Annotated in this window: 53 protein-coding genes, 1 tRNA gene and 1 pseudogene (1 of these 55 running past the window's edge); 34 read left to right on the top strand and 21 right to left on the bottom strand. The window is 68.9% G+C overall.

Translation table 11 applies throughout. The features are described from left to right. Both A5673_RS20910 and A5673_RS20905 read left to right on the top strand, forming a co-directional pair. Positions 1-18, top strand: partial view of an AbrB/MazE/SpoVT family DNA-binding domain-containing protein gene (locus tag A5673_RS20910; RefSeq protein WP_068236817.1) — the end only. 207 nt of this gene lie to the left of the window's left edge; only the last 18 of its 225 coding nucleotides appear in the window; the start codon falls outside the window, past its left edge; it ends in the stop codon at positions 16-18. Between the two features lie 8 nt (positions 19-26). Continuing rightward, on the top strand, positions 27-428 hold the full coding sequence (locus A5673_RS20905) for a type II toxin-antitoxin system VapC family toxin (protein WP_068236814.1): 402 nt from the start codon (positions 27-29) through the stop codon (positions 426-428). Here the strand turns inward: A5673_RS20905 and A5673_RS20900 are convergent. Beyond that, a complete protein-coding gene (locus A5673_RS20900) occupies positions 425-3,751 on the bottom strand; it encodes a LuxR C-terminal-related transcriptional regulator (RefSeq protein WP_068236811.1) in 3,327 nt (1,108 codons plus the stop codon). The genes A5673_RS20905 and A5673_RS20900 overlap by 4 nt on opposite strands. A gap of 134 nt (positions 3,752-3,885) precedes the next feature. On the opposite strand from A5673_RS20900, the gene A5673_RS20895 reads away from it, so the two are divergent. Then, on the top strand, positions 3,886-5,202 hold the full coding sequence (locus A5673_RS20895) for a hypothetical protein (protein ID WP_068236808.1): 1,317 nt from the start codon (positions 3,886-3,888) through the stop codon (positions 5,200-5,202). Between the two features lie 282 nt (positions 5,203-5,484). Further along, on the top strand, positions 5,485-6,522 hold the full coding sequence (locus tag A5673_RS20890) for a cation diffusion facilitator family transporter (protein ID WP_068236805.1): 1,038 nt from the start codon (positions 5,485-5,487) through the stop codon (positions 6,520-6,522). Here the strand turns inward: A5673_RS20890 and A5673_RS20885 are convergent. Next, positions 6,519-7,811, bottom strand: coding sequence for an NRAMP family divalent metal transporter (locus tag A5673_RS20885; RefSeq protein WP_068236802.1), 1,293 nt, complete (start codon positions 7,809-7,811; stop codon positions 6,519-6,521). The two genes, A5673_RS20890 and A5673_RS20885, sit on opposite strands and share 4 nt — an antisense overlap. 257 nt (positions 7,812-8,068) lie before the next feature. Here A5673_RS20885 and A5673_RS20880 point away from each other — a divergent pair, with 257 nt between their 5' ends. From A5673_RS20880 to A5673_RS20845, 8 genes are all read left to right on the top strand, one after another. Further along, positions 8,069-12,382 (top strand): AAA family ATPase, encoded by a 4,314-nt coding sequence (locus A5673_RS20880; protein ID WP_068236835.1) that lies wholly within the window; start codon positions 8,069-8,071, stop codon positions 12,380-12,382. 94 nt (positions 12,383-12,476) lie between these two features. Further along, positions 12,477-13,244, top strand: a complete 768-nt coding sequence (locus A5673_RS20875; protein ID WP_231971154.1) for a hypothetical protein — start codon at positions 12,477-12,479, stop codon at positions 13,242-13,244. Further along, positions 13,213-14,418, top strand: a complete 1,206-nt coding sequence (locus A5673_RS20870) for a polyprenyl synthetase family protein (RefSeq protein ID WP_082958861.1) — start codon at positions 13,213-13,215, stop codon at positions 14,416-14,418. The genes A5673_RS20875 and A5673_RS20870 overlap by 32 nt, the downstream gene beginning before the upstream one ends. Further along, on the top strand, positions 14,415-14,873 hold the full coding sequence (locus A5673_RS20865; RefSeq protein ID WP_068236798.1) for a hypothetical protein: 459 nt from the start codon (positions 14,415-14,417) through the stop codon (positions 14,871-14,873). The genes A5673_RS20870 and A5673_RS20865 overlap by 4 nt, the downstream gene beginning before the upstream one ends. After that, positions 14,870-15,151, top strand: coding sequence for a hypothetical protein (locus A5673_RS20860; RefSeq protein WP_068236795.1), 282 nt, complete (start codon positions 14,870-14,872; stop codon positions 15,149-15,151). The genes A5673_RS20865 and A5673_RS20860 overlap by 4 nt, the downstream gene beginning before the upstream one ends. Beyond that, positions 15,148-16,170: a hypothetical protein gene (locus A5673_RS20855; protein ID WP_068236829.1), complete on the top strand. Its 1,023-nt coding sequence runs from the start codon at positions 15,148-15,150 to the stop codon at positions 16,168-16,170. The genes A5673_RS20860 and A5673_RS20855 overlap by 4 nt, the downstream gene beginning before the upstream one ends. Beyond that, the gene (locus tag A5673_RS20850; RefSeq protein WP_068236792.1) at positions 16,163-16,564 is read left to right on the top strand and encodes an SCP-2 sterol transfer family protein; all 402 of its coding nucleotides are present in this window, start codon (positions 16,163-16,165) and stop codon (positions 16,562-16,564) included. The genes A5673_RS20855 and A5673_RS20850 overlap by 8 nt, the downstream gene beginning before the upstream one ends. Then, complete coding sequence (locus tag A5673_RS20845; RefSeq protein ID WP_068236789.1) at positions 16,561-19,656, top strand: NAD(P)-binding protein; 3,096 nt, start codon at positions 16,561-16,563, stop codon at positions 19,654-19,656. Before A5673_RS20850 ends, A5673_RS20845 begins: the two co-directional genes overlap by 4 nt. Here the strand turns inward: A5673_RS20845 and A5673_RS20840 are convergent. From A5673_RS20840 to A5673_RS20830, 3 genes are all read right to left on the bottom strand, one after another. Continuing rightward, a complete protein-coding gene (locus A5673_RS20840; RefSeq protein WP_082958864.1) occupies positions 19,647-19,952 on the bottom strand; it encodes a DUF732 domain-containing protein in 306 nt (101 codons plus the stop codon). The two genes, A5673_RS20845 and A5673_RS20840, sit on opposite strands and share 10 nt — an antisense overlap. A 171-nt stretch (positions 19,953-20,123) precedes the next feature. After that, complete coding sequence (locus A5673_RS20835) at positions 20,124-20,417, bottom strand: hypothetical protein (RefSeq protein WP_068236783.1); 294 nt, start codon at positions 20,415-20,417, stop codon at positions 20,124-20,126. Between the two features lie 125 nt (positions 20,418-20,542). After that, positions 20,543-20,628: transfer RNA gene (locus A5673_RS20830), tRNA-Tyr, on the bottom strand. A 69-nt stretch (positions 20,629-20,697) separates the two neighbouring features. Between A5673_RS20830 and A5673_RS20825 the strand changes: the two genes are divergently transcribed. Both A5673_RS20825 and A5673_RS20820 read left to right on the top strand, forming a co-directional pair. Further along, positions 20,698-21,189, top strand: coding sequence for a YajQ family cyclic di-GMP-binding protein (locus A5673_RS20825; protein WP_068236780.1), 492 nt, complete (start codon positions 20,698-20,700; stop codon positions 21,187-21,189). A 104-nt stretch (positions 21,190-21,293) separates the two neighbouring features. Then, positions 21,294-22,781 carry an NAD(P)/FAD-dependent oxidoreductase gene (locus A5673_RS20820; RefSeq protein WP_068236777.1) on the top strand — a complete coding sequence of 496 codons (1,488 nt, stop codon included), beginning with the start codon at positions 21,294-21,296 and terminating at the stop codon, positions 22,779-22,781. 3 nt (positions 22,782-22,784) lie between these two features. On the opposite strand, the gene A5673_RS20815 is transcribed toward A5673_RS20820, so the two are convergent. Beyond that, positions 22,785-24,260: a trypsin-like peptidase domain-containing protein gene (locus A5673_RS20815; protein WP_068236774.1), complete on the bottom strand. Its 1,476-nt coding sequence runs from the start codon at positions 24,258-24,260 to the stop codon at positions 22,785-22,787. A gap of 147 nt (positions 24,261-24,407) precedes the next feature. Between A5673_RS20815 and A5673_RS20810 the strand changes: the two genes are divergently transcribed. Both A5673_RS20810 and A5673_RS20805 read left to right on the top strand, forming a co-directional pair. Further along, complete coding sequence (locus tag A5673_RS20810) at positions 24,408-25,433, top strand: NAD(P)H-dependent glycerol-3-phosphate dehydrogenase (RefSeq protein WP_068236770.1); 1,026 nt, start codon at positions 24,408-24,410, stop codon at positions 25,431-25,433. Between the two features lie 204 nt (positions 25,434-25,637). Continuing rightward, positions 25,638-27,194 (top strand): SulP family inorganic anion transporter, encoded by a 1,557-nt coding sequence (locus A5673_RS20805; RefSeq protein WP_068236767.1) that lies wholly within the window; start codon positions 25,638-25,640, stop codon positions 27,192-27,194. A gap of 100 nt (positions 27,195-27,294) precedes the next feature. Here the strand turns inward: A5673_RS20805 and htpX are convergent, their stop codons facing one another. Then, the gene (gene htpX / locus A5673_RS20800; RefSeq protein WP_068236764.1) at positions 27,295-28,149 is read right to left on the bottom strand and encodes a zinc metalloprotease HtpX; all 855 of its coding nucleotides are present in this window, start codon (positions 28,147-28,149) and stop codon (positions 27,295-27,297) included. A gap of 81 nt (positions 28,150-28,230) precedes the next feature. Continuing rightward, positions 28,231-29,238 carry a nonaprenyl/(2E,6E)-farnesyl/geranylgeranyl diphosphat synthase gene (gene grcC1, locus A5673_RS20795; protein ID WP_068236761.1) on the bottom strand — a complete coding sequence of 336 codons (1,008 nt, stop codon included), beginning with the start codon at positions 29,236-29,238 and terminating at the stop codon, positions 28,231-28,233. 15 nt (positions 29,239-29,253) lie between these two features. On the opposite strand from grcC1, the gene menJ reads away from it, so the two are divergent. From menJ to A5673_RS20780, 3 genes are all read left to right on the top strand, one after another. Continuing rightward, positions 29,254-30,480: a menaquinone reductase gene (menJ, locus tag A5673_RS20790; protein WP_068236758.1), complete on the top strand. Its 1,227-nt coding sequence runs from the start codon at positions 29,254-29,256 to the stop codon at positions 30,478-30,480. Positions 30,481-30,564: 84 nt separating this feature from the next. After that, on the top strand, positions 30,565-31,242 hold the full coding sequence (locus A5673_RS20785; protein ID WP_068236755.1) for a class I SAM-dependent methyltransferase: 678 nt from the start codon (positions 30,565-30,567) through the stop codon (positions 31,240-31,242). Positions 31,243-31,268: 26 nt separating this feature from the next. Beyond that, positions 31,269-31,604 carry a DUF732 domain-containing protein gene (locus A5673_RS20780; protein ID WP_068236752.1) on the top strand — a complete coding sequence of 112 codons (336 nt, stop codon included), beginning with the start codon at positions 31,269-31,271 and terminating at the stop codon, positions 31,602-31,604. A 4-nt stretch (positions 31,605-31,608) separates the two neighbouring features. Here the strand turns inward: A5673_RS20780 and A5673_RS20775 are convergent, their stop codons facing one another. Genes A5673_RS20775 through A5673_RS20765 form a run of 3 tightly spaced genes read right to left on the bottom strand, consistent with a single transcriptional unit; the run spans position 31,609 to position 34,778 of the window. Further along, entirely contained in the window at positions 31,609-32,298 is a 690-nt protein-coding gene (locus A5673_RS20775) for a demethylmenaquinone methyltransferase (protein ID WP_068236749.1), read from the bottom strand. A gap of 28 nt (positions 32,299-32,326) precedes the next feature. After that, positions 32,327-33,631: a hypothetical protein gene (locus A5673_RS20770; protein WP_068236746.1), complete on the bottom strand. Its 1,305-nt coding sequence runs from the start codon at positions 33,629-33,631 to the stop codon at positions 32,327-32,329. Next, complete coding sequence (locus A5673_RS20765; RefSeq protein WP_068236743.1) at positions 33,621-34,778, bottom strand: sulfotransferase; 1,158 nt, start codon at positions 34,776-34,778, stop codon at positions 33,621-33,623. Before A5673_RS20765 ends, A5673_RS20770 begins: the two co-directional genes overlap by 11 nt. A gap of 28 nt (positions 34,779-34,806) precedes the next feature. Between A5673_RS20765 and A5673_RS20760 the strand changes: the two genes are divergently transcribed. Next, the gene (locus tag A5673_RS20760) at positions 34,807-35,301 is read left to right on the top strand and encodes a MarR family transcriptional regulator (RefSeq protein ID WP_082958860.1); all 495 of its coding nucleotides are present in this window, start codon (positions 34,807-34,809) and stop codon (positions 35,299-35,301) included. Between the two features lie 42 nt (positions 35,302-35,343). Then, positions 35,344-36,168, top strand: coding sequence for an SDR family oxidoreductase (locus A5673_RS20755; protein WP_068236737.1), 825 nt, complete (start codon positions 35,344-35,346; stop codon positions 36,166-36,168). 10 nt (positions 36,169-36,178) lie between these two features. Here A5673_RS20755 and A5673_RS20750 read toward each other — a convergent pair whose 3' ends face one another. From A5673_RS20750 to A5673_RS20725, 6 genes are read right to left on the bottom strand one after another with little or no spacing between them, the layout of a single operon-like run. Next, positions 36,179-37,333, bottom strand: coding sequence for a glycosyltransferase family 1 protein (locus A5673_RS20750; RefSeq protein ID WP_068236734.1), 1,155 nt, complete (start codon positions 37,331-37,333; stop codon positions 36,179-36,181). Positions 37,334-37,371: 38 nt separating this feature from the next. Next, positions 37,372-37,905 carry a DUF3592 domain-containing protein gene (locus A5673_RS20745; RefSeq protein ID WP_068236731.1) on the bottom strand — a complete coding sequence of 178 codons (534 nt, stop codon included), beginning with the start codon at positions 37,903-37,905 and terminating at the stop codon, positions 37,372-37,374. Next, complete coding sequence (menD, locus tag A5673_RS20740) at positions 37,902-39,527, bottom strand: 2-succinyl-5-enolpyruvyl-6-hydroxy-3-cyclohexene-1-carboxylic-acid synthase (protein WP_068236823.1); 1,626 nt, start codon at positions 39,525-39,527, stop codon at positions 37,902-37,904. Before menD ends, A5673_RS20745 begins: the two co-directional genes overlap by 4 nt. 48 nt (positions 39,528-39,575) lie before the next feature. Further along, positions 39,576-40,358: an alpha/beta fold hydrolase gene (locus A5673_RS20735; protein WP_068236728.1), complete on the bottom strand. Its 783-nt coding sequence runs from the start codon at positions 40,356-40,358 to the stop codon at positions 39,576-39,578. Further along, the gene (locus A5673_RS20730; RefSeq protein WP_068236725.1) at positions 40,355-41,326 is read right to left on the bottom strand and encodes an o-succinylbenzoate synthase; all 972 of its coding nucleotides are present in this window, start codon (positions 41,324-41,326) and stop codon (positions 40,355-40,357) included. The genes A5673_RS20735 and A5673_RS20730 overlap by 4 nt, the downstream gene beginning before the upstream one ends. Next, positions 41,323-42,927, bottom strand: a complete 1,605-nt coding sequence (locus A5673_RS20725) for an amidohydrolase (RefSeq protein WP_068236722.1) — start codon at positions 42,925-42,927, stop codon at positions 41,323-41,325. The genes A5673_RS20730 and A5673_RS20725 overlap by 4 nt, the downstream gene beginning before the upstream one ends. 66 nt (positions 42,928-42,993) lie before the next feature. Between A5673_RS20725 and fadD8 the strand changes: the two genes are divergently transcribed. After that, positions 42,994-44,595, top strand: a complete 1,602-nt coding sequence (gene fadD8 / locus A5673_RS20720; protein ID WP_068236719.1) for a fatty-acid--CoA ligase FadD8 — start codon at positions 42,994-42,996, stop codon at positions 44,593-44,595. Between the two features lie 70 nt (positions 44,596-44,665). On the opposite strand, the gene A5673_RS20715 is transcribed toward fadD8, so the two are convergent. Then, entirely contained in the window at positions 44,666-45,217 is a 552-nt protein-coding gene (locus A5673_RS20715; protein WP_068236715.1) for a TetR/AcrR family transcriptional regulator, read from the bottom strand. A gap of 83 nt (positions 45,218-45,300) precedes the next feature. Here A5673_RS20715 and A5673_RS20710 point away from each other — a divergent pair, with 83 nt between their 5' ends. The 12 genes and pseudogenes from A5673_RS20710 (at position 45,301) to A5673_RS20655 (ending at position 55,353) form a co-directional block, all read left to right on the top strand. Continuing rightward, entirely contained in the window at positions 45,301-46,152 is an 852-nt protein-coding gene (locus A5673_RS20710) for an aldo/keto reductase (RefSeq protein WP_068236820.1), read from the top strand. 10 nt (positions 46,153-46,162) lie between these two features. Next, complete coding sequence (locus tag A5673_RS20705) at positions 46,163-46,618, top strand: nitroreductase family deazaflavin-dependent oxidoreductase (protein WP_068236712.1); 456 nt, start codon at positions 46,163-46,165, stop codon at positions 46,616-46,618. Positions 46,619-46,623: 5 nt separating this feature from the next. Beyond that, positions 46,624-47,322 (top strand): hypothetical protein, encoded by a 699-nt coding sequence (locus A5673_RS20700; RefSeq protein ID WP_068236709.1) that lies wholly within the window; start codon positions 46,624-46,626, stop codon positions 47,320-47,322. Next, positions 47,319-48,221, top strand: coding sequence for a 1,4-dihydroxy-2-naphthoyl-CoA synthase (locus tag A5673_RS20695; protein WP_068236707.1), 903 nt, complete (start codon positions 47,319-47,321; stop codon positions 48,219-48,221). Before A5673_RS20700 ends, A5673_RS20695 begins: the two co-directional genes overlap by 4 nt. 32 nt (positions 48,222-48,253) lie before the next feature. Continuing rightward, on the top strand, positions 48,254-49,144 hold the full coding sequence (locus tag A5673_RS20690; RefSeq protein ID WP_068236704.1) for an SDR family oxidoreductase: 891 nt from the start codon (positions 48,254-48,256) through the stop codon (positions 49,142-49,144). 46 nt (positions 49,145-49,190) lie between these two features. Beyond that, positions 49,191-49,580: a VOC family protein gene (locus A5673_RS20685; RefSeq protein WP_068236701.1), complete on the top strand. Its 390-nt coding sequence runs from the start codon at positions 49,191-49,193 to the stop codon at positions 49,578-49,580. A 113-nt stretch (positions 49,581-49,693) separates the two neighbouring features. Further along, a pseudogene (locus A5673_RS20680) lies at positions 49,694-50,897 on the top strand (anion permease); the annotation flags it as partial. Positions 50,898-50,934: 37 nt separating this feature from the next. Further along, a complete protein-coding gene (locus A5673_RS20675) occupies positions 50,935-51,240 on the top strand; it encodes a hypothetical protein (protein ID WP_068236696.1) in 306 nt (101 codons plus the stop codon). Between the two features lie 47 nt (positions 51,241-51,287). Further along, positions 51,288-51,590, top strand: a complete 303-nt coding sequence (locus A5673_RS20670) for a DUF3349 domain-containing protein (RefSeq protein WP_068236693.1) — start codon at positions 51,288-51,290, stop codon at positions 51,588-51,590. Positions 51,591-51,658: 68 nt separating this feature from the next. Beyond that, on the top strand, positions 51,659-52,741 hold the full coding sequence (gene menE / locus A5673_RS20665) for an o-succinylbenzoate--CoA ligase (protein WP_068236691.1): 1,083 nt from the start codon (positions 51,659-51,661) through the stop codon (positions 52,739-52,741). 11 nt (positions 52,742-52,752) lie between these two features. After that, positions 52,753-54,105, top strand: a complete 1,353-nt coding sequence (locus A5673_RS20660; RefSeq protein WP_068236688.1) for a hypothetical protein — start codon at positions 52,753-52,755, stop codon at positions 54,103-54,105. Between the two features lie 162 nt (positions 54,106-54,267). After that, the gene (locus A5673_RS20655) at positions 54,268-55,353 is read left to right on the top strand and encodes a methyltransferase (protein WP_068236685.1); all 1,086 of its coding nucleotides are present in this window, start codon (positions 54,268-54,270) and stop codon (positions 55,351-55,353) included. On the opposite strand, the gene A5673_RS20650 is transcribed toward A5673_RS20655, so the two are convergent. Genes A5673_RS20650 through A5673_RS20640 form a run of 3 tightly spaced genes read right to left on the bottom strand, consistent with a single transcriptional unit; the run spans position 55,325 to position 57,373 of the window. Then, a complete protein-coding gene (locus A5673_RS20650; RefSeq protein ID WP_068236682.1) occupies positions 55,325-55,999 on the bottom strand; it encodes a TetR family transcriptional regulator in 675 nt (224 codons plus the stop codon). The two genes, A5673_RS20655 and A5673_RS20650, sit on opposite strands and share 29 nt — an antisense overlap. Before the next feature lie 58 nt (positions 56,000-56,057). Then, positions 56,058-56,720 (bottom strand): DUF2064 domain-containing protein, encoded by a 663-nt coding sequence (locus tag A5673_RS20645; RefSeq protein WP_068236679.1) that lies wholly within the window; start codon positions 56,718-56,720, stop codon positions 56,058-56,060. Next, entirely contained in the window at positions 56,717-57,373 is a 657-nt protein-coding gene (locus A5673_RS20640; protein ID WP_068236676.1) for a glycosyltransferase family 2 protein, read from the bottom strand. The genes A5673_RS20645 and A5673_RS20640 overlap by 4 nt, the downstream gene beginning before the upstream one ends. Positions 57,374-57,671: the final 298 nt, after the last annotated feature.

Here is a 57,671-nt window from a genome sequence, read left to right as displayed (position 1 = left end):
ACCCGCGGCGACGAATAGCGGGTTCGGTGGCAGGGACGCTCGTCGACTCAAACGTGCTGCTCGACCTTTTCACCGCCGACCCCCGGTGGTGCGAATGGTGTGAGGCGCAGCTTGCCGACGCGCTGGACCGCGCGGAGACGCTCATCAATCCGATCATTTACGCCGAGTTGTCGATCGGCTTTGACCGGATCGAAGAACTCGAGCGGGCTTTGCCCGACGAGCTCAAACGTGAGGCCCTGCCCTGGGAAGCGGCCTTTCTGGCCGGGAAATGCTTCCTCGAGTACCGGCGACGGGGCGGCCAAAAGCGCTCTCCACTATCGGATTTCTACATCGGCGCCCACGCCGCGGTGACCGGCCGCGCGTTGCTGACGCGTGATCCCCGACGCTATCGTTCGCTCTTCCCACGGCTCGAGCTGATCTCGCCCTAAATTGTTGTTGGTCGCCCGTGACGCGCCGACTCTTGGGCGAGCTGCACCCGGGACGTCAGGCCCAGCTTTGCGTACACGTGGGTAAGGTGGCTTTCCACCGTTCGCAACGAGACGAAAAGCCTTGTGGCAATGGCCTTATTGGCGAGCCCCTCACTAACCAGGCCGACGACGGCGCGCTCCGCCGGCGTGAGCGATGCCCAGCCGCTGGTCGGCCGTCGCCGTTCACCGCGGCCCCGCTGGGCATAGGCGATCGCCTCCTCGGTGGACAGCGCCGCGCCTTCGGCCCACGCGACGTCGAAATCGGGGTCGTTACATGTTTCCCGCGCCCGCGCGACCGCACCGTCGTGCGCGGCGGCGTGAACCTTGAACCGCACGGAGCCGATGCGTTGCCGCAGCGCCTCTCCGGCGCCGAAGAGCCGGGCCGCTTCTGCGTGCCTCTCGCGGCCGGCTGTCACGATCGCCAGCAACTCAAGGAGGTCCGGAACACCGAGAAGTGCGTCCAATCCGATCGCCGAAGCGAGTGCATCGTGCGCGTCGCGTTCGGCCTGATCCAGCTCGTCCAGCGCGATTGCCACGCGGGACCGGGCCGTCAACGCCAACACCCGGTGCCAGCCCAGCGCCACCTCGACGGCGTCATCGGCCCAACGTCGCGCCGCGGACACATCCGCATTCGCCAACGCCGCCTCGGCGCGCAGGTAGGCATGCATCTGCTGGTGTATGGGGTTGGGCCTCAATTGCTCCCAGGCCAGTGCGCTCGACTGCTCCGCATCGGCGACGTCGCCGGCGGCCAACGCCGCGACTGCTCGAATACCATTGGCATTTCCCATCCAGAGGTCACCAAATTCGGAAATGACCTGCGCTGGAACGTCCAGAATGGCCTGCGCGGCTGAGGCGTCGCCTTGCAGTGCGATCAGCATTCCGCGGAAGTTCATGCTCACCGCCCACCACATGATGTCGTGTGCCGCCTGGGCGTCGATTTCGACCTCATGGAGCGAAGCAACCGCTCCGGGGAGGTCCCCGCAAATCGCTTGCGCCCAACCCAACCATTGGCGACACTGCCGGACGGTAAAGCGGTCGCCAACGGCCGCAGCCAGGTGGCGGCCCTCTTCACCGGACGCCTGAAGGGCACGCGGATCCCCGGTCATAAATGCCAAGTTGGTCTGCCAGCCGAGTACCTGACTCAGCGTCCACTTATCGCCCAACGGGCGCGCCAGGCCGATCGCTTCGTCCAGATACTGCTGTCCGGACTGGCCCGCGTACGAGAGCATCACACCGGATGCGGTGAGCGCACGCGCCAACAGGGCCGGATCCCCAATCTCCCGAGCCATCGTCACGGCCTCTTCGGCCCAGTCCGCGCTGTCGACGCCGATCGCCCAGGTGTGCAGCAGGGCCCGATCGGCGAGCGCACGCACCGCAACGGCGGGCGTCACGTCAATGCGACGGCCATCGGTTTCGCTGAGCGCAGGGTCGAACCAACCCATCAGCGCCTCGTGAACTCGGCCGCGCACCAGCCAGAGTGGAACCAACGCGGACGCGAAGCGCAGTGCGGTGTCCGCGTCGCCGCTGTCGAGGCACCAGCTGAAGGCGCCGCGCAGATTATCGACCTCGGCTTCGACCTGCTCGAGCCGCCGCTCGTCGCTCGCTTCGGCCGGGTTCTCCAGCAGACCGGCGATTCCCAGGTAGTGATCACGATGGCGCGCCCGGACTCCCTCACCTTCGCCCGACTCGCCGAGTTTCTCCAATGCATATTGGCGGACCGTCTCCAGCATCCGATATCGCGTTGTACCGCAGGGATTTTCGGCTACTATCAAGGACTTGTCGACAAGCAGCGTGATCTGATCCAGCACCTGGTAGCGCTCGACATCGCTGTCCCCGGCAGCAGCCCGCGCGGCCGCCAGATCAAACCCGCCGACGAACACGGACAATCGGCGAAACAGCACCCGCTCGGATTCGGTCAACAACGCGTGCGACCAGTCCACGGACGCCCGCAAGGTCTGCTGGCGCCGCACCGCCATGCGGGTGGTGCCGGTCAGGAGGCGGAAGCGGTCGTGCAGGCTGTCGCGGATCTCGTCAACCGACAGCGCCCGCACGCGCGCCGCGGCGAGCTCGATCGCCAGCGGCACACCGTCCAGCCGTCGACAAATCTCCGCGATCGCGCCGGCGTCGCCGGCGCTGAAGCCGGGCCGGGCCAACCGAGCTCGGTCGACGAACAGTTCGACCGCCTCGTCGCCGACCGACAGCGACGGAACCCGCCACGTCACCTCGCCGGCGACGCCGATCGGTTCCCGGCTCGTCATCAGCAACCGCAATCCGGCGCAGGCGTCCAGCAAAGTCTTGATCAGCGCCGCCGTCTCGTCCAGCAGGTGCTCGCAGTTGTCAAGCACGACGAGCATCTGACGGTCGCCGATGAACCCGAGCAATGTCTCCGTGGTAGTGCGACCGGGCTGATCCGGCAGCCCCAGCGCGCGGGCGGCCGCGATCGCGACCAGCTCGGGATCTGTGATGGGCGCGAGGTCGATGAACCACACCCCGCCCTCGAGATGATCGGCCAACGACGCCGCAACCTCAACGCCGAGACGTGTTTTTCCCACCCCGCCGGCGCCGGTCAACGTCACCAACCGGTTCTTCCCGAGCGTCTGTCGCACCTCGGCTAGTTGCCCGGCGCGGCCGATGAAACTGGTCAGCCGGGTTGGCAGATGATGTGTGGCAACGGTTTTCGACGTCCGCAACGGCGGGAATTCATTTCGTAGGTCGGGATGGCACAGCTGTAGCACGCGTTCCGGGCGGGGCAGGTCACGCAGCTGATAGCGGCCAAGCTCCGTCAGCCAGGCGTTAGGGGGCAAATTGTCGATGACCATCGCCTCGGTCGCCCCCGACAGCACAGTCTGGCCCCCGTGGGCCAGATCTCGTAGCCTGCCGGTCCGGTTGATCGCCGGTCCGATGTAGTTGCCTTCATCGCGGAGCTGAACGTCCCCGGTATGAACGGCGATACGTAATTGGATGGGGAGCAGTGGTGCGAGCTGTAGGTCGAGGGCACAGGCGACTGCGTCGCCGGCGCGGTCGAAGGCGATTACGAAGCTGTCGCCTTCACCCTGCTCGATGGGGCGAACCCCGCAGTGTTTGCCAACGAGATCGCACAACGCACGATCAAGGCATGTGACGGCGGCGGCCATCTCGTCGGGCCGGGCCTCCCACAGCCGCGTCGAGCCCTCGATGTCGGCGAGCAAAAGCGTCACCGTCCCGCTCGGCAGCTCGTTCACGCCCACGTCACTCCAGGTCAGCGTGTCCTCATAGGGTTCCGTAGCGCTCATGCTAGCCAGCATGCGGTGCCTCGCAGCCGCAAACATCGGTGGAAACTCGGAGACCGGCTGTGACCAAGACCGCCGCACACAAGTCGCGGTGGACCCCGGGCCGCCTTACGCTCGTTGGTTACACGAACTTAACGGGGGTTTTGTTGATGGGTGGGCGCACGGGCCGGACTGTGTCCGCACTCAGGTTTGCCCTGCTCGCGGGGGCCGCCTGCGTCGTCGTCGCATCCTGTTCGGAAACCGTGGGCCCGCCCGCCGCCACGCCGACCACCTCGATGTCCACCGCCAGGACGACCGCGTCGTCGGCTCCCGCGCCTTCGGTGACCGGTCCCTTGGAGAAGGACTGGAAAACCTACGGCGGAACGGCATTCTTCGGCTGTCCCGAGAAGTTCTCCCAGAGCAAATCGGTGATCGAGGACATCCGACCCAAGGTCTTCGATACGAAGACCGGGCAATACATGGCGCCGGGTGCCCCTACGCTGCCCGCCGGCGAGACCGCCACAGGCGGCATGTGCGCGCTCGCGGGGAGCGGCGACGACATGCGGGTCGTGTACCTGCTGACGACCGCCACCAAGACCACGGCCTACGCCTTCGACCTGAAGACCAGCCAACCGCTGGTGACCAAGGAGCTGCAGCCGCCGACCCCGGACCTGAAACTGACCGCGCCGACCGAATGGGGGCTGGCCGCGACCGCGTCCGGCGTGGCGTGGGTGAACGCCTTCACCGACGGGCACGGCGCCGCGTCGCCGCCCCGGACCGTCCTCCTTTCCGCCGCCGACCTTGCGATGATGTGGAACGACCCGCAGCCTGGCCGCGCCTGGCAGGACGTGCTTGCTTTTCAACGCAACACCGACCCGACCAAGGCGTCGGGGACCGAACTGCGCCGGCCGACCGGCGAACCGATCTTCCAGGACAACGACGTCTTGTCCGTCGACGGCGAATTATCCGACGGCCCGGACAAATTGGTGAAGATCACCCACCAGGATTCGGCGAACCCCCCGGTGGTCTCGACGATGTTCTATGACCTGAACACCAAATCGCCCATCAAAATCGGTGATACCGATCGGATTTCGGGCGGCGGGCTGGCCGCCACCCTGTCCGACGGGCAGTTGTTCGTCGACGGCCGCAAGTCCGACAATTCGCAGTTCGGGTTCGGGGTGTGGAACCTGCGCACCCAGCACTGGGACCTGCTGAAGACGCGCGAAGACGCGAAGAAGATGTCGATCGCCAAATTGGCGTTCTTCGAAAATCACCTCTACATCACCAATGTCGGCAACACGTTCGCCGTCCTCGCCCTGCCCGGTACCGAACCGATCTCGACGACGTGGTCCGTCCGACCGTTCGCGCGGATATCGGGCTGGACGCTGGTCTGCCGCGGCGAGAACGCCGCGAATTTGAACGGGGACTGCAAGGACATCGTCATGGTGCAGGACCAGGACGGCCACTTTCCGGGCCCCTGGTTCTGAACTTCGTCAGCCGGTCGGCGAGCGAGGCCGTTGACCTATATACCCTACGGGGGTACAGTTCCTCTTATGAACGAATCAAAGTGGGCAGGCAAATCAACCGGCTGTGGGTGCGGCGACTCCGCATGCAGTCAAGGGGCAGGCTGCAACTGCGGTCACCCCGATTGCACGTGCAACGACTGATCACGCCAGTTGAGGCCCCGGCAACGTCGGGGCCTCAACTCCCTCAGCGATGTCAGCGGCCATGAATCGCACGGCCGGCGTCACGTAATCTACTATCTACGCATGCATGCAGGTAGTCGGCCATCCCATGAGCACCGCCACGGCCACACCGAGCACGGTCACGGCCATGAGCATCCGCAGGGGCTTCGCGGCTTCCTGAGCCAACTCCTGGTGCCGCACAGCCACGATGCCGCCGAAAGCGTCGACACCGCACTGGAATCCAGCGCCACCGGCATCCGGGCGGTCAAGGTCAGCCTGGTCGGGTTGGGCGCAACCGCGGGCGTACAGGTCGTCATCGCTGTCGCCTCCGGATCGATCGCCCTGGCCGCCGACACCATCCACAACTTCTCGGACGCCCTGACCGCGGTCCCGCTGTGGATCGCGTTCGCGGTGGGCAACCGCCCCGCGACCCGGCGCTACACCTACGGCTACGGGCGCGCCGAGGACATCGCCGGCCTGTTCGTCATCGCGATGATCGCGCTGTCGGCGATCATCGCCGGCTACGAGGCCGTCGTGCGGCTGATCCACCCCGTCACCATCGAGCATGTCGGCTGGGTCGCCGGCGCAGGCATGATCGGCTTCCTGGGCAACGAACTCGTCGCCATGTACCGCATCCGCATCGGCCGCCGCATCGGATCGGCCGCCCTGGTCGCCGACGGCCTGCACGCCCGCACCGACGGATTCACCTCACTGGCAGTGCTTTTCGGAGCCATCGGCGTCGCGTTCGGCTATCCGCTGGCCGACCCCATCGTCGGGCTGGTCATCACGGTGGCGATCGCGGCGGTGTTGGGCCGCGCCGTGCGCGACATCTTCCGCCGGCTGATGGACGCGGTGGACCCCGAACTCGTCGACGTCGCCGAAGCGGCGCTGGCCGCCAGGCCCGGCGTCCGCAGCGTGCGCAGCGTCCGGATGCGTTGGATCGGTCATCGCCTGCACGCCGACGCTGAACTCGACATCGATCCCGCCACCAGCCTCGAGGACGCCCACCGCATCGCTCACGACGCCGAACACCAACTCACCCACGCGGTGCCGAGGCTCGACAGCGCGCTCGTCCACGCCTATCCGGCGCACAGCGGGGCGCCGCCGCGAGGTCCGGCTTAGGTCCAGCCGAGGGCCTGCGGCACCATATAGAGCCCGAAGCCCATCACCACCAGGCACAGGGCCCAGGCGATGTATTTACGCGGCCCGCGCATGCGCCACTCCGCGGGCAGCGCGCGCGCCTCCAGGGCCAGCAGCAGGCCCAGCACGATGGGCAGCAGCAGGGCGTTCATCACCTCGACGTCGACGGCGAGGTTGACCAGGTCGACGCTGGCCAGCACGAGCACGGCGCCGACGAGGTGGGCCAGCGCATACGTGATGTAGAACTTGGCGGTGGCCCGGTTGGGCCGCTCGTTGAGGGTGTGCTTCCACCCGAAGACCTCCGAGAGTCCCCACGCCCCGGCCAAAGACGCGACGATCGCGGCGACCAGCGCCGCGCCGAGCATGCCCAGCCCGAACAGCACGGTGCCGCCGACCCGGCCCAGGTAGGGCGTCAAGGCGTTGGCGATGTCGCCGACGGTGTTCAGGGCGCCCGCGCCGCCGTGGGCTCCGATGGTCGACGCCACGGTGACGACGACCGAGATCATGATCAGCTGGGTCAGCACGGCGCCGGCGGCGGTGTCGTTCCGGGCCTGCCGGATCGTGGCCACCGACAGGTGCTTGTCGACCACCGCGCCCTGCTGGTAGAAGACCATCCACGGCATGATGACCGCGCCGACGTTGGCCGCGACCAGCAGCAGGTAGGACGAGTTGCCCAGCGGCATCGACTTCAGGCCCTCCACAAAGGCTTTGGGCTCGGGACGCGCCATCAGCATGGCGACCAGGAAGGCCAACTCGGCCGAACCGATGACCAGTCCGATCCGTTCCACGCGCCGGTAGCTGCCGGTCAGCGCCAGCGCCAGCAACGCGGCCGTCGCGACCGGAATGCTCACCCACCGCGAGACGCCGAAGAGCTCCCCCACCCCGGCGACGCCGGCGAACTCGGTGAGCAGCGCACCGATCGCCGAGGCAAACAGTGTGAACGCCGAAATCCACGCCCAGAAGCGGCCGAAGCGTTCCCGGATCAGCGCGCCATGCCCCTTCTTGGTGACGATGCCCAGCCGCACGGTCATCTCCTGCACGACGTACAGGATCGGCATCAGGATCAGCTGCGGGAGCACCATCCGATAGCCCCACTGGGCGCCGGACTGCGACGCGGTGATCAGCGAACCCGCGTCGGTGTCGGCCAACATCACCACCAGTCCGGGGCCCCACACCGTCAGCAGGCCCCAGCGCAGCCACCGGGCCCGGCGGGACAACGGCCCGGACGATTCGTCCGACGCGTCCGCCACCGGTGCGGTTGTTTCGGTCACGCTCGGCAAGCTCCTTCGTGCGATAGCGGTGGACAACAAACTAAGCCTCGCCTAACTAGCCATTGTCACCACCCCCGGTTTTCGCCGGCTGATGTCACGCGACCCGGAGTCCCGTACTTTTTTGTAGACAAGTTTCCGACAACACGCCGACGGGATCAGCAAAGAGTTTTGCACCGGGTGGCCAGGTCATTACGATGATTCGACAGCCCCAGCAAAGGGACATCGAGGATGCAGATGAGCGCCACGTGACCGCCCCGGTGCTCGACATCGACGGCCGCATGGTCGACCGACAACACGAACTCACCGCACTGCGCGCCGCGGTGGACGCCGCGGGGCGCTCCGGCGGGGGATGCGTCCTGCTCAGTGGCGTGCCGGGAGTCGGCAAGTCGACGCTCGTTCAAGCCTTTGGCACCGAGGTGTCCGGACGCGACTGCGTGTTCGCCTACGGGAGGTGCCGCGACGGCGCGCCCGCACCGTACTCGGCGCTGGGAGATGCGCTGGGCTCGCTCATCCGCACCATGGAGGGCACCGGGCCGGCCGAACGCGACCGCTGGCGCGCGGACGTCGCCGGCGGAATGTCGTCGATCGGCGGCATCCTCGGGGAACTCGTGCCCGACCTGGCTCGACTGCTCGGCGAGGCCTCGCACACGGCGGACCTCGATGCGGCCGACCTCGATGCGGCGGATGCGCGCCGGCGGCTGCACCGCGCCGTCATCCGGCTGCTGTCGGACACCGCGTCCTATCGGCCCGTGGTGCTGGCGATCGACGACCTGCAGTGGGCCGATCGCGACACGCTGTTGCTATTGTCCGAAATCTTGACCGTATCGCTGCGGAACGTGCTGGTGCTGGGCGCTCATCGGGCGGGTGAATTCGACCCGGGCCCAGCGGGTTTCACGACCGCAAGTCCACGCAGCATCGAGCTCGGCCCGCTCGCGCGCGAGGACGTCGAGGAGCTGCTCGCCGCGGTGTCGGGCCGCGGGGTGGAGCTGGGTGATGTGGCCGCCGAATTCCAGCATCGGACCGGGGGCAATCCGCTGCAGGTTCGTCAGCTGCTGTACCGCGCGCAACGCGAAGGGGCGCTCACACCGGTCGGCGCCGGCGGGCGCCCCAGTTGGGATTTGCGCATCCTCGCGTCGATCGAGGTCTCCGCAACGACGGCCGAATTCCTCGGCCACTATCTCGAGCAGCTGCGTCCAAGCGATCGCGCCGTACTGCGTGCGCTGTCGTGCATCGGTGGCGAGTTCGACATCGATGACGCGACGGTGGCGGCCGCGCAGCCACCCGACGCCGTAGCCCAAGCGCTCTGGGCCTGCCTCGAGCTCCGTCTGCTCGAGGCGGTCGACAACAGCGGCAGGCGGATCGCGAACGCAATCAGTCGCGATGCCCGCTACCGCTTCAGCCACGACCGGGTGGTCGAGGCGGCCCGGGACGGCCTGTTCGACGATGCCGAACGCGAGACACATCTGCGGATCGGCCGGCGGCTGATCGACCGGGGGGACGATCGGTTGTTCGACGCCGCACGTCACGTCGGCATCGGCGGACGGGGGCTGGCCGATGACGCCGAGCGCGTCCGGTTCGTCGAGGTGCTGCGGCGCGCGGCGCGAAAGGCGAAAGCGCAGGCCTCGTTCCCGTTGGCGCTCGAGTACTGCCGGAACGCTTTGGACCTGCTCGGCGAGCAGCGTTGGTCCACTCACGCTGCCATCACCCGCGAGCTGCAGCTCGACGCCGCGGAAGCCGCCCTGCTGGTCGGTGAGGTGGCGGCGCTGCATGCGCTGCTGGACGAGGCCGAACAGGTGCCGCACCAGCCGGCCGACCACGCCCGGCTCGCGTACCTCCGGGTCAAGGGGCGGGTCGCACAGAATCGTCTGCAGGAGGCGCTCGAGATCGGGCTGCGGGCGCTCGACGAGCTGGGTGAAAGGGTGCCGGCCGAGGCGGGAAAGCCGCGGATGGGCAACGCCCTGGTCCAGATGAGGCTGACGATGCGCCGCTGGAACAACGAGCGGCTGCTTGCGCTGCCGCACTGCGATGATCAGCGGGTCATCGCACTGCACCGGATTCTTGCCGAGCTATGCAACATGGCGGTCCGGGTCCGACCCAACCTCTTGCCCCTGCTCGTGCGAAAGCAACTCGATCTCACACTGGCCCATGGCCACACACCGTCCTCGCCGCTGGTCATTGCCGGTTACGGGATCGTCCTGGTGTTGCTCGGTGACCACGAGGGCGGCCAGCGCTTCGGCGAGGTAGCCATGCTGCTTGCGCAGCGCCCGGAATTCCGCGAGGCCCGCCCGCAGACGGTCTTCATGCACCTGGACTACATCCACCACTGGCGCCATCCGCTCCGCAACGGCCTGGGTGAGCTTCGCGACGCCGTCGAGGAGGCGCTCGACCAAGGCGACCAGGAAAACGCCGGCCTGCTCCTCGCGGTCCTGCTCTCCCAATCGTTCTGGGCCGGACGTCCGCTCCCCGAGATCGACGCCCTCGCCAGCTCCCTGATCCCCCACATCCGTTCGCAGCCGGTTGCCGGCGCTCTGTGCCAGGCAATGCAGCAGCTTTGCCTGAACCTGATGGGCCGCAGCGCCGATCCGTTCCTCCTCGCCGGCGAGAGTGGCTACGACGAGCGAGAAGTGCTGCCAGCGGCGCTCAGCGAGGGCGACGAGGTAGCCCTGGGCGCGGCCGCGACCATGAAACAGGGCCTGCACTTCTGGTGCGGTGACTACGCGGGCACGGTCGCTGCCACGCCGGAGGCGATCGAGCACATCGGTGGGATGGCCGGCACCGCGGTGTCACAACTCATCTACCTGATCGGCGCGCTCAGCATGATCCGCCAGGCGCCGCGAGACCGCTCGACCGTCCGGTTCGTGCGCCAGACTCTGGCATCGCACCGCAAATGGGCGGCGGACGCGCCGGAGAACTACGCGGCATCGCATGCGCTGCTGCAGGGGGCGTGGGCGCGGGCGCGGGGGCAACAGGCCAAGGCGGAGGGCTACCTGCACCAGGCGATCGAGCTCGCCGAGCAATGCCGGTTGCCGATGATCAGCGCGTACGCGCACGAGGAGGCCGCGGCCCTGTATGGCGACACCGGGCGGGCGCGGCTCCGGGAACACATGCTGCGGTCGGCGTACCAGCGATGGCTGACGTTGGGTTTCGCGGTGCGCACCGACTGGCTCGCGCGCGAGCACCCCTGGCTGCTGAGGCGCGACCTTACAAAAGGTTCGGCGGGGATAGACCCGGTCGGCGCGCATCAGCTCGTGCGCGCGCTGTCGGGGGCGCGGACATCGGACGCGTTGGCCAATATCATTTTGGGCTCGGTCGCCGACACCACCGGCGCGGGCCGCGTCCTGTTCCTCACCGGCGGCGCGGAGAACCTGGCCGTCCGGGCCATTCACGATCACGGCGAGATTTCGATCGTGGACGGACCATGGACCGAAGTGTCCTATGACAAGAACATCGTGCGCCGCGTGCTGGACGGCGGCTCGCCGGCCATCGTTGCCGCCGACCGTCAGGCGTCGACCCCGCCGGTCCTCGTCGTCCCGATCACCTTGCACGACACGGCAATCGGTGTGATTTACGCCGAGCGGGACGAGCCGGACGGCAACTTCGGCGCCGACCATGAGGAGGCCGTCGCGTTCCTATGCGCCCAGGCGGCCGCGCCCCTGTGGAACTTCCAGCTCGAGGAGCGACTACGCGCCGCCGACGAGTACCGACAGTCCCTGATGGACGTGCAATCGAGATTCGTGCCCAATGAACTGCTGCGCATCCTCGACATCGATGACCTTCGCCGGGTCCGCGCCGGCTATCGGGTCGAGCGGGAGATGACGGTACTCATCAGTGACATCCGGGGATACACGACCATGCTTGAAGACATGGATGTCTCGGAGGCGAGCAATTTGGCGATGGGCTTTCTGCGTGCCGTCGAGCTCCCGATCATCAGTTACAACGGCATGATCCAGGACGTGCGAGGGGACGAGATCGTCGCCGTTTTCGACTCCGAGGCCGACGCCGTCCGTGCCGGACTGGGCATGCTGCGCTCCCTGCGCGAGCACAACCGGGAGCGGAAGGTGCACGGATCCGAGGAGTTGCGGGCGGGCATCGGCATCAACACCGGCGCGGTGGGCGTCGGGCTCGTCGGCGGCGTGAACCGCATGGTGCTCACCATCATTGGCGATGCGGTGAACCTGGCCGCTCGCGTCGAAAGCACCAACAAGCGCTACGGTTCCGCTTTGCTCATCTCCGATCGCACGTATAAGCTTCTCGCTCATTCGGGGCAGTTCGACGTCCGTCGCATGGAGCGCGTCATGGTGGTCAACCGGCGCCGACCGGTGACGATTTACGAAGTGTACGACGAGGATTCGGGTCCGGTGCGCGCCGCGAAGCGGGCGGCGCAGCCCGCGTTCGACGAGGCCTTCGCGCTGTTCGACGCGGCCGACGTCGACGGGGCGCGCGCCGCCTTCGAGCGATGCCGCGACTTGCTGCCCGACGACCCCGTGGCGCCGTTGCACATAGCGCACTGCGACGCGATGGCGCGCGGCGAGATGACCCCTGGTCAGGAAATAGCCCTGCTGAATAAGTAATGCACTACCCGACTTAAAAAAACTGAATAAAAATGCTTTTCGATCACCGATCTTGTCTGCCATGATTTGCTCGACGGTCAGGAGGGTCGCACCCATGGTGTACTTCAGCGCTGAGCATTTGGCCCTTGCCAATCAGGCGGTCCGTGAGACTTTCGGACAGTGCAGCATTGCCTGGCAGGCCATCCCGCATTGGGACACCGGCGACCCCGGTCAGATCAACGTTCCCAACGGCATCCTGGCCACCCCGAACCTCATACCCGTGGTATCTCAGTCAGAACCGTTCGAGCTGACGGTCGCGGAGGCGATAGCGCCGACCCCCGATGCGCTGCTCACCGGAGTCATCACGGCAACCAAGGACCTCGCCCAGGATGTCGACAACGACGTCATCCCGCACCTCTACAAGGGCGCACCGAAGCGCAAGATAGGGCTTGCTGCAGCGACGCTCCTAGACGGGCTCATCGAAGCCCGTGCGGACGTCGAGGATGCTGGGTACCGGGCGCCGTCCTGCCTGGTCACCAACACGGAAGGGCTCCAAAAGCTCAGCCAACTGTCCAGCGGGACCTCCATTCTTCCGCAGTTGCTGACAGCGGCGAACGTGAACTGCCTGCACCGAGCCCAACGAGTCGTCAGCCCTCCTACCAATGTGACCCGGATGGTCTTCATCGGCCGCCGGCGCCGGATCCCCCATGGCGCGGCGCCGGAAGCGTCGCCCGGCGAGGAGCCGGTGGACCTCGCCGTCAGCCTCCTGCCCAGCCTGGAAGTCGATGGCGAAACCAGCGCCGGCACAATCCAGCTCACCGTGCGGATCCGTTACGCAACGAGGATCACCGATGCCACAGGCCTCGTCGCTCTCCATCCCTAAACCACTTGACGGCGGTGCGAACCCGACGGCCTGCAATTCCCTCGACGACTATCTCGCCCTGTGCAAGGACGCCTGTGACGGCGAGATAGACCGGCTGTACGGCGCCGATGCGCGCGGGTCGAACGGCCTCTACGACCTGATCCTCGACTACCCAATGCGCGGCGGGAAGGCGCTGCGGCCGGCGCTGAGCATCGCCATCTGCCTAGGCCTCGGCGGGTATCTCGAGGCGATACTGCCGACCGCCGCGACGCTCGAGCTCTACCACAACGCGTTTCTCATCCACGACGACATCGAGGACGAATCGTGGTGGCGCCGAGGCAAACCCACGCTGCATATCGACCACGGCGTGCCGATCGCCGTCAATGTCGGCGACGCCATGCTGTCGCTCTCGCTGCAGCCGCTGCTCGACAACGTCGAGCGTGTCGGGCTCGGGCCCGCGCTGCGCATCCTGCGCGCGGTGGCCAAGATGACCCGGCTGACCGTCGACGGCCAGGCGCTCGAGCTCGAGTGGGTCCGATCCAACACCTGGCGGCTCGCCGACGACGACTACCTCAAGATGGTGGAGCTCAAGACAAGCTGGTACTCGTTCATCACCCCGCTGCAGGCCGGCGCGATCGCCGCCGGCGCCGGAGCCGAGTCATTGGCGCCACTCGAGTCCCTCGGCCGGCACCTCGGAGCCGCCTTCCAGATCACCGACGACCTGCTGAACTTACGCGCGGACCCCGAGGAGTACGGCAAGGAGATAGGCGGCGACCTCTGGGAGGGCAAACGGACCCTGATGCTGTTGCACACCTTGCGGTCTGCCGAACCGACCGACCAACTGCGCGCCGTCCAGATTTTGTCCAAGCGCCGCCCGAGCTCCGACGGCGAGTTGGGGCTGACCGAGCTGCTGGACCGGCTGACCGCCCACGGTCAGTTGTCCGAGCCCGGCAGGGCCGAGATCGAGGCCCGGTTACGGGGCCACCATCCCTCGGAGGCTAAGAGCCTCAACGACATCCGCTGGCTCTACGAATTGATGCACCGCGTCGGCTCGTTGAAACACGCGCGGGAGGTCGCCGCGCAGCAGGCGCAGGAGGCCGCCATCGTGCTTGCCGGGCTCGACTGGTTGCCGCGCAGCCGCCACCGCGACGTGCTGGCCGACCTCGTCGACTATGTGCACGGGCGGACCCGATGAAGCCGGAAGCCTTGCTGGGCATGCTGACGGAGCTCGAGCGACTCCGCGAGCTCACCCTCGACCTCATCGAGCGAGAGAGCCCGCCGCTGCATCCGGCACCTCCGGACGATGCCGGCGAAACGGAGCGGACCATCTTCGGCCTACTGATCGGCGCGCGCCGCGCCGTCCTGGGCAACCCCGCAGCCGCCCGCGCGCTGCACGACCTGCTCCTGGCCGAGGGGCGCCGTTACGCAACCACCCCCCGTGGGGCGCGGCTGCGCGACGGATTGGTCGCCTCCGAAGCCGTGGAGAACCTGCGACGCGTCTGGGAGATGGTGAGTCTCAACGTTCTCGGCGGTCCCGCCGCGCCCAACGCCGGACCCGACGCGTGGGCGGATCTGCTGGTCGATGCCGTCATCGGGGGTGGCCTCGACGATTCCACGCTGGCCCGCCTGCGGCCCGAGGGGTTCGTATGACGCTCACGGACCCTCGCGAAGCGCTGGCCGACAAGAGCGACTTCATCGGGTACCTGGTCGGTCTCGCCGGGCTGTCCCAGGTGGTGCACACCCTGGCCGCCGACGGCGACCGCCGCGCCGGCGGCCCCCACGACCCGGACGACTTCGTGCACGTCCTGCTCGGATTCGCGAGCATGGGTGCGGCGATCGAGCGACTCGCCAATTTAGCTGTAACACAACAGAATCAGACCTCCGGATCGCCGCCATGCGCGGCGCCGACGACGCGGTGGCTCCGATGAGCGCGCTCCTCGCGCGCAGCGACTTCCTCCGCGCCCCGGTGCTGGCCGCTGCGCGATCCGCCGGTTTCAAGGAATGGCACCACTTCGTGGTGCACGGGCGTGGCGTGCGAATCTTGATCAACTTCAGCCTCAACAACGAGGCGTTCGGCGGAGACGAGGTACGGCTTGTGCCGCGCCTCATCGTGATCGCTCACGACGAGAATTGGGCCGGCGTGGTCGAGCGGTTCGATGGGCGCGCTGTGAGCGTCTCGGCCGATCTGGGTGAATTGGCCATCGGTGGCAACCGGATGACCATCCTGCCCGACGGCTATCGCGTAGCAATCGACCTGCCCGACAAGGGCATTCGAGGCGAATTGCACTTCGCCTCGGCGAGCCAGCCGTTCGTTGTTCGCAACGAACCGGCGGGTGAAGGCCGCGTCAGCTGGCTCTTCGTACCGAGGCTGCGCGCGGACGGATGGCTGCGTATCGGCGCCCGAGAACACCGGATGGAAAACGACCTGGCCTATCACGACCACAACTGGGGCCGGTTCAAGTGGGGCGACGACTTCGGTTGGACGTGGGGCACCATATTGCCGACCGAGCCCGGGGATCCGTGGTCGATGGTATCCGTGCAGATCACCGACCGCAGGCGGCTGGGCTCCCTATCCCGATCGCTTTACGTGTGGCGCCACGACGAGCCCGCCGCAATTTTCCGGCACGCGGCCGTGCAGGCGCGCACGCATGGCGTGCTCGGCCGGGCGGCCGACTGCACGTTGCCGCCCCCGATGCGGCTGCTGCTGGACGGCGAAGTGCCGGGTGTCCCCGAGCGGATCGAGATCACAGCGGCGCGCGCAGGCGACACGGTGCACGCCGAGTTCCGCTCGCGTTCTTATGCCCGTCTGGCGCAACCGAGCGAGGTGCGCCTCGGCGGATCGACTGTGCTCTGCGAAACAGACGGTGCTGTCCGGGCGAGCGGCACGATCGATGGCGAGCACTTCGACTTCGTCGGTACCGGTGTATTCGAGTTCCTCCATGGCTGAACGGGTGTCGTCGCTGTTGCGGCGTTCGGTCGAGCACCTGGAGGACGAGGTGCCCGAAAGTTACCGATTGCTGGCCGCGGAGATCGGCCCGATGCTCGTCGAAATCGATGTCGACGGCGAGGTGTTTTCGCTGCGCGGTGGTGAGCGACTTCAGGTGTCCGACGGCGCGGCGCCGCTGCCCCATGTCCGGATCGTCACTTCGCGAGTCACCATCCTCGATCTGCTGGATGCCAGGACGGGGCTCGGCGAGGCTGTCGTGGCGGACACGGTTCGGGTGCACGGTTCGCTCGACGATGTCCAGCGGGCCTACGACTCACTGCGCGCGTATGTGCACGCCGCGGTCCGGGCACCCACGCAACCCGGTCTGCTCTCCGAACTCAGGGCGGGCGCATGAGCGAGCAGATCGGAACGCCGGCGTCGTGCGAACGACGTCCTACCGTGGCGGTCCTCGGCGCCGGCATTGCGGGCCTCACAGCGGCGCACGAGCTCGCGGAACGCGGCTTCGTCGTCACGGTGTACGAGGGCCGACCCGACGAACGGCACGGGCTGGGAGCCCAGCCGGCCGGAACGTACCCGCCCGTCAAGCTTGGCGGCCTCGCCGCGTCTCAGTACTCGACGGTCGGCCCACAAGGCGGAAGCCAAGCCGAGCTGCGTCCCTTCCCGGGCCGGCGAGGCCAACCCCGTCCTCCCGGCCGAGCGGTGGCGGGTGAACACGGCTTTCGCTTCTTCCCCGCGTACTACTTGCACACCTGGGACATGTTCCAGCGCATCCCGGTCTACCAGCGCGACGGGACGGCCGGCTGGACACCGACTTCCCGCACCGTTTACGACAACGTCCGGCGGGTGATCACCCAGGGCATGACGGTTGCCGGCAAGCCCTCCCTCGTCTTTCCCCGCGAACGCCCCCGCAGTCCTGCCGAGCTTCTCGGCATCGTCGGCCAGCTCGCCGGGTTGGGCTTCACCCCCGGGGATCTCGCTACCTTCCAGAGCCGGGTGCTCCGCTATCTGGCCACCAGCCCCTTGCGACGAGCCAGGGAACTGCAGAACCTGTCCGCCTACGACTTCTTCGTCGGGTATGACAGCGCGAGCGGGACCCGGCAGTTCTCCTATACCGCGAATTTCGACGCGCTGTTGCGCCAAATGCCGCGGGTCCTAGCCGCTTTCGACTCGCGTTGGGGGGACGCACGGACCAACATCACCACTTATCTTCAGCTGTACCTGAACATGGACCGCAACGACGACAAGGCCGACGGGGTGCTCAACGGTCCCACCACCGAGGCGTGGTTCGACAACTGGTACCACCACCTCGTCGCGCTTGGTGTCCGTTTCGTGCGCGGTGCGGCGAGTCGCCTCGATTCTTTCGCCTTCGACCCGAGCCAACCGCCCCATCTCCGACCCCGCGTGCAGATCACGTTCGCCGACGGCACGCGGGTGACTCCGGATTACACCGTCGTCGCCGTCGACGCCCCCGCAGCCGAATACATCACCGCCCCGCTGCGCGCGGCGGGCACCGGCGGCACCGTGGCGAGGCTCGACGGATTCACTACGTCCGCTCCCCCATCCGACGGTCCGCTGCAACCCCTCTCGACCCGCACAAGGCAGCGACGGAATCCCTACAACATGGATGAGCTCGGACGCGTGCCCTGGGATCGGTTCCAAACGCTGTGCGGCATCCAGTACTACTTCGACACGGAATTCCAGCTCCTCCGGGGACACATGCTCTACGCCGGCACGGACTGGGCGCTGTCGTCGATCAATCAGCATGGCTTCTGGGAGAAGCAACCGATTCTGGACCGCGACGGCCACGTCGCGGTGCTCTCCGTCGACGTCGGGGATTTCAATACCCCCTCACGGCACCTGGGCAAGGCGGCCCGGGACTGCACCCCCGATGAGATCGCCGCGGAAGTGTGGCGCCAGTTCGTCGCCGCTCTCACGAGCAACGACGAATCCCTTGCGGCGGAGGCGATGCCGTGGCCCGCGTGGTACGCGCTGGATCGCGGCCTCAAAATGGCCGCCGGACCCGGTCAGGGCCAGGGTCGCGTGATTCAAAACGAGACGCCGTACCTCGTTCCCATCATCGGGGACTGGAACAATCGGCCCGGTAGCGACCCATGGAACCCCCATGGATCGTCCTGGAGTAGCGCCCCGCCCGAGGACCGTTGGCTCGAAGACCTCGAGCTTCGCAATGTCTGGCAAGCACGCCACGGCGGCTATCAGGTGCACAACAATTCGGTGGTCTTCGCGGGGACGTGGAACAAGACGTTCACCCGGATGACGTCAATGGAGGCCGCGTGCGAGTCGGGACGCCACGCCGTCAACGCCATTCTCGACCACTACATCTGGGTGGCATCGGGTGGTAGCGATCGCCGGGACAAGACCACGCTCGCTTGGAAGTTTCCCTTTGGCTTCCTCGATCAAGGCCTGTCGAGCCCGATTCGATTGCCTACACCGGCCGGTGACTACTGCTACGTGTTCGACATCGAAAACCGCGAGCCGGCCGACACCCGAGTGCTCCGCACGCTGGACTCGAAATACTGCGAGCAGTCGCTGCCGCATCCCTTGGACGTCACAGCCCCCACACCCGTTATCCCGCCACCCGCTGGAGGTCAGGAAATGTTCATGCCTACAACCGATTACAACCAACAGCTACTCGCGTACCTGCAGACGTGGCGACAGCTACTGGAGCAGTGGATGACAATGACGGGCGGAGTGCCCTTCCCGGCCGCCCCGTTCACGCCGCCCACGGCGCCGTTCATGCCGCCGGGGGCGCCGTTCATGCCGCCCACCCCGCCGGCACCCACCGCTCCGATGCCATCGACGCCCCCCGCGCCGACTGACTACGCGCAGCAACTGTTCGGCTATCTGCAGGCATGGCGCCAGCACCTCGAGCAGCTGGCGGGAGCAAGTCCGGGATCGCCTCAGGCTTCGCCGATGCCATGGCCGGGTGCGCAGCCGACGAACGCGTCGGGCAATCAAAAACCCGCCGCCTCAGGCGGGACGGCCCATCCCGCGGGCCCGCCGAATGCGCCCACGCCGCCCACCAACGACGCCGGGAGCGGTACCGCCCTGCGCGGCGCGGTCCGTCAGAGCTCGGATCCGAATTTTCCGCCACGGGAATTAGCGCCCGACAGCTATTTCACGAGCCAAATCTCTGGCAGCGGGTTCGACCCAGCCGCCCTATTTGACCCGGACAGCCCCTTCGAAGCGGCCGGGCCCGTCGGTCATCGACCGGAGCGGCCGCTGGTGCTGAGACCGCCCGGTAACGACTTCGAGTACCAGTTCGACGCCCCACGCACGAGCTTCAACACCGCAGGTCCGCAGAAACCCGGCCAGCATTTCGTTGCTTCACCATTTCGCAGCGCAATGGAACGCGTCGACCTCACCGCGGCACCACAAGTCGCGCCCAAATCGCTTTTTTCCACTCCCGGCGCACAAACGCCCGCGGCACGGCTCAGGCAGGCCGGTGAAGGGACCGCTCAGCAGTGAGTCGACCAGCACTGCAAGGTGGGGCAATAGGTCGAATGCGAGATGCGCACCATGTTTCCGACGTCTCCGACCGAAATCTTTCTCGGGTCCAGGGTGGCGTGGATGTTCTGGGCGATCTGGTCGTACGTCCAGCCCCACATGATGTCGTCGCAGACGAGGCGGCCCGTCGCGGTGAGGGCCTCCTCGTGGTCGGGCGGCCAGGTGAGGCCGGCGGCGCGCAGTTGGGCGAGGTAGGCGTCATCGGTGGGATCGGCGGAAGCGATCGCGGCGCTGGAAACCAGGGCGGCGCCGGCCATGACGGGGATGGTCAGCATGGCCAGCCAACGAGGTGAGGGCATTCTGATGCGCTTCCTTTCTTCGTGGCGTTCACGATGAACCCAGAAGAATAGAGAATGCCAGGAAAAAGCGGCTTATGGAAAGCTGAACAGTTGAAGTTTTCGGCTGCTTTGGAATTGCGGTCGAAGCCGTTATGCGGCGCGCGGGCCGTGCCACCCCGGGTGCGCCGAAGCCCACGTCGCGCCGCCGTGAACGGTCAATTCCGGGCGCAGCGCGCTCACCGGTGCCGCCTCGTCGTTTCGCTCGAAGCGGCGTTCGACCTTGCGGTAGATCCAGGAAACCGCGGCCAGCACCGCAACCGTGGCGGCCAGCACCGCCAGGGCCTCACCGAAGGCGATCACCATGATGATGCCGCCGAAGATCCAGAAGGCGACGGCCTCCGCGTCGTGGGTGTCGCGGCGCGCGCCGCTAGTAATGTGCCGCATGTCTGCCCCCCGAGGGAGTAGGGATCGTTGCCAGCCAGAACGCCGGCGCGGCGCCAGAGCTGCCCGATTTGCGGCGATGGTGACCCATTTCACGGCGCGGAACGTCAAAATGGGGGACTGATCCTTGGTGGCAGGTACAGGATTCGAACCTGTGTAGGCGTAAGCCGACGGATTTACAGTCCGCTCCCATTGGCCGCTCGGGCAACCTGCCGCCAGACAGGTTACAACGAACGGGTAGACAAGGCACAAACGGCTAGCACCGGAGGAAGGGACGGATGGGATGGCTGACTCATCGTTCGACATCGTCAGCAAGGTGGACCGCCAGGAGGTCGACAACGCGCTCAACCAGGCGGCCAAGGAGCTGGCCACGCGTTTCGATTTCCGCGGCACCGACACCAAGATCGAGTGGAAGGGTGACGAGGCCATCGAGCTCACGTCGTCCACCGAGGAGCGCGTGAAGGCCGCGGTCGACGTGTTCAAGGAGAAGCTGATCCGCCGCGACATCTCGATGAAGGCCTTCGACGCGGGCGAGCCGCAGGCCTCCGGCAAGACCTACAAGGTCAGCGGCACCCTCAAGCAGGGCATCAGCAGCGAGAACGCCAAGAAGATCACCAAGCTCATCCGCGACGAGGGGCCCAAGAACGTCAAGACCCAGATCCAGGGCGACGAGGTCCGCGTCAGCGGCAAGAAGCGGGACGACCTGCAGGCCGTGCAAGCGCTGCTGAGGAACGCGGACCTGGACGTGGCGCTGCAGTTCGTCAACTATCGGTAGCCCATGCCCCGCCGCGAGCGTAACCCCACCGCGAAATTGACCGCCGATTTCCGCAGTGAGGTTACGCTCGCGAACGAGGCCCAGGATGTAAGCGAGGTTCTTCGATGACCGTGACTGGACAGCAGGAGGACCGCTTCGACGTCATCATCGTCGGCGCGGGCATCTCCGGGATCGACGCGGCCTACCGGATCGCCGAGCGCAACCCGGGCCTGAGCTACACCATCCTGGAGCGGCGCGCGCAGATCGGCGGCACGTGGGACCTGTTCCGCTACCCCGGCGTTCGCTCCGACAGCAGCATCTTCACGCTGTCGTTTCCGTTCGAGCCGTGGACCCGCAAGGAAGGCGTCGCCGACGGCGTGCACATCCGCGAATACCTGACCGCCACCGCGCGCAAGTACGGCATCGACCGCCACATCCGCTTCAACAGCCATGTGCGGTCGGCGGATTGGGATTCGTCCACCGACACGTGGACGGTCACCGTCGAGCAGGACGGCAGCGAAAAGCACTACCGCGGGCGGTTCCTGTTCTTCGGCAGCGGCTACTACAACTACGACGAGGGCTATACCCCCGACTTCCCCGGCATCGAGCGGTTCGCGGGCACCGTCGTGCACCCCCAGCACTGGCCCGAGGATTTGGACTACACCGGCAAGAAGGTTGTCGTGATTGGCAGCGGCGCCACCGCCGTCACGCTGATCCCGTCGCTGTCCGAAAGCGCCGCAAAGGTGACCATGCTGCAGCGCTCACCGACGTATCTGGTTTCGGCGTCCAAGTACGGCAAGGTCGCCGCCGCGGCCCGGATGCTGTTGCCCCGCCAGGCCGCCCATCTGGTGATCCGGATGTACAGCGCGCTGACGGAGGCGGTGTTCTTCTTCTTGTCCCGCAAGGCGCCGGGCTTGGTCAAGTGGCTGCTGCGGCGCAAGGCGATCAAAAAGCTGCCCGCCGGCTACGCCGTCGATGTGCACTTCAAGCCGCGGTACAACCCGTGGGACCAGCGGATGTGCCTGATCCCCGACGCCGACCTCTACGACGCCGTCAAGGGCGGCCGCGCCGAGGTGGTCACCGACCACATCGAGGGCTTCGACGCCACCGGCATCGCGCTCGAATCCGGCAAGCACCTCGACGCCGACATCATCGTCACCGCGACGGGCCTGCAGTTGCAGGCCCTCGGCGGGGCAACGATCAGCATGGACGGCGTCGCCATCGATCACCGCGACCGATTCGTCTACAAGGCCCACATGCTCGAGGACGTGCCCAACCTGTTCTGGTGCGTGGGTTACACGAACGCGTCGTGGACGCTGCGGGCCGACATCACCGCGCGGGCGACGGCAAAGCTGCTGGCGCACATGGCCGCCCACGGTTACACGCACGCCTATCCGCACCTGGGCGACGAGCCGATGGACGTCAAGCCGTCGTGGGACATTCAGGCCAACTACGTCAAGCGGTCGGTGCACGCGCTGCCCAAGTCGGGGACCAAGCGGCCGTGGAACGTGCGGCAGAACTATCTCGCCGATGCCCTCGATTACCGGTTCGACCGGATCGAGGAGGCGATGGTGTTCGGCCGGGCGGCCGACCGCGCACAGCTGGCAGGCTAGGCGCTAGCCGCTCGCCCCCTGAGCGGATTCGTCACCCACGATCTCTTTGCCGCAGTTCGGACAGAACTTTTCGGCGGGGTGGTGTTCGGCTCCGCAGCCCGAACAGAAATGGGGTTCCGCCGGCGCGTCGGTGGGCGTCACGCCGATGAGCCGGGCGGCGCCGATTTTGATGCCGGCCCGTGCAGGAACACGCTTCCCGGTGCCGGGCGGCTTGCCCGAAACCAGCCGCAAGCCAGGCGCTTTCGCGGCGACATAAAGGTGCCAACGCTTCTTCACGACAAGGAGCGTGAGCCCCGCGGCGGCGGCGAGCACCACCACGACGCCACCGACGGTGTACCACACCAGGTTTGAACCACTGAGCACCGAGAAATCGCCGTGCTGCTGGCGCAGGTTGGCCGCGCTGGTTCGCAGATCTACCAGCCCGGGATAGTCGGGGGACATGGACAGGGTCTGGTCGAAGTCGTCGATCGCCTCGGTGTATTGGCCGGCGTAGTAATGGTCGAGGCCCTTGCGGTAATACGCGTCGGCCGGTCCCAGCGTCGCCTTGACACCCTTGCTCGCCAGGATCGCGGCCAGGCCGTCGGCGGGCGCGACGAAGTTGAACGGTTGCGGTTCGCCGACGGGGGCGAAGCTGTTCACGCCGATCACCTTGCCGTTGAGGTCGACGGTGGGGCCGCCGCTCATGCCCTCGGACACCGCGGCGTCGATCTCGTACTCGGCGGCGGAGCCCATCGTCGACTTCTTGCTGACCTTGCCGCTCTTGTTCGTCGGGTCCAGCGTCGGGCCGGTGACATTCTCGGTGCTCTGCGAGAAGCCCACCGCAAGAACAGAGGTGCCGATGCTGACGTCGGCGTCGGTGGCCAGCTCCGACGACGGCAGGTTGTGCTTGTCCACCTTGAGAAGGGCGACGTCGCCCTTGCCGAGCGGCCGGAAGTCCACGACGTTGGCCGCGGCCTTGCCCGCGACCTTGGTGCCGGTGCCGTACGTCAGCGCGAGGCTGACTTCGGGGCCCCGGTCGGCGGTGTTGCCCTCGACCTTGGCGTTCTTTTGCAACCACTCCAGCGTCGCAGCCGGATTGGGAGCTTCGGGCGCGTGGGGAAACTGCGTCATGTATTCCTTGACGGCCCGTTTGAGGATCAGCAATTTGGCGCTGTCCGGATCGACGCAGTGACCCGCCGTCGCCACCCACCCATCGGGGTTGACGACGAACGCGGTGCAGGCCCAGGTCGCGATGAACGGCACGGTGGTCCCCGGGCCGAACTGAGACAGGAGCTGGCCGTCGGGCAGCCGGACCGCGCCATAACTCTGGCCGGCGAGATACATGACGGCCGGCCGTATCATCGCCGCCGCCTTCTCCTCCGGGTTGGCCTGGGGACGACCGCCGTCGGCGGCCGCCATGCCCGGGGAAGCGACCGAAACCGCCAGAGCGGCCGCGGCCAGCGACGCGTATACGCGGCCCCGTCGAGTGCGTCCGGGCATGAAACCTCCTCGTGGCGGACCTGTACCTTGACGATCCGGCAGATCGGGCCGGGGAGGTAGGGACCGAAGTCACCTGCCCGCAGGCCGTTGGGTTGGACCGAGGTGAACTGCTTCTAAATCTCGGATGTCGGCAATACGCTGATCGCCATGGCAGCTGACAAGCGCGAACCCAACGTCGTTGTCCTCGGCGGAGGTTCCTGGGGAACCACCGTCGCATCCATCTGCGCGCGGCGCGGTCCGACGTTGCAGTGGGTGCGCTCGGAGGAGACCGCCAAGGAAATCAACGAGGACCACCGCAACAGCCGCTATCTCGGCAACGACGTCATCCTCAGCGACACCCTTCGCGCCACCACCGACTTCGCGGAGGCGGCCAACTGCGCCGACGTCGTGGTGATGGGCGTGCCCTCGCACGGCTTCCGCGGCGTGCTGACCGAGCTGGCCCGGGAGCTACGGCCGTGGGTTCCGGTGGTGTCGCTGGTCAAGGGCCTCGAGCAGGGCACCAACATGCGGATGTCGCAGATCATCGAGGAGGTGCTGCCCGGTCACCCGGCGGGGATCCTGGCCGGCCCGAACATCGCCCGCGAGGTGGGCGAGGGCTACGCCGCCGCGGCCGTGCTGGCCATGCCCGACCAACACCTGGCGACCCGGCTGTCGGGGATGTTCCGGACCCGGCGCTTCCGCGTGTACACCACCGACGACGTCGTCGGCGTCGAGATGGCCGGCGCGCTGAAGAACGTCTACGCCATCTCGGTCGGGATGGGCTACTCGCTGGGCATCGGGGAAAACACCCGCGCGCTGGTGATCGCGCGCGCGTTGCGGGAGATGACGAAACTGGGCGTCGCGATGGGCGGTGATCCGGACACCTTCCCCGGGCTGGCCGGCCTCGGTGACCTGATCGTGACCTGCACCAGCCAGCGCAGCCGCAACCGCCACGTCGGCGAACAACTGGGTGCCGGCAAGCCGATCGACGAGATCATCGCCTCGATGAACCAGGTCGCCGAGGGCGTCAAGGCCGCCAGCGTCATCATGGAGTTCGCCAATGAATTTGGCCTGAATATGCCCATTGCCCGCGAGGTCGACGCCGTCATCAATCACGGCTCGACGGTCGAGGAGGCCTACCGCGGCCTGATGGTCGAGGTCCCCGGGCACGAGGTGCACGGCTCGGGGTTCTGAGTCAACCAAACAACTCGTAACGAGAATATTTGCATTCGATATGGGGCAGGCCCGTTGGCTTGACCTGCGGTTTGCGTGACCCATACCGTCGAACGAGGTAGCCAGGCTGTTGCCTGCCGATTGGCGCAGTCGTAATTGATTGTGCGCCAATGAGCTACGCCGACGTAGCGAAGCCCCGCTCACACTGAACGACGGAAGCGACCGATGCAGCACATCGAACAGCTCGGCGATCAAGCAATTCACCAGGCCCCCAAGGAGTCACGGCTCGGCCGGATCAGATCGGTTGTCCGGCATGACCTGCCGTCTTCGCTGGTGGTTTTCCTGGTCGCACTGCCGTTGTCGCTCGGGATCGCGATCGCGTCGAACGCCCCGGTGCTCGCCGGCCTGATCGCCGCGATCGTCGGCGGCGTCATCGCCGGAGCCATCGGCGGATCACCGTTGCAGGTCAGCGGTCCCGCGGCCGGCCTGACCGTCGTGGTAGCCGATCTGATCTCCGACTTCGGTTGGGGGATAACGTGTTTGATTACCGCCATAGCGGGCGTGTTGCAAGTTCTGTTGGGACTGAGCCGTATTGCGCGCGCGGCCCTGGCGATCTCACCGGTCGTCGTGCATGCCATGCTGGCCGGCATCGGGATCACGATCGCGCTGCAACAGGCGCACGTGTTGCTCGGCGGGAAATCCAAGAGTTCGGCCTGGCACAACCTCATCGGCCTGCCGGGTCAGATCATCGACTCGCACCGGCCCGGCGTGCTGCTGGGCGCGCTGGTGATCGCCATCCTGGTCGCCTGGCGCTGGGTTCCGGCCCGGCTGCGTTTTGTCCCGGGTCCGCTGGTCGCCATCGTGGCGGTGACGGTCGTCTCGTTGGTCTTCCCGTTCCACGTGCGACGGATCGAGATCGACTCGTCTCCGCTGAACGCGCTGCGCCTGCCCGATCTCCCGCACGGCAACTGGGGCGCGGTCGCGATCGGGGTCATCACCGTCACCCTCATCGCCAGCGTCGAAAGCCTGCTGTCGGCGGTGTCGGTCGACAGGATGCACCACGGCCCGCGCACCGACTTCAACCGCGAGTTGATCGGGCAGGGTACCGCGAACATCGTGTCGGGCACCATCGGCGGGCTGCCGATCACCGGCGTCATCGTCCGCAGCTCAACCAATGTCAATGCGGGCGCGAAGTCGCGCGCCTCGTCGATCATGCACGGCTGCTGGATCCTGCTGTTCACGGTGCCCTTCGCGGAGCTGGTCGAGGAGATCCCGACCGCGGCGCTGGCCGGGCTGCTGATCGTGATCGGCATTCAGCTGCTGAAGCCGGCCCACATCGAAACGGCAATGAAGCACGGGGATCTCGCCGTTTACGTCGTGACCGCGGTCAGCGTCGTCTTCCTCAACTTGCTGCACGGTGTGCTGATCGGACTCGCCCTGGCGATCGCGTTGACCGGATGGCGGGTGATCCGCGCCCGGGTGGAGGCCAAACCGGTCGGGCAGGAATGGCAGGTGCTGATCGAGGGGCCGGCATGTACTTTCCTTGCCCTGCCGCGGCTGACCCGCGTGCTGGCGTCCATCCCCGCGGGCGCCGTTGTGACGGTTGACCTTTCGGTCAACTACCTCGATCACGCCGCGCATCAGGCGATCGACGACTGGCAGCGCCAGTTCGAGGCCACCGGCGGCACGGTCCGGATCCGGGGCATGCTCGAGACGGGCCACCTCGCCGGTCGGGCGGGCGGCGAATTGGCCGAACCCGAAAGGCCAGGCGCCGCGGCGTAATCGATCGCGAGCGTAACCGTATTGCGATTCCGGGGGCGATATTTCGCAGTGAGGTTACGCCCGCGAACAGCCAAGCGGTATCTGATGGCGCATGCGCTACCTATCCCCGCGCCATCTCCTCCAGCCGGCGGATGCGGTCCTCGATCGGCGGGTGCGTCGAGAACAGCGAGCCGATCCGCTCGCCCGCGCGGAACGGGTTGGCGATCATCAGGTGCGCCTGGCTGGCCAGCTGCGGCTCCGGCGGCAGCGGTGCCACCTGAACCCCGCCCGAGATCTTGCGCAGCGCCGACGCCAGCGCCAGCGGATCGCCGGTCAGCACCGCGCCCGACTCGTCCGCCTGGTACTCGCGCGACCGGGACACGGCCAACCGGACCACCGTCGCGGCGATCGGCCCCAGCAACGAAACCAGCAGCATCGCAAAGGGGTTGCCGCCCTCCCGGTTTCCGCCGCCGAAGAACATCGCCATGTAGGACAGCGCGGTGATCACCGACGCCATCGCGCCGGCGATGCAGGAGATCAGGATGTCGCGGTTGTAGACGTGCGAAAGCTCATGGCCCAGCACGGCGCGCAGCTCGCGCTCGTTGAGGATGCCCAGAATGCCGGTGGTGCAGCACACCGCCGCATTGCGCGGGTTGCGCCCGGTGGCGAACGCGTTGGGCGCGTTGGTGTCGCTGATGTACAACCGGGGCATCGGCTGGTGCGCCGAGGTGGCCAGCTCGCGCACGATCCGGTACATCACCGGCGCCTGCAGCTCGGACACCGGCTGCGCGTGCATCGCCCGCAGCGCCAGCTTGTCGCTGTTGAAGTACGTGTAGGCGTTCATGCCGATGGCGAACAGCACCGCCAGCCACATCGCCGTCCTGCCGAACAGCGAGCCGACAAACACGATCAACGCGGACATACCGACCAACAGGGCGAAGGTCTTCAGCCAGTTGGCATGCGGATGCCAGGTCATCAGTGTCCTCCTCGGAGCGTTACCTATCGCTCATTGAACGCCTGAAACGGCGGTGGAGGTTCCGCCGGGTCGTTTCGGTCGCTAACCGTGTCGGCTCACCGTGTAGTCGATCAGCGTCTCCATCGCGCGCCGGCCCGGGACTTCGGGCAAAAGGGCCAGCTCCTGGCGCGCCTGCGCCGCATACTGCGTCAGGAAGTCCTTGGCCTCGGCCATCCCGGGTGACGCACGCAACAGCGTCAGCGCCTCGGCCACCGCCCCGTCGTCGGTGACGGGCCCGGACAGCAGCTCGCGCAGCCGCGCCGCCTCGGGCCCCGGCTCGCGCAGCGCGTAGACCATCGGCAGGGTGTGCACCCCTTCGCGGACATCGGTCCCGGGCAGCTTGCCGGACTCGTGGGAGTCGCTGTCGATGTCGATGATGTCGTCGGAGATCTGGAACGCGGTGCCCACGAGGCCGCCCAGGCGGCTCAGCCGCTCCACCTGCTCGCCGTCGGCACCCGAGAACATCGCGCCGAACCGGCCCGCCGCGGAGATCAGGCACGCCGTCTTCTCGTACACCACCTTCAGGTAGTGCTCGACCGGATCCGCGCCGTCGGCGGCGCCCCTGCCTTCGCGCATCTGCCCGGTCACCAGCTGCGCGAACGTCTCGGCGATGAGCCGCACCGCCTCGGGCCCGAGCCGCGACACCAGCCGCGACGCCGTCGCGAACAGGTAGTCACCGGCGAGGATCGCGACGTTGTTGCTCCAGCGCACGTTGGCGGTGGGCGTGCCGCGGCGGACCTCCGCCTCGTCCATCACGTCGTCGTGGTAGAGCGTGGCCAGGTGCACCAGCTCGATGACGGCGCCCGCGATCGTCACCTCCCCCGCGTCCGGGTTGGGCCCGATCTGCGCGGACAACACGGTGAACAGCGGCCGGAACCGCTTGCCGCCGGCCTTGAACAGGTAGGTCAGCGAGTCGGTCATCACCTCGTCGGCGCTGCGCAGCTCGTCGTCCATGAGCTGCTCGATCCGGCCGACGCCGTCGCGCACGGTCGCGGCGAAAGCGGCATCCGCGAAGTCGATGCCCGCCACCACCGTCGCCGGAGTACTCACGCGACCAACATACTGGTGGGCGTGGAAGTCGCAGCCGACCTGGTGGTCGTGGGCGCCGGACCCGCCGGTTCGGCGGCGGCCGCCTGGGCCGCCCGCGCCGGCCGCGACGTCCTGGTCATAGACTCCGCCAGCTTCCCGCGCGACAAACCATGCGGGGACGGCCTGACCCCGCGCGCCGTTGCCGAGCTGGAACGACTGGGGCTGGGCGGCTGGCTCGACACCCGCATCCGGCACCGCGGGCTCCGGATGAGCGGATTCGGCGGCGAGGTCCAGATCGACTGGCCGGGCCCGTCGTTCCCGTCGACCAGCAGCGCGGTGGCCCGCCTCGAGCTGGACGACCGCATCCGCAAGTGCGCCGAGGATTCCGGGGCCCGGATGCTGCTCGGCACCAAAGTGGTTGCCGCGCATCATGACTCGTCGAGACGGGTGGTATCGCTGACGTTGGCCGACGGCACCGACGTGCGGTGTCACCGGCTGATCGTCGCCGACGGGGCGCGCTCGTCGCTGGGCCGCAAGCTGGGCCGGCGCTGGCATCAGGAAACGGTGTACGGCGTGGCCGCCCGCGGTTACCTGACCACGCCGCGGGCCGACGACCCCTGGCTGACCTCGCATCTGGAGCTGCGCTCCCCCGACGGCGCCGTGCTGCCCGGCTACGGCTGGATCTTCCCGCTGGGCAACGGCGAGGTGAACATCGGCGTCGGGGCGTTGTCGACGTCCAAGCGGCCGGCGGACCTGGGGCTGCGACCGCTGATCTCGTACTACACCGACCTGCGCCGCGACGAGTGGGGTTTCTCCGGCGAGCCGCGGGCGGTGTCGTCGGCGCTGCTTCCGATGGGCGGCGCGGTGTCCGGGGTGGCCGGGCCCAACTGGATGCTGATCGGCGACGCCGCGGCCTGCGTCAACCCGCTCAACGGCGAGGGCATCGACTACGGCCTGGAGACGGGGCGGCTGGCCGCCGACCTGCTGGACTGCCGCGACCTGTCGCACGTGTGGCCCGCGCTGCTGCAGCAGCACTATGGCCGCGGATTTTCGGTCGCGCGCCGGCTCGCCTTGCTGCTGACCTTCCAGCGGTTCCTGCCCGCCACCGGTCCCGTCGCGATGCGCTCGACGCGGCTGATGACGATCGCCGTGCGGGTGATGGCCAACCTGGTCACCGACGACGATGCCGACTGGGTGGCGCGGGCCTGGCGGGGCGGTGGGCGTTTGTCGCGGCTGATCGATCGCCGAACGCCGTTCGGCTGAACCACATTCGCCGCAGGCGGGCGGCTTCCGGGCCATATATCAACCTTATTGACATATATCAGACGTATTGATATACCTGGAGACATGACTCAACCAGTTGATTTCGAATTCGAATCCGCCTACCGCGGTGAATCCGCCCAATTCGGTGAGGGCACGCGGCCGCCGTGGAGCATCGGCGCCCCGCAGCCGGAGCTGGCCGCCCTGATCGAGCAGGGCAAGTTCCACGGCGACGTCCTCGATGTGGGGTGTGGCGAAGCCACGATCTCGCTGACCCTCGCCGAGCGGGGGGTCACCACGGTGGGGCTGGACCTCTCCCCCACCGCGATCGAGCTGGCCCGCCGCGAGGCCCAGAAGCGGGGCCTGACCAACGCCACCTTCGAGGTGGCCGACATCAGCTCGTTCACCGGGTATGACGGCCGGTTCGGCACCATCGTCGACTCGACGCTGTTCCACTCGATTCCGGTCGAGGCTCGCGAGGGCTACCAGCAGTCGATCGTGCGCGCCGCGGCGCCCGGCGCGTCCTACTACGCCCTGGTCTTCGACAAGGGTGCGGTGCCCGAGGGCCCGATCAACGCGGTCACCGCGGGCGAACTGCGCGCGGTGGTGTCCAAGTACTGGGTCGTCGACGAGATCACGCCGGCGCGCATCTTCGCCAAGCTGCCGGACGGCTTTCCCGACTCGCCGTTCGGCGACGTCCGCGACGAGCCCAACGGTCTCAAGTCGGTCGGCGCCTGGCTGCTATCCGCGCACCTGGGCGTATAAAAACAACCGGGTGTATAGTCCGGCTAATGAAGGCTTTGAGGCTGGGTTCTCTGATCGCCATGGCGGGCGCCGCTGTCGCACTGGCGGCGCCCGCGCAGGCCGACGATTACGACTACGTGTTCAAGCAGACGGTCAATCACTTCGGCGTGTACGGCCCCCAGGACCAGCTCGCGTGGCTGGGCAAGATCTCGTGTGAGCGGATCGGCAGGGGCGTGGACGGCGACCCGTACAAGTCGGCCACGTTCGTCCAGCGCAATCTGCCGCTGGGCACCACCCAGGGCCAGGCGTTTCAGTTCCTGGGCGCCGCGATCGACCACTACTGCCCCGACCAGGTCGGCTTCATCCAGCGCGCCGGCCACTAGGCCACTAGGCCGGCTTGTATCCCGCGTGGAGCGCCACGATGCCGCCGGTCAGGTTGCGCCAGCGCACCGCCGACCACCCGGCGGCTGAAATCCGGTGCGCCAGCGCGGGCTGGTCGGGCCAGGCCCTGATCGACTCGGCCAGGTAGACGTAGGCGTCCGGGTTGGAAGACACCGCCCGCGCCACCCGCGGCAGCGCCCGCATCAGGTACTCCTTGTAGACGGTCGCGAACAGCGCGTTGGTGGGCGTGGAGAACTCGCACACCACCAACCGGCCGCCCGGCCGCGTGACGCGGAACATCTCGGTCAGCGCCGCCTGTTGGTCGGCGACGTTGCGCAACCCGAAGCTGATCGTGACCGCGTCGAACACGGCGTCGTCGAACGGCAGCTTGGTGGCGTCCCCGGCGACCTTCGGCACGTCGCGGCCGGCGCCGGCCGCCAGCATCCCGACCGAAAAATCGGCGGCCACACACCACGCCCCGGACTTGCGCAGCTCCACCGTCGACACCGCGGTGCCCGCCGCCAGGTCCAGCACCTTCTGACCCGGCCCGATGCGCAACGCCGAGCGGGTGGCCCGCCGCCAGTACCGGTCCTGCCCCAGCGAGAGCACGGTGTTGGTCACGTCGTAGCGGCGGGCGACGCCGTCGAACATCGACGCGACGTCCCGGGGGTTCTTGTCCAACGCCGCGCGACTCACGACGTCGACGCTACCGGGCCGGGATCGGTCAGTATTGCCGGTAACGCCGTTGGACGTGTTCCTGGCGGACCCTGATCTGCTCCCGGCGTTCCTCGGCGGAGACGACGCGGGTGCCCGCGGGAAGGTGTTCGCGCACCGCGGCGAGCGGCACCTTGGCGACGTTGGCCTTCGGCAATGCGGGCGGCGGCGTGGAGTACGTCCACCGCAGGGCCAGGAAACCACCCGGGTGGCCGGCGGTGTCGAGCCAGTTCGGCACCCCGGGGTCGCTCCCGGCGACGACGTAGCGGAGGGTCCCGTCGGGGTCCGGTTCGGACTGAAACCCGTTGAGGCTGCTGGTGTGGTTGGCGTAGTCGAGCGACTCGCCCCACAGGTTGGCCAGATGGAAGCCCATGTACGCGGGCGGCACCGGCACGACGACCTCGACCAGCAGCGCCTCGTCGTCGGCGAGGTCGTAGACGCCACCGGAGTAGACGTTGGTGCTCTGCCCGCCGCCCATCGCGAGGTTGGCCAGGGCCGGCTCGTTCAGGTCGTTGCGCGGCATCAGGGTGACGCCGTCGCCGTTCTTGTCGCCGTGGGCCTCCAGCACCACGTCATAAAACTGGTTCCAGAACGTCATCTGGTTTTCGACGATGTTCCCGACACGGCGGAGGTCGCGCGCCACGGCGTCGGGGTCGGGCCGCGCCGGCTGGGCGCCCTCCTTTCCGAGTTGTGCGATGTGCAGGTCGGGCGACGCTTCGTGCTCCCAGTCGTGAAACAGCATGCGCGCGATCAGGTATCGCGCCGAGGCGGTCCCGTCGGCGGTCGCCGTGGCGAGGAAGTTTCCGGTGTGATCGGCGGGCCGCTGCGGCGCCAGCAGGATCTCGAACCGGCCGTCGTCGCCGACGGCCAGCTCCGCGACGTCCAGTGTCCCGGTGATGACGCGCCCGCCGGGGCCGAGTTCGGCGAGGCTGCCGGTGTCGCCGGCGTAGCTGCTGTGGGCCTCAAAGATGATGTACTGCGGCGCTTTCGGGACGAGCCGGCCGCGTATCCGGTAGCTCTTGGTGCCGTCGATGCGCGCCGACAGGTACAGCGCGTCGGCGTTGTCGATGGTGGCCTTGTCCACGGGTTGGATGGCGCGCCGGAAGTAGGGGAAATCGGGATCTTCGCAGAGGCCGCGCTCGATGGCGCTGAACACGAAGCCCAACAGGTAGCGGTGCCCCTCCGCCAGGCTTTGTTCGGTGACCGGGGGGGCATGCAGCTCGGCGGAGTCGACGGCGTCGCGGGCCCGGGTCAGGGCGTCGATCATCTCGGTCCAGGCGCCCCGCAGGGCGAGTTGGCTTGGCTCAGTGGACATGTGCGCCCTCTCCTTCGCTATCCCACCGGTACTGCTCGAACAACCCGGCCAGGCGAGTGTGGATCTCGTCCGGATCCAGCCCGAACTCCGCGAGGCTGTAGCGGTGGGCCGACTCGTGGCCGCCACCGGCTCCGGCCGCCGCGAAAGCCTTGGCGGCCACCGGTCCCAGGTCGAGCTCCAGCTCGCGATAGATCCGGCGCATGGTGGCCTCGGGGTGCTCCACCAGCTCGCGATAGTCGACGACGGTCGATCGGACCTCGGGGTGCCGGGCCAGCACGTCGAGCGGCCGTAGGTACGCGTCGAACGACTGGTCGGCCAGCACGCGCAGCGATTTCGCGATCAGGTGCTCGTCGCGACCGCGCAGGTCCCACTCGTTCTTCAGCAGCTTGAGCAGGCTCGGGATCGTCTCGTTTGGGTTTCGCAGGGGCACAATGAATCTCGCGTCCGGAAACGTCTCGATCAGCGCCTCGACGCGGCCGCAGAAGGTGGGGTTCTTGCTCAGGTGCGTCCCGCCGCCGTTCAGGGCGATCTGTCGCCGGACGCACTCGGAATAGAAGCCCATCACCCGCCGGCGTTTGCGCTCCGGCCACTGGTCGACGTGGTAGAAGTCAAGCTCGCCCATGAAGGGGAACATCACAATCCAGAAGCCGGAGCACAGCGACCAGGTGAGGAAGAAGTCGTCTTCCTCCGGGACGAAGAAGCCGGTCTTGTGCATGTCGTCGGTCGGCGCGAACCGCTGCTCCCCGGCCGCATCGAGGCCGCGGCGCAGGCGCCCGCCGAAAACGGCGGCGTCGAGCCGAAACACCAGGCGCAGCAGGCGCTTTTGCACCAGCGAGGGAAAGAACAGCTCGTACATCAACGCGTAGCTGAACTGCGGGTCCGCGGCCATCAGCCGGTGCAGATACGTCGTGCCGCTGCGGGCGTGACCGATGCAGAACGTCGGTGCCGTCACCTGGGTGCGCCGCAGCGACGGAAACAGGATTGGGTCGAGGGCGAAGCACACCGCATGGATGGCCGCGACGGCGGGCACGCCGACCAGGAAGGCGACATAGCGGATCCACGGCTTGGACGCCGGTGGGTCGCGGCGCAACAGCCGCAGCATCGTCCGGTAGTTAGCCCAGTCGAAGTAGAAGGACGCTGCGTGCATGGGCCAAACTATCCGGATTTATTTGACTATGTCAAGGGTATGTGGATACCGTGCGCGTGTGGCGGCAGCGCGCAAGCTGGATTCGGTGGACTCGATCAGCGCCACCCTCGCGCGGGTGGTGCGGCTGAGCGCGAGCCGTGCGGCGTTCGCCCGACAGGCGTCGGCCGCCGATACCGAACTGTCCCAGCCGTCCTACCTCCTGCTGCGCGTCCTGATCGACCAAGGCCCGCTGTCGATGGGGCAGTTGGCGCGGATGGCCCACATGGACGTCGGGATGGCCACCCGGCGGGTGCGGGCCCTCGCCGACGCCGGACTCGTCGCGCGACGGGCCGACCCCAACGACGGAAGGGTCTCGGTCGTCGAGGCAACGGCGCGGGGCCGGCGCGCCGCCGGCGTGCTACACGAGGTCCGGCGTGATCACCTGGCGCGCGCGCTGTCCGGCTGGTCGAGCGACGAGCTCCGGCAATTCGATCGGCTCTTGACCAAGTTCCTCAGCGATACGACCAAGACGCCGATCTCGTGAGTCGCCGGGAATGATGCGCCGACGGCTGCGTTGCATCACTGCGTGAGCGAAAAAGTTTGGTTTATCACCGGCACATCGCGCGGGTTCGGGCGCGAATGGGCGATTGCCGCGCTGGAGCGCGGCGACAAGGTCGCCGCCACGGCACGCAACACGGCGTCGCTGGACGACCTGGTCGGCAAATATGGCGACGCGCTGCTGCCGATTCCGTTGGATGTCACCGACCGCGAGGCCGACTTCGCGGCGGTCAAGCAGGCGCACGACCATTTCGGTCGCCTGGACATCGTGGTGAACAATGCCGGTTACGGGCACTTCGGGTTCGTCGAGGAGCTCACCGAGCAAGAGGCGCGCGATCAGATCGAGACGAATGTGTTTGGGGCGCTGTGGGTTACCCAAGCCGCGCTGCCGTACCTGCGTGAGCAGCGCAGCGGCCACATCATTCAGGTGTCGTCGATCGGCGGCATCACCGCGTTTCCGTTGGTCGGCATGTACCACGCGTCAAAGTGGGCGCTGGAGGGCTTCTCACAGGCGCTGGCCCAGGAGGTCGCGTCCTTCGGCGTGCACGTCACGCTGATCGAACCCGGCGGCTTCGACACCGACTGGGGTGGCGCGTCGGCCAGGCACTCCGATCCCCTGCCGGCGTACGACGAGGTCCGCGCCGCGGTCCAGGCCGAGCGCAGCAAGCGCTGGGCCAGCCCGGGCGACCCTGCGGCGTCGGCTGCCGCACTGCTGAAGGTGGTGGACGCGAAGGAGCCGCCGCTGCGGGTGTTCTTCGGCGCTTCCCCGCTGCAGACGGCCAAGGCCGACTACGAGAACCGGCTACGCACCTGGGACGAATGGCAGCCTGTCGCAGAGTTGGCGCAGGGCTGACGGCGACGCGTCACTGCCCCTGCGCGTAGCGCTTGGCGAACGCGCGCCGCCGCGAAAAGGGCGACAGCACGGCCTCGTAATGGCCGAGCAGCTCGTCGCAGATGACCGGCCAGCTGCGGCCCAGCACGCTGCGCCGGGCCGCGGGAGCGTAGCGATGCCGCTCCGCGAGCAGGTGCGCCACGGCCTCGGGCAGCCGCGCCTCGAACTCGTTGACTTCCAATAGCAGTCCGGTGCGGTACGGGGCCACCAGGTCACGCGGGCCGCCGGCGTCGGGGGCGATCACCGGCAGCCCCGAAGCCAGCGCTTCCTGCACGACTTGGCAAAACGTCTCGTGCTCACCGGGATGCACGAAGACGTCCATGCTGGCGTACGCCGCGGCGAGCTCCTCACCGTACAGCGCCCCGGTGAAAACCGCCGTGGGCATTGCCGATTGCAGTTTGCGTTGATCGACGCCGTCGCCGACGATGACGAGCTGCACCGAATCGTTGGCGCTCAGCGGGATCAGCCGTTCGACGTGCTTCTCCGGCGCGAGCCGGCCCACGAACCCGACGATCGGCTTGCCGGCCGGCGACCACCGCCGCCTGAGCTCCTCGCTGCGGGCTGACGGCGCGAACCGCAGCACGTCGACCCCACGCGCCCACCGATGCACCCGCGGGAACCGTTGGGAGACAAGCGACTCCATCGTCACGCTGGACGGCGCCAAGGTGCGGTCGGCCAGGCTGTGCAGGTGGCGAAACCACGCCCACGCCGCGCGCGTCGTCATCGGGATGCCGTAGCTCGCCGCGAAACCCGGGACGTCGGTTTGATACACCGCGACCGTCGGCACCCCGAGCCAGCGCGCCGCTTTCACGCCGCCATACCCGAGTAGCGCCGGCGACGCGAGGTGCACCACGTCGGGGTCGAATCCGCGCAGCACGCCCACCATCCGGGGCATCGGGAGACCGAGCGGCAGCGTGGTCACCTTGGGGAACATTCGCGACGGCACCCGATGCACCCGGATGCCGTCGTGAACCCGATCCGCCCGGGGCTGGCCCGGTGGATTGTCGGGGGCGATGACGAGGGCTTCGTGGCCGGTGCGACGCAGATGTTCGAGGACGCGCAGCACCGAGTTGCTGACACCGTTGACATTGGGGAGGAAGGATTCGGCGACGATGGCTACGCGCACAAGACCACCATGTCAGCGTCGGCTGTCGGAAAGGTTGCCTACGGGCATACGTCGTGCGAAATCTGCTGGTCGCGAGCCGTGGCGCGGCGGTCCAGCCACCTGTCCAGCAGCGCCAGGCCCGCCAGCGCCACCGCCGCGGCCAGCCAGGCCACCACCGCGATGGATCCCGCCGGAATGATCGCCAGCCCCGCGTTGCGGTGCTGGACCCGGACCAGGTTCGGGTCGTTCTTGTTGTACTCGACGTAGATCCGCATCCCCGTCGCCAACTCGGACGGATACAGCACGCCCAGTTCGGGGCGGTAGGTGACGCGCTCGGGCGTGACGAATTCGATGGTGGAGCGCCGCGGACCGGCGCTGAGCACCTCGGCCTGCGCCACACCCATGTGGTGCCGGATCGCGAGATCGTCGCGCCAGGCGCCGGCCACCAGCAGCACCGACTGCAGCGTGACCAGCCCCGCCAGGATCAGCACCGCAATCCGCGACCACCGCAACGCAATCCGGGCCCGGGTCGTCGGCGGCTCATCGCTGCGGCCATGAATCAGGATGCGCAGCAACGCTTTCGGCGATGTCACAGGGCGGCCTTGATGGCCGCGTGCAGCTGGCGCAGCGAGGAGCGGTCCGCCTTGACCTCCAGCACGCGCAGGCCCATCCCCGGCTCGTCGAGGGCCGCGTCCAGCTCGGCGACCTCGATCTGCCGACTCTCCACGTGGTAGGCGCGGCACAGCGCGCCGACGTCGACGTCGTGCGGGGTGCCGAAAATGCGCGACGACACGTCGGAGAACCGCGGATCGCCCTGCTCGAGCAGTTCGAAGATGCCGCCGCCGTTGTCGTTGGACACGACGATCGTCAGCCGCTGCGGCGTCGGTTCGGTGGGGCCGATCAGCAGCCCGGAGCTGTCGTGCACGAACGTCAGGTCGCCGATCAGCGCGACGGTGCGGCCCTGGTGCGCGAGCGCCGCCCCGATCGCGGTGGACACGGTGCCGTCGATGCCGGCGACCCCGCGGTTGGAGCGCACCTTGATCCCGTGGGCGTCCAGGCCGACCAGCGCCGCGTCGCGGACGGGGTTGGACGCCCCGAGCACCAGCTGGTCGCCCGGCCGCAGCGCGTCGGCCACCGCCGCGGCGACGTGCAGCCCGGTGGTCAGCGGGTGCGCCGCCAGCTGGCCGCGGACCGCGGTGATCGCGTGCCGGTTCATCTCCGCGCAGCGGTGCAGCCAGGCCTCCTGCGGCGTCCCGGTGGTGACCGCCCGCGTGCCGGTGGCCTGCGAGTTGCCCGAGACGTCGGGCCAGCGCGGCCCGGTGGTCAGCGCGTACACCGGCACCTTCGGGTCGGCCAGCAGCGCCGACACCGGGCGGTGCAGCGTTGGGCGGCCCAGCATGATCACCTGCTTGGGGCGCAGCAGCGGCAGCGCGAGCGGGTGCAGCGGGTTGGCCGGGGCGGGCGCCGTCGGTTCCGCGACGGTGGGCAGCTGCTCCAGGTTGGGGTGGGTGCCCGCGCCGTGCCCGGCGATGACGACCGTGTCGGGCGTCAGGTCGATGTCCAGCGGCTGGTCGAAGGTGACCGGCGGCGTGTACGTCCACGGCCTGCCGCCGGGGCGGCCCGGCGGGGTCGCGGCGCCGTGCGGTTCACGATCGGGCACCAACGGTTCGCGCAGCGGGATGTCGAACTGCACCGGGCCGGCGTTGGCGGTGCGCGAACCCGTCGCGGCCGCCAGCACGCGGCAGGTGGCCGATCGCCAGGTGGCGTTGAGCGAATCCAGCCGCTCGGGCGCGTCCTCGGCCAGCCCCAGGCTGATGGTGGCGCGGACCTGGGTGCCGAAGTAGCCCAGCTGCTCCATGGTCTGGTTTGCCCCGGTGCCCAGCAGCTCGTAGGGCCGGTTGGCCGACAGCACGATCAGCGGCACCCGCGCGTAGTTGGCCTCGACCACCGCCGGGCCGAGGTTGGCCACGGCGGTCCCCGACGTCATCGCGACACACACCGGCGCGCCGGCGCCGATCGCCAGCCCGATGGCCAGGTAGCCGGCGGTGCGCTCGTCGATGCGGACGTGCAGCCGGATCCGGCCGGACCGGTCGGCGTCCTGCAACGCGAAGGCCAGCGGCGCGTTCCGTGATCCCGGGCACAACACCACGTCGCGGACGCCGCCGCGAATCAGCTCGTCGACGACCACGCGGGCCTGTGTCGTCGAGGGGTTCACCACTACAGCGTGTCACAAGCCCCGAACAGGGCGCCCGCCGCGGATTTTTCAGGTGCCGGCGAAGAACTGCAGCGCCGCGGCGTTGACGGCCTCGGGCCGCTCCAGGAATCCGAGGTGGCCGGCGTCGGGGATCTGCAGGTAGCGGCCGTTGGGCATCGCGTCGGCGACCTCCCGGCCCAGGTAGGGCGGCGTCACGATGTCCTCGGAGAAGCCGAGCACCAGCACCGGCGCGGCGATGCTGCGGTAGGCGGCCAGCCGGTTGGTCTGCGGCGAGACATACATCTGGGTGCGCAGGCCCGGGGTCTGCTTGACCGGCCAGGTGGTGAACATCGCGATCCAGTCGGCCACGGCCGCTTCGTCGTTGATCGTCTTGCGCGAAAAGCTCTCCAGCAACCGGTTCCTCGCGTCCAGCCCGGGCGGCAGCTGCACCCCGGAGGCGTGCAGCTCGACCTCGGCCTCGTGGAAGAACTGGCGGGCGCGGTCCAGCCGGCCCCGGGTGGCCATCAGCACCGCCGACCTGACCAGCTCGGGCCGCGACACCATGAGTTCCTGCGCGATGAACGCGCCCATGGACACCCCGACGACCCGCGCCGGCGCGGCGCCGAGCGACTCGATCAGCGCGGCGGTGTCGGCGACCATCGTTTGCGTCGTGAAGCCCTCGGCGTTTTCCGTATCGCCGACCCCGCGGTTGTCGAAGGTGATGCACCGATACCCGGCGGCCAGGAAGGCCGGGACCTGATGGGGGTGCCAGGTACGCCCGGCGCCGCCGCGGCCGGCGATGAAAAGGACGGGCTCGCCGGACCCGCGATCGTCGTATGCCAGGTTGATCACCCGGACGACGGTACAAGCAGCGGATGGCAGGCCTTGATCCGGTCGATCCACCACTGCCGCCGCTCGGGCGGCGCGGCCAGCGCCCGCAGCCGCGCGGGGTCGGGCGTCACCGGCCCGACCGGCAGGCAGCCGTCGATCGGCGCGGCGACCTCCACCACGTCTTCGGTGAACAGGCCACCGGTGCCCAGCCCGCAGGCGTGGCGCAGTTCCGGCAGGGCCGCCGCGGCGGTCAACCCGTGCCGGATGCCGACCGCCGAGTCCAGCGCGCTGGAGACCACCACGGGGATGTCGATCTCGGCGGCGATGGCGAGCAGGGCCCTGACCCCGCCCAGCGGCGCGACTTTGAGCACCGCGATGTCGGCGGCGTGGGCGCGAACCACCGCGAGCGGGTCGGCGGCCTTGCGGATGCTCTCGTCGGCCGCGATCGGGACATCGATGCGCGCGCGCAGCGCGGCGAGTTCGTCGACGCTCGCGCAGGGCTGTTCCAGGTATTCGAGCGGGCCGTCGGCGGTCAGGGCGGCCGCGGCCCGCGCCGCCTGCTCGACGGTCCAGCCGCCGTTGGCGTCCACCCGCACGGTCGGCACGAGGGCGCGCACGGCGTTGACCCGCGCCACGTCGTCGGCCAGCGTCTGGCCCGGCTCGGCGACCTTCACCTTGGCGGTGCCGGCCCCCGGGAACCGGGACAGCACCTCGCCCACCTCGGCGGCGGGGACGGCGGGCACGGTGGCGTTGATGGGGACGCGCTGGCGCAGGACGGGCGGCGACGGCCGGTAGGCACCCTCGACGGCGGCCGCGAGCCAGTGCGCGGCCTCCGGCGGCGCGTATTCGAGGAAGGCGCCGAACTCGCCCCAGCCCGCGGGGCCCTCGATCAGCGCGACCTCGCGGGTGGTGATGCCGCGGAAGCGCACCCGCATCGGCAGCGCCACCACGTGCAGGCGGTCCAGCAGATCGGCGAGCGGCGGCCTCACCGGCCGTGAACCTGGCGGCCCGCCAGAAACGTGGCGCGCACCTCGAGGTCGGCGATCCGTTCCGGCGGGACCGTTCGGGGATCGGCCGACAGCACCACCAGGTCCGCGTACTTGCCGACCTGCAGCGAGCCGATCACGTCGTCGGAGAACAGCTGCCAGGCGGCGTCGATGGTCTGCGCGCGGATCGCCTGCTCGACGGTCAGCCGCTCCTCGGGCGCCAGCACCCGGCCGCTGGGCGCCGTGCGCGTCACGGCCACGCTGATGTTGCGCAGCGGCTCCTCGGGGGTGACCGGCGGGTCGTTGTGCAACGAGATCCGCATGCCGGTGGCCACCGCGGAACCCGCCGGCATCCACCGGGATCCGCGCTCGGGCCCGAACAGGCCGTCGACGAGGATGTCGCCCCAGTAGTGGATCTGGTCGACGAAGATGCTGCAGGTGACGCCGAGGTCGGCGGCCCGCTGGAGTTGCTCGGGCCGGATGGCGCCGACGTGCTCGAGGCGCAGCCGGTGGTCGGGGCGCGGGTGGCGCTGCAGCGCCTCCTCGTAGACGTCCAGGATCGTGTCGACGCCGACGTCGCCCTGCACGTGGCAGGCCATCGGCCAGCCCAGCGGAAAATAGGCGTCGACGATCTCGGCCAGCTGCTCGCGGGTGTAGTTGGCGTGCCCGCAGGAACCCGGCGGCACGCCGATGGCGCGGGTGGCCTCGGTGTCCAGGTACGGAAACGACAACGCGATGTTGCCGACCCACGGCGAGCCGTCCACCCAGATCTTGATGCCGACCTGGCGCAGCATGTCGTCGCCCTGACCCGGGGTGGCGTCGGTGCGCATCTGCGGGTTGGAGATCTCGTAGGTGCGCAGCCGGACCGTCAGGTCGTCGCGCAGTTGCTCGACCAGCGGCCCGAACGCCGGGTCGAACGCCATCTCGGAGCAGGTGGTCAGCCCGGCGCGGTTGAGCCGGGCGCATTCGGCGCGCAGCATCGCCGGGTAGTCGCCGGGCTCGATGGCCCCGGCCAGCAGCGGGAACACGGCGCCGGTCTCCTCGGCGGTGCCGTCGAGTTCGCCGTGCGCGTCGCGGCCGAACCGGGCGCCCTTGGGGTCGGGGGTGTCCCGGGTCAGGCCGGAGCGCCCGGCGGCGTGCGAGTTGAAATACGCCTTGTGCCCGGAGTTGTGGATGATCACCAGCGGACCGTCGGGCGCGACCGCGTCGAGCCAGGCCAGCGTCGGGTCGGGAAGCCCGTTCTGCAACAGCGGATCCCACCCGTTGAGGTAGGCGCCGGCGGCTCCCCGCGCCTTGACCTCGCGCCCCACCGCCGCGACGACGTCGTCGGCGCGGGGCAGCGTGACCGGGCGGATGTCGACGATGCGGTCCGACAGCGCGAGGGCCTCCATCAGCGGATGACCATGCGCCTCAACGAATCCCGGCATCACGCAGCCGTCACCCACGTCGAGGGTGCGGGTGTTCGGGCCGACGTGACCGGCGATGTCGTCGCGCGTGCCGACGGCGACGATCCGGCCGTCGGCCACGGCGAGCGCCTCGGCCGTGGGCCGCGCCTCGTCGACGGTCAGTACGGTCCCGGTGACGACGAGATCTGCCTGCCCCATGTGCAGGGATGCTAGTGCGTGGAGGGTCCGGCTCACCGGAATTGCAACACGTTCTAGTCTGGCCACATGAGTGACGAGCTGCTGCGCCATCCCATTCATTCCGGGCACCTGACAGTCGGTGCGCTCAAGCGCAACAAGAACAAGCCGGTGCTGCATCTCGGCGACACCACGCTGACCGGCGGGCAGCTCGCCGAGCGCATCAGCCAGTACATCCAGGCGTTCGAGGCACTCGGTGCGGGCACCGGCGCCACCGTCGGGCTGCTGTCGCTGAACCGGCCGGAGGTGCTGATGATCATCGGCGCCGGCCAGACGCAGGGTTACCGGCGCGTGGCGCTGCACCCGCTGGGCTCGCTCGACGATCACGCATACGTGCTCTCCGACGCCGGGGTCAGCTCGCTGATCATCGACCCCAACCCGATGTTCGTCGAGCGGGCGCTGGGCCTGCTCGAGAAGGTGCCCGCCCTCAAGCAGATCCTGACCATCGGCCCGGTACCCGAGGCGTTGCGGGGCGTGGCCACCGACTTGTCGGCCGAGGCCGCGAAGTATCCGCCCAAGCCGCTGGTGGCGGCCGAGCTTCCGCCCGATCACATCGGCGGGATGGCCTACACCGGCGGCACCACCGGCAAGCCCAAGGGTGTGCTGGGCACCGCGCAGTCGATCACCACCATGACCACGATCCAGCTCGCCGAGTGGGAGTGGCCCGAGAACCCGCGCTTTTTGATGTGCACCCCGCTGTCACATGCCGGGGCGGCGTTCTTCGTGCCGACCATCATCAAGGGCGGCGAGCTGGTGGTGTTGACCAAGTTCGACCCGGCCGAGGTGCTGCGCGTGATCGAGGAGCAGAAGATCACCGCGACCATGCTGGTGCCGTCGATGATCTACGCGCTGATGGACCACCCCGATTCGCACACCCGTGACCTGTCCTCGCTGGAGACCGTGTATTACGGCGCCTCGGCGATGAACCCGGTGCGGTTGGCCGAGGCCATCCGCCGCTTCGGGCCGATCTTCGCCCAGTACTACGGGCAGTCCGAAGCACCGATGGTGATCTCGTATCTGGCCAAGAAGGACCACGACGAGAAGCGGCTCACCTCCTGCGGCCGGCCCACCCTGTTCGCCCGCACGGCACTGCTGGACGCCGACGGCAACCCCGTGCCGCAGGGCGAGGTCGGCGAGATCTGTGTGTCCGGACCACTGCTTTCCGGCGGTTACTGGAATCTGCCGGAGGAGACGGCCAAGACGTTCAAGGACGGCTGGCTGCACACCGGTGACATGGCCCGCGAGGACGAGGACGGCTTCTGGTACATCGTCGACCGGGTCAAGGACATGATCGTCACCGGCGGGTTCAACGTGTTCCCGCGCGAGGTCGAGGACGTCGTCGCCGAACACCCGGCCGTCGCGCAGGTGTGCGTGATCGGCACGCCGGACGACAAGTGGGGCGAAGCCGTCACCGCGGTGATCGTGCTGCGGCCCGACCACCCCTCCGACGAGGAGGCGGTGGCGCGGGTGACCGTCGAGATCCAGTCCGCGGTCAAGGAACGCAAGGGTTCGGTGCAGTCGCCCAAGCAGGTGATCGTCGTCGACTCGGTGCCGGTGACCGCGCTCGGCAAGCCCGACAAGAAGTCGGTGCGGGCGCGGTTCTGGGAGGGCGCCGGCCGCGCGGTCGGCTGATCGCTTTCGCCGAGCGTCACGCTGGCGTGGCGCTGGGCGTCCGCGGTCACGCTGGCGTGACGCTCGGCGATCAGGGAGCCGTCACCCCGGCCACCAACAGGTCCAGCATGCGGCCCGTCTGCTCCGGCGAACCGCTGGCCAGGAAGATCCCGATCAGGCTGGACACCACGTCGTCGGCCTGCACGTCGGGGCGCACACTGCCGTCGTCGGCGCCGGCCCGCAGCAGCAGGTCGACGGCGCCGACGATGCTGTCGCGCGTCTGGCTGGGCGCAAGAGCGCCCGAGTCGAAGATCGCGTGTAACGACTCGGCCATCTCGCGCTTGGTGGCCACGAAGCCGGCGTAACGGTCCATCCAGCGCCGCAGGGCCGCCCTGGGCGGGTGCCGCTGGAGCAGCTCTTCGGCCGCCGCGGCCACCTCGGCGAGCTCGGCGCGGTAGATCGCCTCGACGAGGGCCTCCCGGTTCGGGAAATGGCGGTAGAGCGTGCCGATCCCGACGCCGGCGTCGCGCGCGATCGACTCCAGTGACACCGGTCGCCCCTGCGCGCCGGCGAACGCCGCGGTGGCCACCTCGAGCAGCTTCTCGCGGTTGCGCCGCGCGTCGGACCGGCTCGGTTCAGCCAAGCGGAGGGTCCTCCGTTTCTGCTAGGCTTCGGTTAAAGCGGAGGGTCCTCCGCATTCCTACCAGTGTGTCAGACGGGATCACCATGACAACCTTTCCCACCGTCGGCCGCGTCGGCTACGGCGCAATGCAGCTGTTCGAGGCCACACCGGAGGACGCGACCGGCGTGCTGCGGCGCGCGGTCGAGCTCGGCGTCAACCACATCGACACCGCGTCGTTCTACGGCCCCGGCGAGGTCAACCGCCGAATCCGGGCGGCGCTGGCCCCCTACCCCGACGGCCTCGTCATCGTCAGCAAGGTCGGTGCGCGCTACACCGGTGCCGACCCGATGCCCCTGACCGCCGCGCAGCGGCCCGCGGAGCTGCGCGCCGCCGTCGAAGACGACCTGCGCCAGCTCGGCCTGGACCGCGTTCCGGTGGTGAACCTGCGGCGCATGGACCTCGGGCCGAGCGCGGCCGTCGAGGGCGACCAGGAGGTCGACCTCGAGGACCAACTCGCCGAGATGATCGCGCTGCGTGACGAGGGCAAGATCGGCGCGATCGGCGTGAGCAGCGTGCCGCTCGACGTGGTGCGCCGGGCCCTGCCCGCGGGGATCGCGTGCGTGCAGAACGCCTATAGCCTGCTCGACCGCTCGCAGGAGGAGACGCTCGACCTGTGCAGCTCCGAGGGCATTGCGTGGGTGCCCTACTTCCCCCTGGGCTCGGCGTTCCCGGGTTTTCCCAAGGTCACCGACGACGCGGTGGTGGTCGAGGTCGCCGGCGAAATCGGCGCTACGCCAGCCCAAGTGGGACTGGCATGGTTACTGGCCCACTCCCCCAACACATTGCTCATTCCGGGCACGCGAACTGTGGCGCACCTCGAGGAGAACATCGGTGCCGGCAAGGTCGCGCTGAGCGCCGACGTACTCGCGCGGCTGGAGTCGCGACCCGGCGGGTAACGTCGCCGCCGTGGGCGATGACAAGCCGGTCCGGCCGCCGTGGTGGCTGAAGCCGGCCAACAAGGTCTTCATCCGGATGTCGCGGCTCGGAATGAGTTTCGGCGGCGAGAGCCCCGTCGTGTTGACGGTCAAGGGGCGCAGGTCCGGCCGCGACCGCTCGACGCCGGTGACCCCGATGAGCGTCGACGGGCAACAGTTCGTCGTCGCCGGGTTTCCGGGTGCCGACTGGGTGGCCAACGTGCGCGCCGCCGGCCAGGCGACGGTGGCCCGGGGCCGGCGCGTCGACACGGTCCGGATGGTGGAGCTGTCACCCGACGACGCCCGGCCGATCCTGCGCGCCTTCCCCACCGAGGTGCCCACCGGCGTCGGCTTCATGAAGCGGGCCGGACTGGTCACCGACGGCCGGCCCGAGGAATTCGAAGCGCTGGCCGGCCGCTGCGCGGTGTTCCGACTGGACCCGGTGTAGCAGCGATGCGGCGCGCGGTGCCGGTGGTGGCCCTGCTCGCGGCCGCCTGCCTGGCCGTGCCCGCGCCGCGGTCGTCGGCCACGACGGGCTGCGCGCCCGGCGGCGCGCCTCCCCCGCCCGGCGCGGCCCAGCGCACGGTCAGCGATCTGGACTGGGACGGCCAGCCGGACACGTTGTGGGTCGGGCAGTTTCGCGACGGCTCCGGCCGGACCGTTCGGGTCGTCGGGATCACGACGGCAAGCGGCGCCAACTCCGACGTGGAGGTGTCCTCGGCCAGCCCAATCCCGTTGACCGCCTTGGCGATCGACGCCCAGCAGGATGGGCAGCACCAGGTCATCGTCAGCGACGGCCGCGGCGCGCACCTGTACGTGTTCGCCGACTGCCGATTGCAGACCGTCACCGACAACCAGGGCGCCCCGTTCCTGTTCGACCTGCAGGACCTGCGGGACAACGGCACCGGAATCGGGTGCGGCAACCTCGGCCCGCCCATGCCGGGCCGTCACCTGCTCGGGTTGCGGGCCGCGAACGAGGACGGCCAGTGGACGGTGCGCCGCACCGAGATCGACCTCAACGGCACGCTGGCTACCATCGGAGCGTCCGACACCCTGACGGCCGCCTCCGCGCAGGACCCCGCGGTGGTCTCCGCGCAGACCATCAGCTGCGGCGACCTCACCCTCAGCAAGGACGGAGTTCGACAGCCTTGAGTGCCAACCCCTTTGATGCGCAGGCGTGGCGTCCCGTCGACGGATTCGGCGACCTGACCGACATCAGCTACCACCGCCACGTCGACGACGCCACCGTGCGGGTGGCGTTCGACCGTCCCGAGGTGCGCAACGCGTTTCGGCCGCACACGGTCGACGAGCTGTACCGGGCGCTCGATCACGCCCGCATGTCGCCCGACGTCGGGGTGGTGCTGCTGACCGGCAACGGCCCGTCGCCCAAGGACGGCGGCTGGGCGTTTTGCTCCGGCGGCGATCAGCGCATCCGCGGCCGCTCCGGCTACCAGTACGCGAGCGGGGAAACCGCCGACACCGTCGACGCCGCGCGCGCCGGTCGGCTGCACATCCTCGAGGTGCAGCGGTTGATCCGGTTCATGCCCAAGGTGGTGATCTGTCTGGTCAACGGCTGGGCCGCGGGCGGGGGCCACAGCCTGCATGTGGTGTGCGATCTCACCCTGGCCAGCCGCGAGCACGCGCGCTTCAAGCAGACCGACGCCGATGTCGGCAGCTTCGACGGCGGTTACGGCAGCGCCTATTTGGCGCGGCAGGTGGGTCAGAAGTTCGCCCGCGAGATCTTCTTTTTGGGCCGGGAGTACACCGCCGAGCAGATGCACCACATGGGTGCGGTCAACGAGGTCGTCGACCACGCCGACCTGGAGCGCGTCGGCGTGCAGTGGGCGACCGAGATCAACGCGAAATCCCCTCAGGCGCAACGCATGCTGAAGTTCGCGTTCAACCTGCTCGACGACGGGCTGGTGGGCCAGCAGCTGTTCGCCGGGGAGGCGACCCGCCTGGCGTACATGACCGACGAGGCCGTCGAGGGCCGCGACGCCTTCCTGGAGAAGAGGCCGCCGGACTGGAGCCCCTTCCCGCGCTACTTCTGAGGTGGCTTCGGGCACCCGCCTAGACTCCCCACGTGAGCAAGAGTCCCCTCGGCAGGATCAGAGACCAGCTGGTGCTGGCGACCATGCGACCGCCCGCGTCGCCGCAAATCCTGGTCAACCGGCCCGCGATCAAACCGGTCGAGCTCGACGGCAAGCGGATCCTGCTGACCGGGGCATCGTCGGGCATCGGCGAGGCCGGGGCCGAACAGCTGGCCCGCGAAGGAGCGACGGTGGTCGTCGTCGCCCGCCGCCAGGACCTGCTCGATGACCTGGCGGACCGGATCACCAAGGCGGGCGGCGCCGCCATCGCGATCCCGTGCGACGTCTCGGACATGGACGCCGTCGACGCGCTGGTGGCCGACGTCGAGAAGCGCCTCGGCGGCATCGACATCCTGATCAACAACGCCGGCCGGTCCATCCGCCGGCCCCTGGCCGAGTCGCTGGAACGCTGGCACGACGTCGAGCGGACCATGGTGCTCAACTACTACGCGCCGCTGCGGCTGATCCGCGGGCTGGCGCCAGGGATGCTCGAGCGCGGCGACGGCCACATCATCAACGTCTCGACGTGGGGCGTGCTGTCGGAGGCGTCGCCGCTGTTCTCGGTCTACAACGCGTCGAAGGCCGCGCTGTCGACGGTGAGCCGGGTGGTGGAAACCGAGTGGGGCCGCAAGGGCGTGCATTCGACGACGCTGTACTACCCCTTGGTGGCCACGCCGATGATCGCGCCGACGAAGGCCTACGACGGGATGCCGGCGCTGACGTCGCAGGAGGCCGCCGAGTGGATGATCACCGCGGCGCGCACCCGGCCGGTGCGGATCGCGCCCCGGATGGCGATCGCGGCCAAGGCGCTGGACACGTTCGGCCCGCGGTGGGTCAATACCCTCATGCAGCGGCAGAGCATCCAACCCAACCGTGAGGCCTGACCTCTGGGACACCATCGCAGCCGCCGCGCGTGATAGACACGAAGCTATGGAGATCCTGGCCAGCCGGATGCTGCTCCGGCCGGCGGACTATCAGCGGTCGCTGAGCTTCTACCGAGACGAGATCGGGCTGGCGATCGCCCGCGAATACGGCGCGGGCACCGTGTTTTACGCCGGACAGTCTTTGCTGGAGCTCGCCGGTTACGGCTCACCCGACCACTCCCGGGGGCCCTTCCCGGGTGCGCTGTGGCTCCAGGTCCGCGACATCGCCGCGACCCAGGCCGAGCTGCAGGGCCGGGGGGTACCGATCGCCCGCGAGGCGCGCCGCGAACCGTGGGGCCTGCACGAGATGCACGTCACCGATCCGGACGGCATCACGCTCATTTTCGTCGAGGTTCCGGGGGATCACCCGCTGCGCCGCGACACCCGCGGTGATTGAGGGAACGCCGGGTTAACTACCGGCTAACATCTGACGGCAAGTCGAGGTACACCTGCGTTTCGGCGATCGCTCCGTTCGACAATTTAAGCCCCCTACTACGAGAATCAGGCGCTGTGAACATCGATTTGTTCCTCCTCATCATTGTCGTAATCACGGCACTCGCTTTCGATTTCACCAACGGCTTCCACGACACCGGCAACGCGATGGCAACGTCAATTGCCAGCGGCGCGCTGGCGCCCAAGGCGGCCGTCGCGCTGTCGGCGGTGCTGAACCTGGTGGGCGCTTTCATGTCCACCGCGGTCGCGGCCACGATCGCCAAGGGCCTCATCGACGGGCACATCGTGACGCTGGAATTGGTGTTTGCCGGCCTGGTCGGCGGCATCGTCTGGAACCTGCTGACCTGGCTCCTCGGCATCCCCTCGAGCTCGTCGCACGCGCTGATCGGCGGCATCGTCGGCGCCACGCTGGCCGCGGTGGGCGCGCACGGGGTGATCTGGAAGGGCCTGGTGTCCAAGGTCCTCATCCCGGCCGTCATCGCCGCGGCCCTGGCCATCGTGGTCGGGGCCATCGCGACCTGGCTGGTCTACCGGATCACCCGTGGCATCCCGACCAAGCGCACCGAGGCCGGATTCCGGTACGGACAGTGGGGCTCGGCGTCGCTGGTCTCCCTGGCGCACGGCACCGGCGACGCGCAGAAGACGATGGGCATCATCTTCCTGGGCCTGATGTCCTACGGCGCGGTCAGCAAGACCGAGTCCGCGCCGCCGCTGTGGGTGATCGTCTGTTGCGCCCTGGCCATGGCGGCGGGCACCTACCTGGGCGGGTGGCGCATCATCCGCACGCTGGGCAAGGGCCTGGTCGAGATCAAGTCGCCGCAAGGCATGGCCGCCGAATCGTCCTCGGCCGCAGTCATTCTGCTGTCGACCCACTTCGGCTACGCGCTGTCGACGACGCAGGTCTGCACCGGTTCGGTGCTGGGCAGCGGGCTGGGCAAGCCCGGCGGCGAGGTGCGCTGGGGCGTGGCCGGCCGGATGGTCGTCGCGTGGCTGATCACGCTCCCGTCGGCCGGGTTGGTCGGCGCGATCACCTACTGGATCGTGCACGTCATCGGCGGGTACCCCGGCGCGATCATCGGCTTCGGCCTGCTGGTCGCCGTCTCCGCGATGATCTACATCCGGTCGCGGCGGGTCAAGGTCGACCACAAGAACGTCAACGCCGAATGGGAAGGCAGCCTCACCGCCGGCCTCGAGGGCTCGGACGAGCATCCGCCCTCCGATACCGGGCCCACGGTCGGCGCCGGGGCCCCGCCCCGGTCCGGCTCCGACGAACCTCCGGTTGGCGCGGGGAACCTGTCATGAGCCACTTCAGCGACTGGTTCAACTACCAGGCCTCCCTGAAGATCCTGGTGTTCAGCATGCTGGCCGGTGCCGCGTTGCCGGGGCTGTTCGCCCTCGGCCTTCGGTTCCACGCCGTTGGCGGCGGGCAGGTCAGCACCGACGGCGGTCCGGCGCACAAGAATCCGGTGCTGCTGGGGGTCGCCTGGATGATCTACGCGGTGGTGCTCACGGTGATCGCGTTCGCGCTGCTGTACATCTCCCGCGACTTCATCGCCCACCAGCTGGGACAGCCCTTTCTCGGTGCCAAGCCACCCCACAAGTAGCATCGAATCGTCCACCCAGCCGAGCCCCCGCGCGATGGGATAGCGAAGTGAACGGATTCCTGAATTCGATTGTGTCGTGGCTGCGCGCGGGATATCCGGAGGGCGTCCCGCCGACCGACACCTTCCCGGTGCTGGCGCTGCTGACCCGCCGATTGGGCCACGACGAGGTCATCGCGGTGGCGCGCGAACTCTCCGAACGCGGCTGCTTCGACGACATCGACATCGGTGTGGCGATCACCCAGATCACCGACGAGCTGCCCGCGCCGGAAGACGTCGAGCGGGTGCGGGAGCGGTTGGCCGCCCACGGCTGGCCGTTCGACGAGCCGCAGGACGCCGGGGACCCCGCATAGCCGTCCTGCGTGCGCTGGGCGTCCCCTCGGGTCGCGCCGCCGCGGCGCTGCTGCCCGCCCTGGAGGGCGTGCTGGACGGGCGTGAGCCCGCGCTGGTGGCGGTGCCGCCCGGCGACGACGGCACGCCGCGCGCCCTGCGGGTAGGCGAGGCGATCGACGACGACGTGGCGCTGGTGGTGGCGACGTCGGGAACCACCGGCGCGCCCAAGGGTGCGCTGCTGACCGCGGCGGCGCTGACCGCCGGCGCGGCGGCCACCCACCGGCGCCTGGGCGGCCCAGGCGCCTGGCTGCTGGCCCTGCCGCCCCACCACATCGCCGGGCTGCAGGTGCTGGTGCGCAGCGTGCTGGCCGGCGCGGCGCCCGTCGAGCTGGACGTTTCGGCCGGCTTCGACGTCGGTGAATTGCCCGCTGCGGTAAGGCGATTGGGCTCCGGCCGGCGCTACACCTCGCTGGTGGCCGCGCAGCTGGCAAAGGCGCTGACAGACCCGGCCGCCGCGGCCGCGCTCGCCGAGCTGGACGCCGTGCTGCGCGCCGGCGGGCCGGCACCCCGGCCGATCCTGGACGCCGCCGCTGCCGCGGGCATCGCGGTGGTCCGCACCTACGGCATGAGCGAGACCGCGGGCGGCTGCGTGTACGACGGTGTCCCGCTGGACGGGGTGCTGGTGCGCCTGTCCCCCAACGGGCGCATCGTCATCGGCGGCGCGACGCTGGCCAAGGGCTACCGCAACCCCGTCGACCCCGACCCGTTCGCCGAGCCGGGCTGGTTTTACACCGACGACCTGGGCACCCTCGACGCCGCTGGTGCGCTGACCGTGCTGGGCCGCGTGGACGACGCGATCAGCACGGGCGGGTTGACCGTGCTCCCGCAGCCGGTCGAGGCAGCGCTGTGCACCCACCCCGCCGTCGGCGACTGCGCGGTGTTCGGCCTCCCCGACGACCGGCTCGGGCAGCGGGTGGTCGCCGCGATCGTGCTGCGTGCCGGCTCCGACGCGCCGACGCTGCCGGCGCTGCGGAGCCACGTGGCGCACACGCTGGACGCCACCGCCGCGCCGCGCGAGCTGCACGTCGTCGAGGCGCTGCCGCGCCGCGGTATCGGCAAGGTGGACCGGGCGGCACTAGTGCGCCGGTTCGGCGACGCCGGCGATCAATAGGCTGATCGATCGTGAGGGTCGCGCGACGGGAGTGGGCAGCCGTCGCGGTCGGGGTCGTCCTGGTGGCGGCGGCGTTCGTCCTGCCGCGCCTGCACTGGGGCGTCCGGCCGCGGCTGGACGTGGGCCAGGAGCGGTTCGGCACGCACGCCGGGGCATCGCCGATCTTCGGGGCGTGGGAGATCCACGCCAGCTGGGGCACCGGCCCGGCGATCCTGATCGCCGTGGCCGCCGTGGCGTGGGGATCCACTGTGGCGCAACGGCTCTCGTGGCGGGCGCTGACGCTGGGCACCTGGGCCACGGCCTGCGCGTGGGCGTTCGCGCTGGCGATGATCGACGGCTGGCAACGCGGCTTCGCCGGGCGGCTGACCACCCGCGACGAGTACCTGTCGCAGGTGCCGGCGATCACCGACATACCGGCCGCCGTGCGCACGTTCTCCAGCCGCATCATCGACTACCAGCCGAATTCGTGGACCACCCACGTCTCGGGGCATCCGCCGGGTGCGCTGCTGACGTTCGTGTGGCTGGACCGGATCGGGCTGCACGGCGGCGCCTGGGCGGGGCTGCTGTGCCTGCTGGTCGGTTCCAGCGCCGCGGCGGCCGTGCTGGTCGGCGTGCGCGCGCTCGCCGACGAACGTACGGCGCGGCGGGCGGCGCCGTTCGTCGCGGTCGCGCCGACCGCGATCTGGGTTGCCGTCTCGGCCGACGGGTACTTCGCCGGCGTCGCGGCCTGGGGGCTGGCGCTGTTGGCCGTGGCGGTACACCGCCGCGTCCGGTTCCCCGCGCTGCTCGCGGCCGCGGCCGGCCTGCTGCTGGGCTGGAGCGTTTTCCTCAGCTACGGCCTGGTCCTGCTGGGTCTGCCGGCGCTGGCGGTGCTGGTCTCGGCGTCGGATTGGCGCGCGGTGCTGCGCGTGCTTGGCCCCGCGGCGCTGACCTCGGTGGCGGTTGCGGTGGCGTTCGCGGTGGCGGGCTTCTACTGGTTCGACGGCTATACCCTTGTGCAGCAACGCTATTGGCAGGGTATCGCCAAGGACCGGCCGTTCCAGTACTGGAGCTGGGCCAACCTGGCCTGCGTGGTGTGCGCGATCGGGCTGGGCAGCGTGGCCGGGATCAGCCGGTTGTTCGACCCGGCCGCCCTGCGGCGTCGCTCGGGCTTCCACCTGGTGCTGCTGGGGATGCTGGCCGCCATCGCCTTCGCCGACCTGAGCATGCTGAGCAAGGCCGAGGTGGAACGGATCTGGCTGCCGTTCACCGTCTGGCTCACCGCCGCGCCCGCGCTGCTGCCGGTGCGGTCACACCGGTTGTGGTTGGCCCTCAACGCCGTTGGCGCCCTGCTGGTGAACACCGTCATGGTCACCAACTGGTGATCGAGTGTGCGCTGACGGCTTTCGAGCGTGAGCCCAGGGTGGCGACACGCCGACGAACGTCGCCCGGTGCTCACACGCAGTATTTCAATGGCTATTGAAATACTCGCGGATTGGCGGCATAGTTCCTACCCGGACTAATCGATCGGTCGCGCAGGAGGTCACTTGACGTCGAAAGTTCCGCCGGCCGGGGTCGCGCGAGCCGTCGAACGGGCCCGCCACCACCTGTCGCGGCTGCGCCAACGTTCTGCTCCGCCCGCGGCGGTGGTGATGGAACTGATCCTGAACGCGTGGGTCGCCCAGGCGATCGCAACCGCCGCGGATCTCGGAGTGGCGGACGCCCTGGCGGCCGGCCCGCTGTCCGGCGCGCAGTTGGCGGACCGGGTCGGCGCCGACGCCGACGCCCTGCAGCGACTCATGCGCGCGTTGATCGGGATCGGGATCTTCCGCCAGGGCAGCGACGGGCGGTACGCACTCAACCCACTCGCGGACGCCTTGCGCACCGACGCGCCCGTGTCGATGGCCGGGATGGCGCGGTGGGTCGGGTCGGCACAGCATCGCGAGCACTGGAGCCACCTGACCGACGCGATCCGGACGGGGCATCCGGTGGTCCCCGAGCTCCGGGGTAAACCGGTATTCGAATACCTCGCCGACGAGGCGGCGCTGGGCGAGATCTTCAACTCCGCCATGACCAATCTGTCCGAGTTCGCGACCGTGCCCCTAACCGCGGCCTACGACTTCAGCGCATACGACACGATCGTCGATGTCGGCGGGGGCCACGGTCGTCTGTTGGCGGCGATCCTGCAGACGGCCCCGAGATCGCGCGGCGTCCTGTTCGATCTTCCGGAGGTCGTGGCGTGCGCCCCCGAGTTGTTGCGCAAGTACGGCGTCGACGACCGCGTCCGGATCGAAGAGGGCTCGTTCTTCGATTCCGCGCCGGCGGGCGGCGACGCCTATGTGTTCAAGAACGTCATCCACGACTGGCCCGAGGAAGACGCGGTCCGCATTCTGAAGAATGTCCGCACCGCGGCCCGCACCGGCGCGCGACTGTTGCTCTGCGAGTTCGTCATTCCCGACCACGACCGCGACTTCCATGGCAAGTGGGTGGACATCGAGATGCTGGTCGTCGCCGGCGCGCGCGAACGCACCGCGGACGAGTACCGGCGGCTGGTCGGCCAAGCCGGTTTCCGGTTGGACCGCATCGTCGACACCGTGTCGCCGCTCAGCATCGTCGAGGCGACCGCGGTTTAGCCGAGGGCCGTTGCGCCGCGCGCACATCCAGCCCCAGCTCGTCGGCGGGGGCGGTCAAGAACCGGTGCACCGCGGGTCCGACCAATCCGGCCACCTCGTCGACCCCGAGCGACGACAGGGGCGGCACCCGCATGATGTAGCGCAGCATCGCGGTGCCGACGAGGTTGGTCGCGGCCAACATCGCGCGCAGCCGCGCCTCGTCGCCGCCCCCCAACGCGCTGGACACCGCGGTGAGCAGATAGTCGTGCAGGAAGCCGCGAAACGCATCGTTGGCATCGCTGTTCGACGTCGCCGACTGCACCATCGAGGCCATGCTCGCGGCCGTGTCGGGCTGCTCCCAGATACCGAGGTAGGCCCTCACCACGCGGCGGCCCAAATCGTCGTCCTTCTCGGCGATCTCGGTCGTCAGCAGGTCGGCCGGCAGCACCAACTCCATCGACGCGCGAAACAACGCCGCCTTGGAGCCGAAGAGATAGAGGATCATCGCCGGATCGACTCGGGCGTCATCGGCGATCGCGCGCAGCGTCGTCTTGTCATAGCCGCGCGCGGCGAACTGCCGCTTCGCCGCCCGCAGGACCGCGTCGCGCGACACCGGCCGGCCTTGGCGTCTGCCGCGCCGCTTGATCGATTCGCCAGGTGGCGGCACGTGCGAACCATATCATTTCAACGTGTGTTGAAAAGATTGGGCGGTCGCGGAAAAGGTCTCAGAGCCCGGCCGCGCGGGTGACCCGCGCGAAGCGGCTCGCCGGCCCGCACGCGTCGCGGACCGCGGCGATGTCGTCGACGACGTCGACGTCGGCCAGGCGCTGCACCTCCGTCACGCCAATACCGTTGTCGCGCAACGCCTTCAACGTGAGCTCACCGGTGTCGGGCTGAGACATCGGCACGCCGCGCAGGCATTCGGCCATCGCCGGTGCCGCCACCCCGAGCACCCACCAGCCGCCATCGTGGGCCAGCCCGAGGATCGCCGGCTCCTCCAGCAGCCGACGCGCGCAGTCGGCCAGCAACTCGGCGGTGACCTGGGGGGTGTCCATCCCGATTTGCAGGACGGGATGGCCCGCGGCCGAGTCGGCGTGGGCGTTGGCGAGCCGGGCGGCAAAGTCGTTGCCGCGCTGCGGGATCACGGCGAAGGACTCGAGCCGTTGCCGCAGTTCGGTGGCGCGGGCGGCGGCGGCCAGATCGCCGGTCAGGGCCACCACCCGCGCCGCGACCGGCGCGGCGGCCACCGCGTCCAGCGTGTCCAGCAGCGCGGCCGCCGCGATGTCCGCGGCGACGCGGTCCCCGACCGTCGCCGCGAGCCGCGTCTTGGCCCGGCCGGGCTCCGGAGCCTTGGCGACCACCAGCAGGGTCACCGGCACGGAACTCACGAAATCACCTTCCAGAAGTCCAGGATCGCGGTGACGCTGCCCCGCAGCGAGCCGCTGACCTTCGACTTGCCGCCCGCGCGCGGACCGTAGCTGACGTCGAGCTCGACCACGCGCCAGCCGGCGGCCGCCGCCCGGACCAGCAGCTCCAGCGGGTAGCCCGAACGGCGGTCGGCAACACCGAGGTTCAGCAGCGCGTCCCGGCGAGCGACCCGCATCGGCGCTATGTCGTGCACCGGCAGGCCGTGCCGGGTGCGCAGCCGCCAGCTCATCACGACGGTCCCGACGCGGGCGACCCACGGCCAGTGCAGGCCGGGCACCGGCCGGCGCCGGCCGATCACCAGATCGGCGCCCTCCTCGAGCGCGTCCACCAGCCGGGGCAGGTCACCGGGATCCATCGAGCCGTCGGCGTCGATCACGGCGACGATCGGGGTGGTCGCGGCGACGACGCCCGCGTGCACCGCCGAGCCATACCCCGGCCGCGGTTCGGCGACCACCCGGGCGCCGTGCCGGGTCGCCACCGCGGCGGTGCGATCGGCGCTGTTGTTGTCCACGACCAGCGCCGCGTAGCCGGCCGGGATCGCGGCCAGCACCCCCGGCAGCGACTCCTCCTCGTCGAGACACGGCAGCACGACCGTGACCGCGTCCTGGGCCATGAGGTCAGGCCACGATCAATGCTGTGTATGGGGCAGCAGCGGTTTCACCGGCTGCTGCGGGGTCACCGGCTGTTGCGTGTGCGGCTGCGTCGGAATCGTCTGCTGCGTTTGCGTTTGCGTGTGCGGCGCCGGCGCTTGCGTCGTCGGCGGTGGTGCCTGCGTCGTCGCCGCTTGGCTGGTGTGCGGGGCCTGGGTGGTCGTGACCGGGGCCTGGGTCGTCGTGACCGGGGCCTGGGTGGTCGTGACCGGGGCCTGGGTCGTCGTTGGCGGCGTGGTCGGCGGCGGGGTGGTCGTCGGC

It is taken from the genome of Mycobacterium sp. E3198, assembly GCF_001667015.1.
Lineage (GTDB): Bacteria > Actinomycetota > Actinomycetes > Mycobacteriales > Mycobacteriaceae > Mycobacterium.
Note: the sequence above shows the minus strand (reverse complement) of the source record. Positions and strands in the feature narration are given on the sequence as shown.

What these genes read in the sequence shown, in the direction of transcription:
- A5673_RS20900 (WP_068236811.1), bottom strand. Translation starts at nt 3,751, where the DNA reads ATGCTGGCTAGCATGAGCGCTACGGAACCCTATGAGGACACGCTGACC.
- A5673_RS20895 (WP_068236808.1), top strand. Translation starts at nt 3,886, where the DNA reads ATGGGTGGGCGCACGGGCCGGACTGTGTCCGCACTCAGGTTTGCCCTG.
- A5673_RS20890 (WP_068236805.1), top strand. Translation starts at nt 5,485, where the DNA reads ATGCATGCAGGTAGTCGGCCATCCCATGAGCACCGCCACGGCCACACC.
- A5673_RS20875 (WP_231971154.1), top strand. Translation starts at nt 12,477, where the DNA reads ATGGTGTACTTCAGCGCTGAGCATTTGGCCCTTGCCAATCAGGCGGTC.
- A5673_RS20870 (WP_082958861.1), top strand. Translation starts at nt 13,213, where the DNA reads ATGCCACAGGCCTCGTCGCTCTCCATCCCTAAACCACTTGACGGCGGT.
- A5673_RS20865 (WP_068236798.1), top strand. Translation starts at nt 14,415, where the DNA reads ATGAAGCCGGAAGCCTTGCTGGGCATGCTGACGGAGCTCGAGCGACTC.
- A5673_RS20860 (WP_068236795.1), top strand. Translation starts at nt 14,870, where the DNA reads ATGACGCTCACGGACCCTCGCGAAGCGCTGGCCGACAAGAGCGACTTC.
- A5673_RS20855 (WP_068236829.1), top strand. Translation starts at nt 15,148, where the DNA reads ATGAGCGCGCTCCTCGCGCGCAGCGACTTCCTCCGCGCCCCGGTGCTG.
- A5673_RS20850 (WP_068236792.1), top strand. Translation starts at nt 16,163, where the DNA reads ATGGCTGAACGGGTGTCGTCGCTGTTGCGGCGTTCGGTCGAGCACCTG.
- A5673_RS20845 (WP_068236789.1), top strand. Translation starts at nt 16,561, where the DNA reads ATGAGCGAGCAGATCGGAACGCCGGCGTCGTGCGAACGACGTCCTACC.
- A5673_RS20840 (WP_082958864.1), bottom strand. Translation starts at nt 19,952, where the DNA reads ATGGCCGGCGCCGCCCTGGTTTCCAGCGCCGCGATCGCTTCCGCCGAT.
- A5673_RS20835 (WP_068236783.1), bottom strand. Translation starts at nt 20,417, where the DNA reads ATGCGGCACATTACTAGCGGCGCGCGCCGCGACACCCACGACGCGGAG.
- A5673_RS20825 (WP_068236780.1), top strand. Translation starts at nt 20,698, where the DNA reads ATGGCTGACTCATCGTTCGACATCGTCAGCAAGGTGGACCGCCAGGAG.
- A5673_RS20820 (WP_068236777.1), top strand. Translation starts at nt 21,294, where the DNA reads ATGACCGTGACTGGACAGCAGGAGGACCGCTTCGACGTCATCATCGTC.
- A5673_RS20815 (WP_068236774.1), bottom strand. Translation starts at nt 24,260, where the DNA reads ATGCCCGGACGCACTCGACGGGGCCGCGTATACGCGTCGCTGGCCGCG.
- A5673_RS20810 (WP_068236770.1), top strand. Translation starts at nt 24,408, where the DNA reads ATGGCAGCTGACAAGCGCGAACCCAACGTCGTTGTCCTCGGCGGAGGT.
- A5673_RS20805 (WP_068236767.1), top strand. Translation starts at nt 25,638, where the DNA reads ATGCAGCACATCGAACAGCTCGGCGATCAAGCAATTCACCAGGCCCCC.
- htpX (WP_068236764.1), bottom strand. Translation starts at nt 28,149, where the DNA reads ATGACCTGGCATCCGCATGCCAACTGGCTGAAGACCTTCGCCCTGTTG.
- A5673_RS20785 (WP_068236755.1), top strand. Translation starts at nt 30,565, where the DNA reads ATGACTCAACCAGTTGATTTCGAATTCGAATCCGCCTACCGCGGTGAA.
- A5673_RS20780 (WP_068236752.1), top strand. Translation starts at nt 31,269, where the DNA reads ATGAAGGCTTTGAGGCTGGGTTCTCTGATCGCCATGGCGGGCGCCGCT.
- A5673_RS20770 (WP_068236746.1), bottom strand. Translation starts at nt 33,631, where the DNA reads ATGTCCACTGAGCCAAGCCAACTCGCCCTGCGGGGCGCCTGGACCGAG.
- A5673_RS20765 (WP_068236743.1), bottom strand. Translation starts at nt 34,778, where the DNA reads ATGCACGCAGCGTCCTTCTACTTCGACTGGGCTAACTACCGGACGATG.
- A5673_RS20760 (WP_082958860.1), top strand. Translation starts at nt 34,807, where the DNA reads ATGTCAAGGGTATGTGGATACCGTGCGCGTGTGGCGGCAGCGCGCAAG.
- A5673_RS20725 (WP_068236722.1), bottom strand. Translation starts at nt 42,927, where the DNA reads ATGGGGCAGGCAGATCTCGTCGTCACCGGGACCGTACTGACCGTCGAC.
- fadD8 (WP_068236719.1), top strand. Translation starts at nt 42,994, where the DNA reads ATGAGTGACGAGCTGCTGCGCCATCCCATTCATTCCGGGCACCTGACA.
- A5673_RS20710 (WP_068236820.1), top strand. Translation starts at nt 45,301, where the DNA reads ATGACAACCTTTCCCACCGTCGGCCGCGTCGGCTACGGCGCAATGCAG.
- A5673_RS20700 (WP_068236709.1), top strand. Translation starts at nt 46,624, where the DNA reads ATGCGGCGCGCGGTGCCGGTGGTGGCCCTGCTCGCGGCCGCCTGCCTG.
- A5673_RS20685 (WP_068236701.1), top strand. Translation starts at nt 49,191, where the DNA reads ATGGAGATCCTGGCCAGCCGGATGCTGCTCCGGCCGGCGGACTATCAG.
- A5673_RS20675 (WP_068236696.1), top strand. Translation starts at nt 50,935, where the DNA reads ATGAGCCACTTCAGCGACTGGTTCAACTACCAGGCCTCCCTGAAGATC.
- A5673_RS20640 (WP_068236676.1), bottom strand. Translation starts at nt 57,373, where the DNA reads ATGGCCCAGGACGCGGTCACGGTCGTGCTGCCGTGTCTCGACGAGGAG.